This is a genomic window from Anoxynatronum buryatiense (assembly GCF_900182905.1).
Classification (GTDB): domain Bacteria; phylum Bacillota; class Clostridia; order Peptostreptococcales; family Tindalliaceae; genus Anoxynatronum; species Anoxynatronum buryatiense.
Genome location: NZ_FXUF01000003.1, coordinates 115,343 through 173,013 on the forward strand (window position 1 = coordinate 115,343; position 57,671 = coordinate 173,013).

Sequence of the window (57,671 nt, forward strand, 5' to 3'; positions counted from 1 at the left end):
CGCTTTCAGGATAATGTATTGTTTGATTCAGGCAGGTCAGAAATTAAAACCGATTCACTGGAAATACTTGACTTTGTTGGAATGGTCATTCGGGAGCCGGAGTTTTATGATAAATTTGTCCGAATAGAAGGACATACAGATACTGATCCCCTGCGTCCGGGGGCGCGGTACGAAACCAACTGGGAGCTATCGGTTGCCCGTGCCGCGAATGTGGTTCGATATATGATTGAAGAGCTGAACGTGGAGCCGGTGCGGTTTTCCGCATCAGGTTATGGAGAATATCATCCCGTGGCACCAAACGATACAGCAGAAAACAAGTCAAAGAATCGACGGGTGGATATTGTGATACTTCGCTCTGAATTCACTGCCACCAGCCGCTAATATGATGACAGGAGGGATGTAAATGGATATGAAAAAAATCATCATTATCTCGCTGGTTGCATTTTTGGTCACAGCGATTTTGGTGGGAAGCCTTCTCTATATTTTTGTTTTTCGGACGCCCTCTGAAAAAGTGGTGGTGATACCCACCTTTGAGTATCAACTGGGGGAATTTTCAACAAATTTGGGTTCTCAGCGAAGTTTCTTCAGAGGTTCAATAGTGGTGGAAACAACCGACAAAAAGTTGTTGGATACATTGGAAAATAACCACATTGTTTTGCGGGACAGCGTCATAAAAACACTAATTGGGAAGCGGGCTGAGGATGTGCTTGACCCTGAAGGTCAGCAACTACTTCGCCAGGAGCTGATACAGGTTATCTCCGAAGTGTCGCAATCAGATCAGATTTCCAATGTGTATTTTGTGGAATATATCGTGCAGTAGGAGGTGACAGCCTTGGCAGATGTTTTGTCACAAAGCGAGATAGATGCGCTTTTGGCGCAGTTGAGCAGCGGTGAAGTTGATGCTGACGAAATGAAAGATGTTCAGCAGGACAAAAAAATTAAACTGTACGATTTTAAAAGTCCTAAAAAGCTGGCAAAGGATCAGTTGAGGACCCTGCAGATTATTCACGAAAATTTTGCCCGGTCATTAAATACGTTTCTTTCCGGATACTTGCGCACCTATATTCATGCCGAGGTCAAGAACGTTGAAGAGCTGTCCTATTATGAGTTCAGCAACTCCGTGGTTAATCCTGCGGTATTGTCAATTGTTAATTTTCAACCTTTATCAGGTCAAATCATTGTTGATCTGTCACCCTCAATTGCATTTAATATTATAGACCGCATCCTGGGAGGCAGTGGAAAACCGTTCAATGAATCGCGAACTTTTACTGAAATCGAGTTAACCCTGATCAAAAAGCTGAAAAGACAAATCATCGCACTGATGGAGCAGCCCTGGGAAAATGTGGTTGAACTTAATCCCAAGTTGGACAAAATTGAAACGAACTCCCAGTTTGCACAAATCGTTTCTCATAATGAAACGATTGCACTGGTGACGCTGAGTCTGCGAATAGGTGAAGTGGAAGGTCTGCTCAATATTTGCCTGCCCCACTTGGTGATTGAACCTATTATCGACAAACTGAGCACCCGGTTTTGGTTTGCAAGTATTTCAAAATCAGTGACTGAAGATGATAAGTTGAAGCTTCAAAAGCGTGTTGAAAAAACACGGGTTGAAATAGGAGCCGAGTTGGCACATACGCACATTACTGTTCGTCATTTTCTGGAAATGCAGGTTGGCGATGTGATTGGTCTCGACACTCCGACTGATGGCGAATTGATTCTTTATGTGGGAGATAAAATGAAATACAGAGGTGTGCCGGGTACCAGTAATAACCATTTAGCTGTGAGAATCACGAGTAAAGAAGAGAGAGGGGATGAACTTGATGAGTGATATGTTATCCCAGGAAGAAATTGATGCTCTGTTGAGCGGTGGAGATTCATCTGATGATGAACCATCATCAGAAGCGGCAACGACTGAAGAAGAAATTTATTTTTCAGAGCAGGCCAAAGATACGATCGGTGAAATCGGCAATATTAGTATGGGAACAGCGGCAACCACGTTATCAACATTGTTGAATAATAAAGTGGTGATTACAACACCCAGAGTTGCATTAATGAGTCTCAAAAACCTTTCAAAGGAATATCCACTTCCTTTCGTTGGTGTTGAAGTGCGCTATAAAGAAGGGATTAAAGGCACTAATTTAATGGTGCTGAAAGAATCTGATGTGAAAATTATCACTAATCTTATGATGGGTCAGTCACCCGAGGCGACAGACGATCCGATTTCTGACTTGCATTTGAGTGCCATTGCTGAAGCGATGAATCAAATGGTGGGATCATCGTCAACTTCCCTGTCGGAAATGTTTATGAAGAAAATCGACATCAGCCCCCCAAAAGCATTTCAACTTGATTTACAGACACCAAATCTGAATCAGCATGTATCAGACTTGGATGAGACTTTTGTACGCATTGCTTTCAAAATGGAAGTTGGAGACTTGATTGACAGTGAAATCATGCAGTTGATTCCAATTGATTTTGCCAATGAGATGGTTCAAACGTTGATGCCTGAAAGTGGTGGATCAGAGGCTCCAACTACGACGGCACCACAGCCAATGCCAGCGGCAAATGATGACTTCATGATGGACTTTGATGAAGCGACAATGCCGACAGCACCGGCGATGCAACCGCCTGCCACACCTCAGCGGCAGTCAACACCGCCGCCAGTTGCTCAGCCACAGCCAAATGTGAATGTTCAACCTGCTCAGTTTCAGTCTTTTGACGATACTGCATCAGGGACCGCCATTCCTGAAAATATTGCCTTAATCCAGGATGTCCCGTTAAAAGTGACTGTTGAACTGGGACGAACTGTAAAACGTGTGAGTGAAGTGTTGGAGTTTGGACCGGGTACAATTGTTGAACTCGATCGTATTGTGGGAGAGCCGCTGGATATACTGGTTAATGGTCAATATGTTGCTAAGGGTGAAGTAGTGGTCATTGATGAAAACTATGGCATCCGAGTGACAGACATTGTTAATCCCAATAAGCGTTTCTCGAAGATATGATGCTTTATGTTTAGTGCTGAATTGTGTATAATGAAATGCGAAGTACTGTGTTGAAATACACACTTGATTGAAAACAAATGATGAAGAGATTAGCTGATGCAAGACTCAGCCGATCAAAATTTGAGGAGGATAACCAATGGCTAATGGAATTCTAATCGTTGATGATGCAGCCTTTATGCGAATGATGATCAAAGATGTTTTAACAAAAAACGGCCTTGAAGTAATTGGAGAGGCAGAAAACGGAGCAGTGGCTGTCGAAAAATTCAAAGAACTGTCACCAACCCTTACCATCATGGATATTACAATGCCTGAACTGGATGGGATTGAAGCAGTTAAGGCAATTAAGAAAGTTGATCCAAATGCAAAGATTATCATGTGTTCAGCGATGGGACAGCAAAGTATGGTTATTGAAGCCATTCAGGCTGGTGCAAAAGACTTTATTGTCAAGCCATTTCAGGCTGAACGTGTCATTGAAGCAGTGAAAAAAGTGATTGGATAGTAAAGGATGTTTTATATGAATGACTCTGCCGCAGTGTCATTATTTCTTTTTTTCGCTGTTACGACACTTATGATTATCGGTGCTTATTATACAACGCGCTGGATTGGCAATAAAACATCGCTGATTTCTAAAACGCGCCACATATCCCTGCTGGAAAAAACCATTCTTCCCGGAGGGGTGAATATTCAGGCTATTAAGGTAGGATCAAAGGTGTACATTGTTGCTGGCCAAGGAAAAGAAATGGTGACCCTGGATAAGTATTCCATTGAAGAATGGGAAGTCAGTAAACAAACCGGAGATATGACGATTGACAAATCGAACCCAGTCGGATTTCCACAGATCATTCATCGGCTCATAACACGGACCAACCCTGATGTTCGACAGGAAGGCCCTCAAGAGGGTGATTATGATTAGATCAACAGGTATTCATCATAAAAATCGATCACGGCGCGTAAGCCTTCATTGTGTGATGATCTTGCTGATGGTTTTCGTGACGGTGATAGGAGTGCCTGACCATTCTGAAGCTGCAACTCTACCTTTTCCCAGTTTGGAAATCAACTTTAGCGAAGCCGAAAATCCCGAAGAAGTTGCTTCAAGTTTGCAGATATTGCTTTTACTGACGGTACTGTCATTGGCTCCTGCTATTCTGATTATGCTCACAAGCTTTACGCGTATTGTGATTGTGTTGGGATTCTTGCGAAGAGCAATCGCAACGCAAACAACGCCTCCTAATCAGATAATTATTGGCTTAGCACTCTTCCTGACCCTCTTCACCATGAGAACTGTGCTGACAGATATCAACGATCAAGCGTTGCAGCCTTACCTTAATCAGGAGATTAATCAAGTTGAGGCATTTACGAATGCAATGGATCCGATCCGTGAGTTTATGTTTCGACAAACCCGGGAAAAAGATCTCGCTATGTTTATGGAGATTGCCGATGAAGGGCCGGTTACAAGCCTGGAAGAAGTGTCCAACACTGTTCTGATTCCTGCATTTATTATCAGTGAAATGAAAACTGCATTTCAAATAGGGTTCGTCTTATTTATACCTTTCATCGTACTCGACATGGTGATTGCCAGTACTTTACTCTCCATGGGAATGATGATGCTGCCGCCGGCCATGATTTCACTGCCGTTTAAATTACTGCTATTTATTATGGTTGATGGATGGAACCTGATTATTCGCTCACTGATCACAAGCTTCAGGTAAACAACGGAAGGAGAAAGAACAATGGACGAAGGTATGATCATTGAATTGGGCCAGCAAACTATGCTAACCATCCTCATCATGGCTGCCCCAATGCTTGGATTTGGACTGATTGTCGGTTTGAGTGTCAGCATATTTCAGACAATTACTTCCATACAAGAACAGACATTAACCTTTGTTCCCAAAATTGTTGCTGTTTTTGCTTCAGTGATCATCTTCGCACCGTGGCTGCTCTCTATTCTAATCAACTTTACAACCAGTTTGTTTAGTGACTTTTCGCAATTTATTCAGTAAAGAGTGGTGCAGTTCATGGAACAAAATACCATTGATTTTTTGTTGCAGTCAGTCGATCTCTTCCTGTTGGTATTTATGCGCGTCAGTGGCATTTTCGTATCGGCACCAATCTTTTCCAACGAAAACACGCCCATGGTCGCTCGGATTGGAATGGCGGGTATGATCAGTTTTATATTGATGCCGTTGGTTGAAGGAACTGCTGTTGTTCATAGCGGGAACTTGATTTTATTCGCAGGTCAATCCATCCAGGAGTTGCTTGTGGGAATTTTAATCGGTTTTGTTGGTGCCGTCTATTTTTCGCTTACTTCGCTGGCCGGCACTTTACTCGACAGACAAACCGGGTTTGCCATGGTAAATGCCATTGACCCCTTATCTGACACTGAAATGCCTATCTTTGGAAGTTTCTACAACATTTTATTTGTATTTATTTTTCTGAGCATCAACGGTCACCATATTTTTATCAGAGCACTTAATGACAGCTATCACCAGATTCCCATTGGACATGTGATCATACTGTCAGATGATTTGGTTCGTGGAATGATCACCTTTTTTAGAGATATGACAGTTATGGCATTTCTCTTAAGCCTGCCGGTTGTGGTGACTTCTTTTCTAGCAAATGTTGTTCTTGGAATTTTTGCCAAAACGATGCCCCAAATAAATGTATTTGTCGTTGGTATGCCATTACGAATTGTTGTTGGTATGCTGACCATTTGGGTGACACTGCAGGCGCTGTTACCTTTTTCTGAAAGCTTTTTCGACCGTATGTTTCAGGGAATCTATCAGATGATCCAGTTGCTTTCATAAGGATGATGTTATGGAATGGTCAATTAATCTTCAACTGTTTGCCGAAGATGAAAAAACTGAAAAAGCAACTCCCCGAAAACGGAAAAAAGCAAGAGAAGAAGGACAGGTGCTGCAGAGCCGGGAAATTAATACTTCACTGACCCTGCTTGCTGCGTTTGTCCTGCTTTTTTTGCTATCAAGTCATTATGGTTCAACGATGATGAATGTCAGTCATTATGTTTTTGATGAATTTATGCTGGGAGATCATCTTTTTACCATAAAAAATATTCAGGCGTTGACACTTACACTTATTGCTGCAATTTTGATTATGACAATGCCTCTGGCGCTGGTAGTTTTAGTTATTGGTGTCACATGCAGTTTCTTGCAGGTCGGGTTCTTAATATCCTCAAAACCGCTTCAACCCAAGTTAAGCAAGCTTAATCCCATAAAGGGACTCAAAAAGCTCTTTTCTCTTGAAAAAGTGATGGAACTTTTCAAATCGTTGATTAAAATATTTTTAATAGGGTTTGTCATTTTTCGTTATATCACGTCCCAACTGGGAACGATATTCAGCTTAATGGAGCGTGAAATCGAACAATCGATCGCCATTGTGTCGCAAATAACACTCAACATTGGATTAAGAGCTGGAGCCGTTTTAGTTTTGTTGGCTGTTTTGGACTATTACTATCAAAAATATGAACACGAGAAGAAACTTAAAATGAGTAAGCAGGAAGTAAAAGACGAACACAAACAAGTTGAAGGAGATCCTAAAATTAAATCGAAAATTCGCCAAAAGCAAATGCAGATTTCAATGCGGCGTATGATGCAGGAAATTCCCAAAGCAGACGTAGTCATAACAAATCCAACCCATTATGCCATTGCAGTTAGATATGCTCCTGAACAATATGCAGCACCTGTCGTGGTGGCGAAAGGACAGAATCTCGTCGCTCAAAATATTAAGAAAATTGCTGAAGAACATGGTATACCAATGGTCGAAAACCGAGCGCTTGCAAGAGTGCTATATGATACTGTTGAAATTGGTGATTTAATCCCTCCAGATCTCTATGAGGCTGTTGCCGGAGTTTTGGCATATGTTTACCAGTTGGATAGCAAACAAATGAAGGAGGCCCGACGATGAAACAGGGCGACATTTTAGTAGTATTAGCAATTATTGGGATTGTTGTCATAATTGTTATACCAATTCCATTGGGCTTGCTTGATGTGCTGCTCAGTTTCAACATTTCATTGGCGCTTTTAATTCTGGTGCTTGCTATGTATATTCGAGAAGCACTGGAATTTTCTGTATTCCCATCTATTCTTCTTGTAACAACGCTATTCAGGTTATCATTAAACATTACAACAACACGTTACATTCTTTCCCAGGGCGATGCAGGCAGTGTGATTGATACCTTCGGTAATTTTGTTATGCAGGGTAATGCGATAGTGGGATTTATCGTGTTTGTCATTATTGTATTAGTTCAGTTTTTGGTTATCACAAAAGGAGCTGAGCGGGTTGCTGAGGTTGCAGCTCGATTTACACTGGATGCGATGCCAGGAAAACAAATGGCCATTGATGCTGATTTAAACACTGGTCTCATCGATGATACGGAGGCCAGAGAAAGACGCAAAAAAATACAGCAGGAAGCTGACTTTTATGGTGCAATGGACGGTGCCAGTAAATTTGTTAAAAACGATGCGATTGCCGGCATCCTTATTACTTTAATTAACATTATGGCAGGCTTGGTTATCGGTGTGGCAATGGGAGGCCTTAGTTTTGGCGAAGCTATCCAGAAATATACATTACTAACGGTAGGAGATGGGTTGGTTTCTCAAATACCCGCGCTCCTCATTTCAACAGCAACAGGTATTATTGTTACCAGAGCGGCTTCTGAGGGTAATTTGGGTAGTGATCTGCTCCGTCAATTATTTCGCCAGCCAACTGTGATGCTGATACTCTCTGGAGTGCTGTTTTTATTTGGAATGACACCGTTACCCACATTTCCATTCTTAGTCATTTCATTCGCCTTTTTGTTCATGGGACTGACTTTAAGAAGAGAACTCAAGCAGATTGAAACAACTGAACCGACGGATATGATTCAGGAGGAAATTGAAGAAAAAAGAAAGCCGGAAAATGTGATGCCACTGCTGAATGTAGATCCAATAGAACTGGAATTTGGGTATGGTATTTTGCCTCTGGCAGATGCAAGCCAGGGAGGAGACCTCTTTGATCGCTTAGTCATGATTAGGCGTCAGTGTGCGCTGGAAATGGGAATTATTGTTCCAATGATTCGACTGCGCGACAATATTCAGTTGGAGCCAAATCAATACATCATTAAAATCAGGGGGATAGAGATTGCCTCAGGTGATATTATGTTTGATCATTACATGGCCATGAATCCTGGCACCGCTGATGAATCCATTGAAGGCATCGAAACGATTGAACCAGCCTTTGGTCTGCCTGCCAAATGGATTAATGAGCAGGAACGCGAGAAAGCTGAAATGGCAGGTTATACGGTTGTTGATCCGCCCTCAATCATTGCGACCCACTTGACAGAAATCATCAAAAAACATGCGCATGAACTCCTTGGCCGTCAGGATGTTAAGAAACTAATTGATAATGTCAAAGAAGAAAACGGTGCCCTGGTGGATGAACTGGTTCCCAATCAGTTATCATTGGGTGAAGTGCAAAAAGTGTTGGTTAACCTTTTAAAAGAGGGAATTTCCATTCGAGACTTGGTGACGATTCTGGAAACGCTGGCAGATTACGCTGTTATTACACGTGATACCGATATGCTGACAGAATACGTCCGACAAGGCCTCAGTCGTGCAATTACCAGACAGTTCATTACAACGCAGCCATTCAGAGTGATTGTCCTGGACAAATCTCTTGAGCAAGCTATTATGTCGTCTTTAAAACAGACTGAAAGTGGCACCTATGTGAACTTGGAGCCTGATTTGATGCAACGGTTATTAAATAGTCTTTCACGACAAGTGCAAAAGCTGATTTCCATGGGAGAACAGCCTGTGATTTTAACTGCGCCTGTTGTGCGTATCTATTTCAAACGTATTTCCGAGCAAATATCGACGGATCTCATCATTCTATCTTATAATGAAATTGATCCGTCTGTAGAAATTGAATCCATTGGGGTGGTGAGTGCCGCATGAAGATTAAAAGAATCCAGGCACGGGATAATCATGAAGCATTGATGAAAGTGAAAATGGAACTGGGGCCTGATGCAGTCATCATACATCAACGAAAAGTGAAACCCAAAGGATTGTTAGGTTTTTTTAAAAAGCCTGTGATTGAGGTTGTTGCGGCCAAAGAAGACATGCCGTCTTCTGCTATGAATACTTCAGTGCAAGCTCAAAGGCCTCTACCGACACCGGTTCAAAGAATGAAACCCATCACACCCGTTCAGTCACAAGTTGATCCGGTTGAAGAAGAACTGAAACAAATCAGGGAAATGATCAATCAGTTGATGCAACAGCAAACTGATATTGATAAGGGGAAAGTGGCTATTGAAGAATCTTTTATTGAGCTTATATTTCGAAAAAATGATTTGGATCAGTCGGTTGCTGACAAACTTGTCCAAAACTGCCAGAATTCCCTTCATTCAATGAAAGATTTTCAAAGCGATGAGCATGACATTCGAGAAATCATAAGAGAATGTGTGCAGCAACATGTAATCATTAAACCATATGATCCAAGACAACAGATGATTGTTTTTGTCGGCCCAACGGGTGTTGGAAAAACAACAACAATTGCCAAGTTAGCAGCCAGAGCTTCCCTAAATGAAGGAAAGAGTGTGGGTCTCATTAGTGCCGATACCTATCGTATTGCAGCGGTTGAACAACTGAGAACCTATGCAGATATTCTTAATATCCCTTTGCGGGTGATTTACCAGGCCTCCGAAGTGGGCGAAGCCATAAAGCAGTTGAGCCATCTTGATCTCATTATGATCGATACAGCAGGGAGAAGTCATCAGGATGACCAGCAAATGAATGAACTGATGGGCTTGCTGGAGCAAATTCCGCAGAAAGAAATTTATTTATTATTAAGCTGCACAACACGACAGCAGGACATTCGTGATATACTGGAAAAGTATCAGTTTTTAGATGACTATAAAATCATTATCACAAAAATTGATGAAGCCTCAGCCTTTGGAACGCTGGTAAATGTACCGGTACTGACATCAAAACCCATCTCATTTATGACTACAGGTCAGAGTGTGCCGGATGATATTGAAGCAGTCACCGTTGAGAAAATCATTAATCTGCTCATTAAGGAGAAACCATAATGGATCAGGCGGGCAAATTAAGAGAAATGATCCAGAATAGGATCGAAAAAAAAGCTGAGACCTTTGAAAGTGCTGAAATTGCATCATCAGCACAAAGAACAAGGTTTATTTGTGTTACAAGTGGAAAAGGTGGAGTCGGTAAAACAAATTTTTCCATCAATTTGGGAATTGCACTTTGTCGCCTGGGAAAACGTACCGTTGTCATTGATGCCGACCTGGGTTTGGCCAATGTGGACGTTGTAGCAGGAACTGTGCCCCGATACACTTTAAATAATCTACTATACTCAGATATGAAACTGGAAGACATTCTTGGGAATGGACCAGAAGGCCTTAAAATTATTTCTGGCGGCTCTGGGATGATGGATTTGCTGGATCTTCCACAGGAAAAAATTCAACGGCTTATTTTTCACTTTCAGGAACTATACCAGCTTTTTGATGTGGCCATCATCGACACGGGTGCAGGTTTGTCAAAAAGCATCTTGGCTTTTTCTGGAGCAAGTGATGATATCATAGTGGTGACAACACCTGAGCCTACCTCACTAACAGATGCGTATGCAATGATCAAGGCCATATCCAATGAAAAACTGACGACACGCATCCATATTGTGATTAATCGTGCTGAAACAACGAAAGAAGGAAACCAGTACTATGATAAAATTAGTAATGCCAGTGAGAAATTTTTGGGCAAAAAACTGGAAAAGCTGGGAACTGTTCTGGAAGATGTGTCGGTATCAAAAGCGGTTAAAAAGCAGACACCGTTAATGGTCGAGTATCCTGGCAGCATCGCCGCCAAAAACATAGAAGTAATTGCGTTAAGACTGACGAATGAAAATGACTCTTTTGATCATGTGTCCATGAACAGAGGTGGGTTTGTACATCGACTAATGGGGATTTTCCGGTAAGGAGCGGGATTGATGGAAATTCTTTTGGAAACGGGAGATAAAGTGGATGTGCGCATTTATCATCCGTCAAATCCCGATGGATATATTGTACTCTATTCTCAGGTGATGAATGTCGACAGCGAGTTCTATTATGTGACGCCACCTGTGTCTAAGGGAGTTGAATACCCCATTCGTGTCGGTCAAAAGGCTGATATCATCTACTATCGCGAAGCGGGTATTTACATGTTTCAGGCAACTTTCCTTAAAAAAGTGAAGGATGATCACCTGACTTATTTTCAGATTGCCCGATTGACAGAACCGGAAAAAACCCAGCGACGCGAATTTTTTCGCCTGAAATACATGCTGCAGTGCAGGTTAAGGAGCCTTGAAAATGAACAATCTTGTGAAGCGGTTGTTCAGGATATCAGTGGCGGTGGTGTTAGAATGATTTCACCTCGATCATTTTATGTGGGAGAAAAAATTGAGTGCACATTACATCTTGACGAACATGTAATTGCAGTGGCGGCAAAAATTGTTCGCTCTCAGAGGATGCCCCACGATAAGCGCTACGAAATTGGCGCACAATTCATTGATGTTAGCGAACAAAATCAGAATAAAATAGTTGGCTATATTTTCCATAAACAAGGAGAATTGCGCCAAAAAGGACTGGTCTAGATGAGGAATCCCTCAACTCCCATAAGGGTGCTGGTTGTTGATGACTCTGCCTTCATGAGAAAAGTCATTAATGATATACTACATAGTGATCCATTGATCCAAGTGATTGCTCATGCGCGCAATGGTAAAGAAGCCATGGGTATTATTGCTCAAGATAAACCGGATGTGATCACACTGGATATTGAAATGCCGGTGATGGACGGGCTTGAAACTCTGGAAGCTGTGATGAAAGAGTGCCCTGTGCCTGTTATCATGCTCAGCAGCCTTACGGAAGAAGGAAGTCCTGAGACGATTCGTGCGTTGGAGCTGGGTGCTGTGGATTTCATACAAAAACCAACACTTTCTTTTATGATTACGTCGGGGCAGTTTAGAAATGATTTGATTGCAAAAATAAAAGAATCAATTTCGTACCGAGTTCAGGTGACACCAACCCATGTTCCGACCAGAATGAAGCGGGAAATGGAAGTGCAGGTCAAAGAACACCCCAAATCAGCAAAAAAAGAACGCATCGAAGATTCTTACACGCGCCTTGAGGCAAAAGAGATGATTGAAAAACCGCCGGTTCGGGGTATGAAAATGACAACGGTTGAAGAATCGTCACTTTCAATAAAACGGTTAGTTGCTATCGCTGTTTCAACCGGAGGGCCAAAAGCATTGCAATCGGTGATACCTTTTCTACCTCAAAATCTTTCCTTGCCGGTCTTAGTAGTGCAACACATGCCGCCTGGCTTTACCAAATCATTAGCAGAACGTCTTAATCAATTATCTCAAGTGACTGTCAAAGAGGCAGAACAAAGTGAAATCATACAACCAGGAACGGTATATATTGCGCCAGGCGATTATCACCTGACAGTCAAACCATCCAGGCATCGATTGCACGTTGAACTCACAAGAGAAGACCCTGTAGGCGGTCACAGACCGGCGGCGGATCGCATGTTTGATTCGCTGGCAGAAAGTAGCGTTGAGGAGGTCATTTGCGTTGTCATGACAGGAATGGGTGCTGATGGAACGAAGGGAATCAAAAACCTGAAATGTGTCACGAAAACGTACGTACTTGCTCAAGATGAACAAAGCTGTGTTGTTTATGGAATGCCCAAAAGTGCAGTTGTTGCAGGTGTTGTCGACCAGGTAGTGTCTTTGGAACGGATCACCGATGCAATCACCAACAGAATAGGAGGCCGGTAGGATGGATGTGAACCAGTATTTAGATATGTTTATTGATGAGTCAAAAGAGCACTTGCAGCATATGAACGATATTTTGCTGACAATGGAGAAAAACCCTCAGGATACAACCCATCTGAATGAACTTTTTCGTATCGCCCATACGATAAAAGGAATGTCAGGCACCATGGGGTACAATCATGTACTCAGCCTGACGCATCAAATGGAAAATGTCCTCGATCAAATCCGCAATGGTAAATTGGCTGTCAATGGGAAAGTGGTTGATCTTTTGTTTGAGTGCCTTGATCAACTGGAAAACTATATTGTGAATATCGAAACAACACAGCAGGAAGGGGATAATGTTTCTGCTGAACTTGTGAAAAATCTTCAACTCCTTGAGAATCCGCAGTCACCCATCAAAATCACTGAAACTAGTAGCAATGCGCCTGCAGATTATCAAGAAGCTGCTGATGGAGAAACCGATCTTGAAGTGGATGAGTATGTAGCAAGCATGATTCAGAAAGCTTCCGATAAGGGCTACCAGATTTTTAGGCTTAAAATTTCACTCAACCCCAAATGCATGCTTAAATCTGCAAGAGCCTATATTATTTTCAGCACTCTCGAAACAATGGCAGAAATTATTCATGCAAATCCAAGCATTGAGGATATTGAAGATGAAAGATTTGATTTCTCGTTTGTTTTGACGGTTGTTACTGAAAAGCCAGAAGTTTCATTAATTCAAGAATTGAGCAACATTGCTGAAGTGGATGAAATTATTGCAACGGAATTAACAGTTGATAACATTCGCAGCCAGGATGACGCGAACCATGCACCCACTGAAATAGCTGCGGCGGTGATGGAATTGGATAAGGGTGGAATGGCAGAATCATCAAAAGGTGATTTGGATGCTAAGAAAAAAGCTAAAACTGGAAAAACTGTTCGAGTGGACATTGATCGTCTTGATAATCTGATGAACCTTGTGAGCGAGCTGATTATTATTAAGACACGGTTAGAAGACGCGCATCAGATGAGTCAGCAAAAATCGATTAGTGATACAACTGAACAACTGGAGAGAATTACAACCAGCCTGCATGATGCAGTCATGAAGGTGCGCATGGTTCCAATCGAACGAGTATTCAATCGTTTTCCAAGGATGGTTCGGGATTTGTCAAAAGATTTAGGCAAAGAAATCAACCTTCAGTTGACAGGTGAAGAAACAGAGGTTGACCGGACGGTTATTGATGAGATAGGTGATCCGTTAATTCATTTAATTAGGAATGCCATTGATCATGGCATCGAAGAGCCCGAAACTCGCATTAGAAACCATAAAGATCAAGCGGGAACGCTTAAGTTAATTGCCTATCCCGATGGGAACAGTGTCGTTATCGAAGTTCAGGATGATGGCAAAGGGATTGATATTGAACGAGTTAAAGCCAAAGCGCTTGATCGGGGTCTGATTTCTCAGTCGCAAAGTCAGTTGATGGAAGATAAAGAAGTCATCCAGTTTCTCTTTCATCCCGGATTCAGCACAGCAGACACCGTATCAGACCTTTCAGGGCGTGGTGTTGGTCTGGACGTAGTTAAAACGAAAATTGAAACGTTAGGCGGCGTTGTCGAGGTTGATTCACAGCCCATGAAAGGGACTCGGTTTATCATCCGTCTTCCATTGACACTTGCAATTATACAAGCGCTTCTGGTACATGTAGGAGTGGAGAAGTATGCCATACCATTGAATAACATCCGTGAAATTTCAACCATTCAAGAAAGTGCCATCCGAAAAGTTCAGGGGAAAGAGGTGGTGCTTTTCCGGCAGTCCACATTACCTGTTCTCAGATTATCACATCTGCTCTCAGTGCCTGAAGAAAACGAAAAACAGGAAGAAAATACGGTAGTTATTGTCAATCATGGAGATCGCACTTTTGGTCTCGTGGTGGATGAATTGATAGGCCAACAAGAAGTCGTCATAAAGTCATTAGGGCGTTATTTATCTGGAATTCAAGGGATTGCAGGTGCTACTATTCTGGGTAACGGAACCGTTGCATTAATTGTTGACACCAACTCTTTCTTCTAAGGAGGGATTATATGAACAATCAGGATCAAAAGCACGATGCTGCTGTGGACCAGTATGTCATTTTTAAGTTAGATGGTGAGTCTTATGGGGTTTCGATTCACTTTGTCGAAATCATTGAAAAAGTGACCGACATTACTCGCGTACCCAATGCACAGCCTTATATTTTAGGGGTCATTAATCTTCGGGGTGAAATTGTCCCGGTTATTGACCTGAGAAAATTGTTCGGATTGGAAAGCATACCAGTGACGGATGATTCTCGAATCATCATTCTTTCGGTGGAAGAGTTAACGGTTGGAATTATGACTGACAGTTCTTCGGAAGTGTTGAGTATACCACAGGAAAACATTGAAAATGCAACCAGTGTGCTAAGTCATGTGGAAGAAACATCCATAAAAGGAATTGGCAAGATTGATGACCGAATGATTATTATGTTGGATGTGTTTGCGATACTTGGCTTAAATGATCAGGAATCATCGGAGGAAAGGAGTCAGGAACATTGACACGTTCGATTGACGACCTGAGCAGTATACATTTGGATGTTTTAAGGGAAATAGGGAATATCGGGGCAGGTAATGCAGCGACATCATTGGCAGTAATGATTCAAAAGAAAGTCGATATGAAAGTACCTGTTGTCAGAATTATGGACATTGAAGAAGTGCCGGGTATTCTTGGCGGTGAAGAAAATGTTGTATCAGGCATATACTTCGGAATGAATGGAGCCATTAAGGGAAATATTATGGTACTGATGGATATTCAGTCTGCCAAAATGCTGACGGGGATACTAATGGGAAAAGATCCTGCCGACTTCGATGAAAATGAAGTATATGATTTGGATGAGATGGACAGATCAGCATTGCAAGAAATTGGCAATATACTATCGGGCTCGTATATATCTTCTTTAGCAGCATTGACGAACCTCAGAATTAATTTGTCACCACCTTCACTGTGTGTCGATATGGCAGGGGCAATTCTAAGTGTTCCGGCTATTCAGTTTGGCGAGATCAGCGATAAAGTGCTTATGATTGAAAATCGCCTCTTTGATGGGACGCAAGAAGTGACAGCCAACTTTTTTCTGATACCCGACGAAAATTCTTATGGCATTTTACTTGAAGCCCTGGGAGTGAGTTAATACATGGCAGAATTAATCAAAGTCGGTATGGCCGACCTGAAAATTGCGAAAGCTCCTGATGTATTAACAACTTTGGGGTTGGGTTCATGTGTTGGTATTGCCTTATATGATCCAGACAAAAGGCTGGCGGGACTGGCGCATATTATGTTGCCAGATAGCACTCAGATAAAGAATAATGCCAATAAAGCCAAATTTGCTGATACAGCATTGGAAATATTGCTAAAAGAGATGGTGGAAGCAGGGGCTCTGAGAAGTCGGTTGTACGCAAAAATAGCGGGTGGAGCACAGATGTTTGCAATGGACAGCCAATCAGATATAATGAAAATTGGTTCACGAAACACGATGGCAACCAAAAAATTGCTGACAGAGTATCGTATACCTCTCCATGCGGAAGATACAGGAGGGAATTATGGTCGTACCATAGAAATACACCCTGACTCGGGACGACTACTTGTCAAAGCCATTGGTAAAGGAATGAGAGAACTATAACACTGGCTGCCGGGGGGACTCACCATGGATACCAAAGAATTGTGGGAACAGTATAGGAAGCATAAAGATCCGGGAACTAAAACCCGTTTAATCGAAACGTATGTGGAACTGGTTAAGATTATTGCCGGACGACTCTATGCCACCTATGGAAACCATCTGGAATTTGATGACCTCGTGAGTTATGGTATTTTCGGTTTGATTGACGCCATTGAAAAATTTGATCCAGGCAAAAATGTCAAATTTGAAACTTATGCCCAGATTCGGATTCGGGGGGCGGTTGTGGATCAAATTCGCAATCTGGATTGGATTCCTCGGTCTGTGAGACAGAAATCCAAGCAAATTGAAGAAGTCATTTCAAAGCTGGAAAACCAGTATCAAGGACAGATTTCTGACGCAATGATTGCTGAAGCTTTGGATATGTCGGTGCAGGAATTTCAGTCAGTACTCCAGCAAACAAGTACATTCAATATGATTTCCCTGGAAGAGAAGCTAATGGATTCTGCCGAAGAAATAAAAGCGGTGGAATCCCATCAAGAATTACCTGAACAAATGTTGATGAAAAGTGAGACGAGCAAACTGCTCATGGAGAGTATTCAACTCTTGCCTGATAGAGAACGCCAAGTGATTTCACTCTACTATTATGAAGAGCTAACATATAAAGAAATCGGCAATATTATGGGTGTTTCAGAATCAAGAATCTCACAATTGCATTCAAAGGCTGTAACCCGCATTCGAAACAGGATGGAAGGATAGACATCACTGCTCACGAGGGGGATCAATATGACGGAAGTTAACGATTTTAATGTCTCTGAACACAAGGAACCTCAGAATATTGATGGAGAAGTAAAAGTTACTCTCTCTCCAGACCGGATGGAGGCAATGATGCTTTTCACAGAACCGGTGGGAGAGGGACGCCCCGTAACGGTTGAAACAGCTATTGAAGCTCTTAAAACAGCGAATGTGGTGCATGGTATCGATCGACAAATTATTGAAGAAAAAGTCGCGCATCAGTATTATGAAAACAGTTTTATTTGTGCCAGGGGAGAGAGACCGGTTGACGGCGAAGCCGGACAAGTGATCTATCACTTTAATATTGAGGAACAGAAGAAACCATCTATCAATGAAGATGGAACAGTTGACTTTAAGAACCTTGATTTAATTGAAAACGTCCGCCAAAATGATCTACTGGCGGAACAAATATTGCCGACGGAAGGTGTACCCGGTACTGACGTAACAGGCAAAGCTGTTCCCCAAAAACCAGGAAAGCCTGCTCGTTTTCAACCTGGCAAATTCGTTGAACTTAGCAGTGATAGTCTCCAAATGCGGGCCTTGGCAGATGGCCAGGTTTTTATACGTGACGGCAAAATTACAGTAAGTCCTGTCTATCAAGTACCTGCAAATGTCGATAACACCACTGGTAATATCCGGTTTAATGGGAAAGTGCTTGTTAAAGGAAATGTAAAATCTGGATTTGTAATTGAAGCAGATGGTGACATTGAGGTAGAAGGTGTTGTTGAAGGGGCTATACTCAAATCAAATTCAAATATTGTTCTGAAGCGGGGTATTCAGGGGAATAATCAGGCCGAATTGTACTGCAAAGGTGATTTGGTTGCACGGTATATTGAAAATACTAAAATAAATGCAGGCGGCAACGTTGAAGCAGATTGTATCCTCCACAGCGTTGTTTATGCGCGTCGAAAAATCCTGATTAAAGGCAAAAAAGGATTAATTGTTGGCGGCGTTGTTAAAGCTGGTGAAGAAATAATCGCACAGGTAATAGGTTCTTCGATGGGAACACAAACACAAATCGAAGTAGGTATCGATCCTAACTTAAAAGAGAAATATGATCAGGCGAAAGCAAAATTAAAAGAAACTGTCAAGAACCTTGAGAACTTAAAACAGACCATCGAAATACTCAATAAGATGAATAAAAATGTTCCTCTGCCACCATCGAAAAAAGATATGCTGGTGCGTTCTGTGAAAACTTATGAAGTGATGAAAGACCAACAGCTTGACATTCAGCGGGAGATTGTCGACATGGATCAGCAAATGGAGGATGCCACCAAAGGAAAAATCCATGCTTCACAAACCATTTACCCAGGTGTTCGAATCTCCATTTACAATGCAGTTAAGCATGTGTACGATGATCTGGCAATGTGCACGCTTTTTTACAGGGAAGGTGATGTAGCCATCGGGATGTTTGAGAAATAGGAGGTGAGCAACATGTCCATCAAGCCCATTGATCATTCGATTTCCGCACTCAACACGGTACATGAAGCAAAAAACCAGCATGAACAGCATCATCGGGGAAGCAATGTAAATGCCTTTATGCAAGATAATGTACAGTCGGAAGTAGAGCGCAATAAAAGCAAAGTCATCCATTCTGATGCATCGCAGGGAAGTTTGGTGGATGAAGATGGTCAGCAGAAAAATGAACAACAGCATCAGAAAAACAAGAAAAAAAGAAATCCTTCAGAAAAAAAGGTGACAGAAGCATACAAAGGTAACCGGCTTGATATAAGGATCTGAGGTGACGGATTTGCCGGAAACGCTGCAGATTAATACTGCTGTAACCATCATCAGTCTTGTTGCAATGATCTTATCAACATTGGCAATGATAAGAAGCAAATCATCCCACACAGCTGGCGATACAATTGTTCAAAAAGTAGCGGAAAAACTCATTTTTGAACAGGAAAAGATCAGAAGAATGGATGAGCGGATCGCCACCATGGAAGAAGAAATTGCCAACCTTAAAGATGAAATTGTACAACTTCAACAGAAGAATGAAGAACAGCCAAGAGCAACCGAATCTTTTCCGTCTTCTTTCCTTAACAGCCTTCAATTTCACACTTTTGTTCAAAAAAACCAAGAGTTGATCCTTTTGCTTCAAGAAGGCATATCGGTGGAACAGGCTGCAAAACTAACAGGAAAGAGCATTGGCGAAGCACAAATGGTGCGTGCCGTCATGAAGCAGATGCAAGAGACAAAATGATGACTATTGAATCAACAGCTATATACCAAAAATATAAAAATCCGTTGCCTTGCAACGGTTGATGTGATAGAATACATAGGGCGACAAATCACACACTTCTTGATTTTGATGGAGGTGCTCCCGCAGGGAGTCCCGGAGAAAATGGATGGAAGTGGCGGAAAAAACAATTCAGGAGGTTAGTAAAATGAGTGTAGTATCAATGAAGCAGTTGTTGGAAGCAGGGGTGCATTTTGGGCACCAAACAAGAAGATGGAACCCCAAGATGGCAGAGTACATCTTCACAGAACGAAATGGTATTTATATTATTGATCTGCAAAAAACCGTCAAGAAAGTTGATGCGGCCTACAATGTGATCAAGAGTGTGGTGGAAGAAGGCGGAAAGATACTATTTGTTGGAACAAAAAAACAGGCTCAAGAATCCATTGCAGAGGAAGCAAAGCGTTGCGGCATGTACTTTGTCAATCAACGCTGGCTGGGCGGCATGCTAACAAACTTCAAAACCATTAAGCTGCGCATTGACCGATTGCATAAACTTGAAAAAATGGAAGAGGACGGTACCTTTGACGTTCTCCCCAAAAAAGAAGTCATTCAACTGAAACATGAAATGGAACGACTCGAAAAGTTTTTGGGCGGGATCAAAGACATGAAAGAAATGCCGCATGCACTCTTTGTGGTAGATCCCCGAAAAGAACGGATTGCCATATTGGAAGCGAGAAAGTTGGGTATACCAGTAGTAGCTATTGTTGACACCAACTGCGACCCTGATGAAATTGATTATGTGATTCCTGGTAACGATGATGCTATTCGAGCGGTTAAACTTTTAGCGGCAACAATGGCAGATGCTGTAGTGGAAGGAAAACAAAGTTTTCAGGATGAAGTAGAAGAAACTTCAGCGGAAGCTTAATGTTATAACAAGGTAAGGGTAGGAATGCATTTGTCACTCCACCCCTTGCCTTTACTATTATCGTGGAGGGTGAACTCATGAATATTACGGCAGGCATGGTTAAAGAATTGCGTGAAAAAACAGGAGCCGGTATGATGGACTGTAAAAAAGCGCTAGTCGAAACTGACGGTGACATGGAAAAAGCAGTGGAAGTATTGCGGGAAAAAGGACTGGCAGCAGTTGCCAAAAAAGCGGGTAGAATTGCCGCTGAAGGTATTGTTGAAGCATATATTCATGGTGGGCGAATCGGCGTTTTATTGGAAGTGAACTCCGAGACAGACTTTGTTGCGAAGAATGAAGAGTTTCGCAATTTTGTTAAGGATGTTGCTATGCAAATTGCTGCGTCAAATCCACAATACGTCAGCCGTGAAGAAGTTCCTCAAGACATGATTGAGAAGGAAAGAGACATTCTGCGCAAGCAAGCACTTAATGAAGGTAAGCCCGAAAAAATAGTTGATAAAATGGTGGAAGGCCGTATCGAAAAGTACTACAAAGAAGTATGCCTTCTTGAGCAGGATTTTGTTAAAGACCCTGATATGACAATTCAGCAGTTATTAACGGCGAAAGTTGCAAAAATCGGCGAACATCTGAGCATTAGAAGATTTGCACGCTTCGAAGTTGGTGAGGGAATCGAGAAAAAAGAGGAAAATTTTGCAGAAGAAGTGGCAAAACAAATCCAGTAATTGATTCACATGAGAACACCTTGGTGTTCTCTTTAACTATGAAGTCTGACAATGATGCCTTAAAACATCAGCAAGACGGGAGAATCAGTTGATGGAAAAACCTTTATATCATCGAATATTACTTAAGCTTAGCGGAGAAGCATTGGCTGGAGAAAAGGGGTTTGGTCTTGACCCTGATACACTTGTTCGTATCGCCGGTCAGATTAAAGAAGTGGTCGCTATGGGTGTTCAGGTGGCTGTTGTTGTTGGTGGTGGCAATTTTTGGCGGGGACGTACTGGTACACATATGGACAGAACGACTGCAGATTATATGGGTATGATGGCAACCGTTATCAACAGTCTTGCGCTCCAGGATGCACTTGAGAATGTCGAAGTCGTTACACGTGTTCAAACTGCTATTGAAATGAGGCAGATTGCGGAACCCTACATTCGCAGACGTGCAGTGAGGCATCTGGAAAAAAATCGCGTCGTCATATTTGCAGCCGGTACTGGAAATCCCTATTTTTCAACAGACACAACAGCAGCTTTGCGAGCGGCTGAAATTGAAGCAGACGTTATTTTACTGGCTAAAAAAGTAGATGCTGTTTATGATAAAGATCCCAATGAAAATGATGATGCCAGCAGGCTTCTCGACATCAGTTACATTGATGTTTTAAATAGAGGGCTTAAAGTCATGGATTCTACAGCAACTTCCCTGTGTATGGATAATCAGATTCCCATCAAAGTGTTTGGCCTTGACGACCCTGAAAATATTAAGAAAGTGGTGTTGGGCAAAGCCATTGGCACCTATATTCACAGCTAATTTTAAAGGGGGATTTACGATGCAACTGGAAATCCATAAAGCCGTTGAGGAAAAAATGAAGAAAACCATTGCAGTCATTCAGGATGAGTTCAACAGTGTAAGAGCGGGTCGTGCCAATCCGGCGATGTTGGATCGAATCACAATTGAGTATTATGGTGCTGTTACTCCCTTGAAACAGATTGCAACGGTCGCTGCACCAGAACCACGGTTAATTACCATTCAACCCTTTGATCCTTCTGTGCTGACAGATATTGAAAAGGCCATCCAAAAGTCTGATTTGGGAATCAATCCTTCTAATGATGGAAAAGTGATTCGATTGGCTATCCCTCAACTGACAGAAGAGCGTCGAAAGGATTTAACAAAGATTGTCAAAGGAAAAGCAGAAGACGGACGGGTAGCCATTCGCAATGAGAGACGCAATGCCAACGATGCCCTGAAAAAAATGGAAAAATCTGGTGAAATAACAGAAGATGATTTGAAACAAGCGCAAGAAACAGTCCAAAAAATGACTGATAAGTACATTGAAAACATTGACGAACTACTCGCACTAAAAGAAAAAGAAATGATGGAGGTTTAGTATTTGGATTATCCAGATCTTCTGGGACAACATAAAGAGGAAGCTGTTAGCTGTTTATCAACAATGGAACTACCCTTTACTATTGTCAAAGCTAATACCGAGAAAAACTCTTTATCGGGCGAACAAAGGATTATTCGCCAACAGTTCGATGAACATGGGAAGACAGTATTATTGATCGCCTATTTTTAGCCCCCTGATTCAGGGGGCTTCTGATTGCTGAGGTGCTTATTATGGCAATATTTAAAAAGAAAAGCAGACCTGATGAATCCATTGACATGAAGCGTCTGCCACACCATATTGCCATTATTATGGATGGTAATGGCCGGTGGGCCGAACAACGTCACTTACCTCGCACTGCTGGTCATCAGCAGGGAGTTGAAGCGATTCGCGAAATTGTCAAAACTGCATCAGAAATGAACATAGAAATGATGACGCTGTATGCTTTTTCTACTGAAAATTGGAAAAGACCAGAAAATGAAGTTCAATTTTTGATGAACCTATTGGTTGACTATCTGCGTAAAGAGATTGAAGAGTTGAATCGACAGAAGGTCTGTATCAGCACAATCGGTGACTTGAGCCGATTTCATGGGACTGTTCGAGATGAGATTGAAATGGCAATTGCCAAAACTGCCTCAAATAATGGTTTAAAAATGAATATTGCCCTTAACTATGGTGGCAGAAATGAACTGACACGTGTGATAAAGCAACTGATGAAAGAAGCGGTTGAAGGCCAAGTACAAACTGAATCTATTTCAGAAGATGATATTCGTTCACGACTTGATACAGCAGCTATGCCTGATCCGGATTTACTGATCAGAACAAGTGGTGAACAACGCATCAGTAATTTTCTGCTTTGGCAACTTGCATACACTGAACTTTATTTTACTGACACACTTTGGCCTGATTTTCGAGGTGAACATTTTAAAGAAGCCATCAAAGACTACCAAAACAGAAAACGACGTTTTGGCGGGTTAACATAAAGGAGGCAGCACTTTGGGCAAACGCATCCTGACCACGATTGTAGGACTACCAATTTTATTTTATATTTTAACTAAAGGTTCTCATTTGCTAACGCTTTCCTTGATGACAGTGTCTATCATCGGCTTGCACGAGTTTTATCACTGTGCCCGGCAGGGTGGTTTTAACCCCGTTGCATGGACAGGCTATAGTGGAACAGGTATCTTATACATAGGGTTCTTTCTTGTGAATGGGGGTACTGCTCAACAAATTGCCATTCCAATGACACTGGTTATCCTTTTGGTGGTCTGGGTGATCCATCACAAGACCGTTCAAATGCAGGATACCCTGATCACGTGGTTCGGCTTTATCTATGTGGCAGTACTTTTATATCAAATGCTATTAATCGAAGAACTATTAATGCCGCATGCCCTCTGGTTAGTGTTTATTATTTCTTGGGGATGCGATTCCGGAGCTTACCTGACAGGGTACGCCATGGGGCGTCGAAAATTGTGCCCCTCTATCAGTCCCAAAAAGACCGTTGAAGGCGCTGTTGGGGGAATTGTAGGCAGCATGTTAGGATGTCTCATTTTTTCAAAGCTACTTATGCCGGACCATCTACCTGCGTTTCTTCTATTAGGTTGCCTGGGAGCTATTGTATCTCAATTTGGCGATCTTTCTGCCTCGCTTATTAAACGAACCGTGGGAATAAAAGATTTTGGGCGCTTGTTTCCAGGACACGGCGGAATCCTTGATCGTTTTGACAGCATTCTTCTAACAGCTCCCTTTGTCTATCTTTTTTTAAAAATATTGATTTTGCGATAAGGATAAGAGAAGCGGGTATGAATGGGATAAGATAATAAGCGGGGTGTGGTTGTGTCCAAAAAAATTTCCCTGTTGGGTTCTACAGGCTCAATAGGAACACAGGCGCTGGATGTGGTTCGCAGGCATCGTGAAGAGTATGAAGTCGTCGCGTTAACAGCAGGGCATAACATCGATCTGCTTGCAAAACAGATTATTGAATTTAGACCAAAAGTGGCGATTTTGAAAAAATATGAGGATGCAAATCACCTAAGCAGAATATTACCTACAAATAGAACACGCATATTACACGGTGATGATGGATTGGAGACAGCAGTTTCAATGCCGGAAACTGAGTTGGTGTTAAACGCCCTAGTGGGAAGCCGTGGGCTGACTCCCAGCTATCTGGCTTTAAAAAACGGGAAAGACCTTGCACTGGCCAATAAAGAATCCTTGGTTTCAGGTGGAATGCTAATGACGAAACTGGCAGCTCGAAACGGCAAGCAAATCATTCCGGTTGACAGCGAGCATTCTGCAATATTTCAGTGCTTGAATAGTGAAAACAAGAATGAGGTCAAAAGAGTTGTTTTAACTGCTTCAGGGGGCCCCTTCCGCACGTGGAGCCGGGAATCCATTAATCGTGCTACGCTTGAAGACGCGCTTAATCATCCTAATTGGTCAATGGGGCGAAAAATCACCATCGATTCAGCCACTATGATGAATAAAGGCCTTGAAATCATTGAAGCCGCCTGGCTTTTTGATCTGACGAATGAACAGATTGATGTTCTGATACATCCTCAGAGTATCGTTCACTCCATGGTTGAATTCCAAGATACTTCGGTTCTGGCACAGATGGGATTACCGGACATGCGGGTACCCATCCAATATGCCCTTTCATGGCCAAAGCGATTAAAAAACCATTTAAATTCATTGGATCTGTTATCAATAGGTGCGCTGACTTTTGAAGCACCAAACGTGGAAAAGTTTCCATGTCTGCGTTTGGCAAGAGAAGCGCTTGTCGTTGGCAAGACATTGCCCTGCGTAATGAATGCGGCAAATGATTTTTTAGTGGAGTCTTTTTTGCAGGGAAAAATTAGTGTTTATCAAATATCGGATTACATCGAACGTGTGATGCATCAGCATGTGCCCTTTGAATATCTGGAACTGGAAGAACTGATAGAAGTGGAAAATTGGACGCGATCGAAGCTCAAGTCTTTTTTCTAAGGAAGGTGTAAATGATGACAACTGCCGTTGTGGCAATATTAGTCTTTGGGTTGTTGGTTTTTTTTCATGAGCTAGGACACTTTGGGGTGGCCAAACTTGTCGGTATTCGTGTCCACGAGTTTGCCATCGGCATGGGTCCAAAAATGATTCAGCATAAGCACCGGGGCACAGTCTATGCATTGAGGATATTTCCCATTGGTGGCTTTGTTCGTATGGAAGGAGAAGATGAGAGTTCGTCAGCCACTGACAGCTTCAGCCAGAAGACGGTGAAAGCACGTATCAGTGTCATTTTTGCCGGTCCTTTGATGAACTTCATACTGGGATTTATGTGTTTTTTCCTGATTTTTTTCTCGCTGGGAGTACCTGGAACACATATTGGAGACATGATTCCTGACTCGCCAGCCCAAGAGGCAGGTTTACAACCTGGTGATAAGGTTGTTGAAATTGATGGTGAAGAAATCAATTCATGGGAAGAACTGGTGGGAGAAATTGCATCATCAGGAGGTAACCCGGTGGAGGTACTCATCAATCGTCAGGGTGAAATTCTGCATTTTACTGTTACACCAAGATTTGATGAAGAAACAGGGCGGCTCCTTATTGGCATTATTCCGGGCTCAGAAAAATCTTTGCCAGCCGCATTTCGCAGTAGTTTTGAACAATCAAAATTTATCTTTTCTGAAATATTTTCATTCCTGCGTCAATTGATAAGAGGCCAGGCAGATACTGCCGACGTGGCAGGACCTGTGGGTATTATCAGTCTTGTGGGGCAGGCGAGTCGCTCTGGATGGATGGACGTGGTTGGTTTGGCAGGATTGATCAGCATAAATTTAGGTATTATGAACTTGCTCCCGATTCCAGCCCTTGATGGAAGTCGCATTATTTTTCTTCTTATTGAAGGCTTGAGAGGTCGACCCATTGACCCTGAAAAAGAAGCGATGGTTCATATGATTGGCATTACGCTGTTAATGCTGTTAATGGTAGTCATCACATATAAAGACATTTTGACATTTTTTTAATTATCTGTAAAAGCTGTCATGTTAAAGTGAAATCAAGATAACTGAAAAGGTGACTGAGAATGAATAAACGCAAATCAACCATCGTTAACATCGGCTCTCTATCCATTGGAGGGCCGTATCCCATTGTTCTCCAATCCATGACGACCACCGATACCCGAAATGTCAAAGACACCGTTGCCCAGATACGGTTGCTGGAAAATGCCGGCTGTCAGGTGGTACGAGTGGCCGTTCCTGATGTGGCGGCGGCAGAGGCTATAGGAGCTATCAAAAAGCAAATTAATATTCCACTGGTTGCAGACATACACTTTGATTACAATCTTGCCTTAATTGCCATGCAACAGGGAACTGATAAGCTAAGGATAAACCCAGGTAATATAGGCAGCAGAGAACGTGTTCAAATGGTGACCGAAATGGCGAAGGAAAAAAATATCCCCATTCGTATTGGTGTCAATGCTGGTTCTCTTGATCATCGAATACAGGCACGTTATGGCAATGCTACTGCTGAAGCATTAGTTGAAAGTGCATTGGAGCATGTGAAAATATTGGAAGCAGATAAATTCGATCAAATTGTACTGTCATTAAAAGCAAGCAGCTTGAAAGTGATGGTGGAAGCTTATCGTCAGATTTCTTCAAAAGTGCCATACCCGCTTCACTTGGGTGTCACAGAAGCCGGGAACCGTGAAACTGGAACGCTTAAGTCAGCAATTGGCATTGGTGCGCTGTTGCTTGATGGTATTGGTGACACCATCCGGGTTTCGCTAACGGCAGATCCTGTTCTAGAAATTGAAGCTGGCAAAAACATTTTAAGGGTTTTGGGCTTGTTGAAAGATCGCATTCAGATAATTTCTTGCCCGACATGCGGCCGATGCCAAATTAATCTCATTGAACTTGCCCAACAGATTGAAAATAAACTCATCAGCAAAGATAAAAACTTAACAGTTGCCATTATGGGGTGCGCTGTGAATGGGCCAGGTGAAGCACGAGAGGCAGATATTGGAATTGCCGGAGGAAAAGAATGCGCATTACTTTTCAAAAAAGGAAAAGTCATTCGAAAAATTCCCGAAAATCGAATTGTTGAAGAACTTTTAGAAGAAATTGAAAATCTTTGATCAGATATCAGGACGATTTGCTATGTATCTCAGGAGGTTCCCATGTCGCTCAATACAACATATACACTTTCTCACATGTTGAAAAAACTCAATGTCGCTCATACCGACGAACATCACATATGGATACAATGTCGTTTAAATCGATTGGTGCATATCAAAAAACAGGCTCGCGTAATGCTCTATCTTGAAACGAGCAAACCATTACCCTTGCGTCAACTGGATGACTTTATGAGCCAGATTAAGAATAGTTTGGGAATCAATGATTCGGTCGCATATCGATTGATGACTGATTTCAAAGAAACAGAACCGGAAAAATTAAAAAAAGCTCCCTTTTTCGAAGAAAACATTCACTACGTTCTCGCTCAAATGAGTGCGGCAGCGGCTCTCCTGAAAGATGAGGTGGTGTGGGATCTGGTGAATGGCGAACTACAATTGATCTTTCAAGATCCCACCCTCGAACGAAAAGCATTTGATAAACGCATCCATGAAATGATTGGGAAAATGATCGCCAATATGTATGGTGTACAGCTTAAATGTCGAATTGCTACAAATAATCCATTAGTATTTGATAATACCGCTTATGAGAAGTCAAAAAAAGCATTGGAAAAAGTCATTATTTCCGATGCCCTGGTTCAAAACAATGGCCATGGCAATGATAACAGTTCAGTCAAGAAGAGCAACTCATCATCACAAGGTAAAATGATGAAAACCCGAAACCAGGGAGAAAACGGCAAACCAGCCCAAGGAACTTGGGTGGGAAAACCAATTAATACAACACTACAGACAATTGGCGAATTGAGAGAAGACGATACTCAGGCGACAATTAAAGGTGATATTTTTTCTGTGGATGTTCGAGTGCTGAAAAACGATAGGAAGCTCTACATTTTTGATCTGACTGACTATACTGGCTCGATCACTGCCAAATTATTTGAACCAAAAAAAACACAAGTTAATCTGGAAGAACTCCTGAAATCGGGCACAACTATATTAGTTAGAGGAAGTATTCAGTTTGACCATTACAGCAAAGAAAATATTCTGATGGTATCAGATATAATGCCTCATTCTTCCAAACCATCAACCGACAATGCCCCGGACAAACGAATTGAATTTCACTGCCATACCAACATGTCGCAGATGGATGGAATCTGTTCGCCAACCTCTGTTATTGCCCAGGCGGCTAAATGGGGCCATTCTGGAATCGCCATCACAGATCATGGTGTTGTGCAGGCCTTTCCAGAAGCCGCCGCCGCTGGTAAAAAACATGGCATACGCATTTTCTATGGGATGGAAGGATATTTGGTTGATGACGAAATGGAACTGGTGACAGGCGCAGACAACCATACTTTTGAAGATGCATTTGTTGTTTTTGACATTGAAACAACAGGGCTTTCAAATGCCCACGACCGAATTACCGAAATTGGAGCTGTTCGTGTTGAAAATGGCGAAATTGTTGGAGAATATTGCTCCCTTATTAATCCCGAAAAACTCATTTCTTCAGAAATCACCGAACTTACAGGCATAACCAATGAGATGGTAAAGGATGCTCCTCTTATTTTGGAAGAATTGCCCCGGTTCATAGACTTTTGCAAAGGGGCTGTTTTAGTTGCCCACAATGCTGATTTTGACGCCGGTTTTATTCGGGAGAATATGAGACGAATAGGAATGGGCTTCAATTTTCCGGTGCTGGATACTCTTGCCTTATCAAGAATTCTCTTAAAAGAATTAAAACGACACAAACTGAACTTGGTCGCAAAAGCACTGCAGGTAAACTTGGAAAACCATCATCGTGCTATCCATGATGCCAGGGCTACGGCAGAAGTATTTCTTAAATTAGTTCAGCGAATGAAAGAACAAGGCATTAATTCGATGTCAAAAATGAACCAAGTATTGACACAGGCTGTTGATGTCTCTCGTTTGAAACCGTATCATGTGATTTTACTTGTGCAAAATCAAAAAGGATTAAGAAATCTATACGAGATAGTTTCTGAATCGCACATGAAGTATTTTTATAAAAAACCACGTATTCCCAAAAGCTTATTAAATCGCAAACGGGAAGGTCTTTTTGTTGGAACTGCTTGCCAGGCTGGAGAGTTATATCAGGCAGTTCTCAACAGAGAACCGGAAACAAAACTGACAACCATTGCTGCTTTTTATGATTACCTGGAAGTTCAACCAACTTCCAACAATGCATTTCTCATCGATAAAGGACTGGCAGGCAGCCGTGAGGAATTGATGGAAATCAACAAACGCATTATTCAGCTGGGAGATCAGCTGAATAAACCCGTGTTGGCAACAGGAGATGCTCATTATACCCGTGCCTGTGATGATTTATTCCGTCAGGTGCTTCAGGCGGGAATGGGCTTTGACGATACAGAAGATCCGGCATTGTTGAATTTAAAAACCACCACAGAAATGCTGGAAGAGTTTTCATATCTAGGCAAGGAACGGGCAGAGGAAATTGTTATCGTACAACCACGTGCATTGGCATCTCAAATAGAAGATTTGGTTCCGGTTCCGGAGGGTACGTTTCCGCCCTTTATTGATGGATCAGAAGAACAATTGGAAAAACTCTGTCGCACAAAAGCAGCTGAAATCTACGGAGATCCATTGCCCGACCTCGTGGAAAAACGATTGGAACGTGAGTTGCGGTCGATTATTGATAATGGCTATGCAGTGATGTACATGATTGCACACAAACTGGTAGCGAAATCACTTAGTGATGGCTACTTGGTGGGATCCAGAGGTTCTGTCGGTTCATCATTCGCAGCTACCATGAGTGGCATAACAGAAGTAAATCCATTGGCGCCCCACTATGTGTGCCCGGCTTGTCGCCACTCGCAATTCTTTACAGAAGGAGAAGTGGAATCTGGGGCAGACCTGCCTGATCAACACTGCTCCAACTGCGGCACTCAATACCGTAAAGAAGGGCATTCCATTCCCTTTGAAGTATTTCTTGGATTTGAAGGAGATAAAGAACCGGATATTGACCTTAATTTTGCTGGAGAGTACCAGGCTACTGCCCATCAATATATAGAACATTTGTTTGGAGAAAGTAAGGTTTTTCGGGCGGGAACGATTGGTACCATTGCCAATAAAACCGCCTATGGATATGTAAAAAAATTTGGCGAAGAAAAGGGTATTCAGCATAGTAATGCAGAAGTAAAACGACTGACAGAGGGATGTACCGGTGTCAAAAAAACAACGGGTCAGCATCCTGGCGGTGTCATGATTGTTCCTGCAGATCGTGACATTCATGAATTTACACCAATTCAGTATCCAGCCAATGACAAAAAATCGGGTGTGATCACCACTCACTTTGACTACCATGCGCTTAGTGGCAGATTACTGAAACTAGATATTCTTGGTCACGATGTGCCAACGATGATTCGTATGCTGGAAGATTTTACTGATACAAACGCATTGGAAATACCGCTGGATGACCAGTTGACAAAAAGTATTTTTGTTGGAGCAGAAGCCCTCAATTTTCAGGATGAACGTTTTTCACCAGAGCTGGGAAGTATCGCCATTCCAGAGTTTGGAACCAAATTTGTTCGCCAAATGCTCCAAGATACACAACCTGAAACATTTGGAGAACTGGTGCGCATCAGTGGTCTGTCACACGGAACAGATGTGTGGCTGAACAATGCTCAGGAACTGGTTCGAAATGGTGTGGCATCACTAAAAGAAGTCATATGCACCAGGGATGATATTATGAACTATCTGATCCTTAAAGGGCTGCCCTCAAAAAGTGCTTTTAAAATAATGGAAAATGTCAGAAAGGGAAAAGGCGTAACAGAGGATGAAATGAAGCTTATGGCTGAGAACCAAGTGCCTCAGTGGTATATTGATTCCTGCAACAAGATCAAATATATGTTTCCGAAAGCGCATGCAGTGGCCTATGTAATGATGTCTTTTCGTATTGCCTGGTATAAGGTGCATTATCCCGAGGCCTTTTATGCAACTTATTTCAGCATGAAGGTGGAAGACTTTGATGCACACCTTATGATTCAGGGAATTGATGCAGTAATGAATAAATTGAAAGAACTGGAGAATCTGGGAAATCAAGCAACTGCAAAGGAAAAAAATCAAATGATAGTGTTGGAGGTGGCACTGGAAATGTTCAGTCGCGAAATTGAGATGTTGCAAGTAAATCTTTACGCCTCTCATCCCGAACAATTTATTATTGAAAAGAACAAAGTGCTTCCACCTCTTTCTTCGTTGCAGGGTGTTGGACAAAACGCTGCGCGTCGCATTTCTGAAGAACGGGAAAAAGGTGATTTTCTGTCACTTGAAGATTTGCGCCAAAGAACAGGTGCATCTAAAGTTGTCATTGAGACATTACGAAATCATGGGGCCTGCCACGATTTGCCTGAAACCAACCAACTGTCACTCTTTAACCTGCCGATTCAATCTTGATTTGAGGCGGTTGCTGTGGTATAATGATACCGATATGGATCTGGTGATGAAAAGTGTTGTCTTGAATCGCATATCAACGACTAGAAGAGTGGGTACTCCCCACTCTTTCCTGTTCATCACAATAAATACTGCTGTGGTGGAAACAATGAGTCTGAAACCGGGTTCTCCAACAAATAATATAGGAGAGGACCTGATGACAGGAGGGGAACTTATGAAACGAAAAGAAATTGAACAGGCAGTCACTGATTTGACGCAACAATTATTGGAAGAGAACGTTGAACTCATTGATGTGGAATTTGTCAAAGAGGGGCCCGATTATTTTTTAAGGGTCTATATTGACAAAACAGACGGTGTAACAATCAATGACTGCGAGACTTTGAGTCGACGATTGGATGCTAAACTTGATGAATACGATTGGATTCAGGAGCAATACTTTTTAGAAGTATCCTCTCCTGGATTGGACAGACCGCTGAAAAAAGAAACGGATTTTCTAAGGAATCTCGGAAAACGCGTAGAGGTTAAATTGTATCAACCCTTCAATGGCGAAAAACAATATGAAGGAGTCTTGATTGATAAACAAGGTGTTTCGCTGATCATTGAAACGAATGATGGTCAGCAATTAACCTTTAATGAGTCACAAGTTGCACTTGTGAAACTTGCCATTATTTTTTAGGAGGCTCGGGCATGAACATCGAATTTATGGAAGCGCTGGAACAAATCCAGCAGGACAAGGGCATTTCAAAAGATGTGCTGATTGAGGCTATAGAAGCAGCATTGATTTCCAGCTATAAACGAAATTTCGGTTCTACTCATCAGGTCAGGGTTGAAGTAAGTCGTGATAGCGGAGCGGTACATGTCTATGGCCAAAAGCGAGTGGTGAACGAAGTTGATGATGATACTCAGGAAATTAGTTTGGAAGAAGCAAAAGCAACAGATCCCCGATATGAAATAGGCGATGTTGTCGAACGTGAAGTTACTCCCAGAGATTTTGGACGCATTGCAGCTCAAACCGCAAAACAGGTTGTCGTACAACGCATCCGAGAAGCTGAACGCGGCGTTGTTTTTGAGGAATATATCAGCCGAGAATCAGATATTATAGCGGGTGTTGTGGCGCGTGCAGTTCGAGGAACCATTTTAATTAATCTCGGAAAAACAGAAGCCATACTTGGACATAACGAGCAAATGCCTGGTGAAAACTATCATACAGGTGACCGAATTAAAACGTACATCGTTGAAGTGAAGAAAACCACTAAAGGGCCTCAAATTCTTGTATCTCGTACACATCCTGGCCTCATTAAAAGGCTTTTTGAGCTGGAAGTACCCGAGATTCATGATGGCATTGTCGAAATTAAAAGCATTTCAAGAGAGGCCGGTTATCGGACAAAAATTGCTGTTGACACCAAGGACCCCAATGTTGATCCTGTGGGTGCGTGTGTCGGGCAAAAAGGTGTTCGTGTACAGGCAATCGTTAACGAACTGAGGGGCGAAAAAATTGATATCATCCGGTATAGTGATAGTCCGAAAGAGTTCATTACAAGTGCACTTAGCCCGGCTAAAGTAAGCCAGACATACGTCTATGAAGACACCAAATCAGCCCGGGTGGTTGTGCCTGACTACCAGCTTTCTCTGGCCATAGGAAAAGAAGGACAAAATGCCAGGCTGGCTGCGAAACTGACAGGATGGAAAATTGACATAAAAAGTGAAAGCCAAATGGCAGAGCTGGAATCAGCTCAAGCAAATACCGGTGCTATAGACGAAGAACAGGTACACTCAGCTGATGAGACCATCGTCATGACTGATCCTGAGACGGATTTGGATACAACTGAAGAATAGAGCGTAATTTTATATAGGGGGCGACGTTTTGAACCCAAAAAAAACACCATTAAGGAAATGCATCGCCTGCCAGGAAATGAAGAACAAGAAAGATCTGATACGCATTGTTGCCAATAAGGAAGGGCAGGTTCACTTGGATTCCCATGGCAAAGCTCATGGCCGCGGTGCTTATGTATGCAGGCAAACAGAATGTTTTGAGAAAATCAAAAAAACAAAAGCGTTAAACAGGGCATTTAAACGTGATGTACCTGATGAAGTTTATACAGCTCTGGCTGAAAAGTTTCAGGAAGGGTCAGATCATTGAACACTGATGGGATTAAAACCATGTTGGGATTCGCAGCAAGAGCAGGAAAGCTGATCTCAGGTGAAACTGGCAGCAGAATTGCTGTAACGAAAAAAAAAGCAAAGCTGATGATTATGGCAGAAGATGCGGCAGCAACAACGCAGCATGAGTTTATGCAACTGGCGGAACGTTATCAAACTCCCATTCTGAAGATCCTGACCAGGCAGGAATTGGGAAATGCCATTGGCAAAAGCCCGCGGGCGATTGTCGTAGTAGTCGATCCTGGATTCGCCATTCAGATAAATAAAAGAGCAGCTGAATGACCGAAAGGTGAAATGCTGGAGGTGAAGCGTATGTCAAAAGTGCGTGTCTATCAACTCGCAAAACAATTGAATGTTGAAACGAAAACGTTAATCAAGAAACTTGATCAACTGGGGGTCGTAACGAAAAACCACATGAGCACGCTGGAAGAAGAAGAAGCAAAATTAGTCACGGAACTTATAAAAGATGAAACAACCCAAAAATCAGCTTCTCAGAAAAATGTAGTTGCTGAAAAGGCTGTGCCAGAAGGAACCCCTGTATCTGGTAACAGTAAAACGGTTGTACAACAAGAAAAAACAAAAGCGGTCTCAACAAAATCATCCACTGGATCTCGACAAAGTTCAGGTGTAAAATCAACTGATCGGAAAGAAACGAGACCCCCAAGCGGTCGAGCGATTTCCGAGTCAAGTGCAGCGGCACCTGCTAAAAAAGAGCTGCAGGGCAAAAGCCAGTCGACACTGCAGAAGGATGGCAATAAAAAGCCCTTATCAAAAGAAGCGGAAAAGAAGGCAGTCAAAGAAGTGCGTCAGAAGGGAAAAGATAAAAAGCCAGGACATCGTCCTTCGCCTAAATCAAAACCGGAAACAGCAAAAATTGAACAGAAAGAAGGCCCGGCAATTATCGAAATTGGAGAACAGATCATCGTAAAAGACTTTGCTGATAAATTACGCAAAAATCCCAATGAAATCATCATGAAACTGATTCAAATGGGAATTATGGCAGCTATCAATCAAGAAATTGATTTCGAAGCAGCCAATAAAATTGCGCTGGAATATGAAATTGAGATTCACAAAAAAGAAGAAGAACGTGTGGAAGAAGTTGATGTTTATATCGCGAAAGACGAAGCGAAAGACCTGCGTTCAAGACCACCTGTCGTAACAGTGATGGGGCATGTTGACCATGGGAAAACTTCTTTGTTAGATGCCATTCGAAAAACAAAGGTGACCGAACGCGAAGCTGGTGGCATTACACAGCATATTGGTGCTTCAGAAGTGGAAATTGATAAAAAGAAAATAGTTTTTTTAGATACGCCTGGTCATGAAGCTTTTACTGCTATGCGCGCAAGAGGAGCAAAAGTAACGGATATTGCTATTCTGGTTGTTGCAGCCGATGATGGCGTCATGCCTCAGACGATTGAAGCTATCAATCATGCCAAAGCGGCGAAAGTACCAGTAATTGTGGCGATTAACAAAATAGATAAGCCGGGAGCTAATCCTGACCGTGTGAAACAAGAATTGGCAGATCACGGCATGATTATTGAGGAATATGGCGGTGAGGTCATTGCTGTTCCGGTGTCTGCACTGAAAGGCGAAAATATAGACAATTTGTTGGAAATGATTTTGCTGGTGGCTGAAATGGAAGAACTGAAAGCTAATCCGAATCGCGAAGCCATTGGAGTGGTCATCGAGGCAAAACTGGACAAGGGGCGCGGACCAGTGGCAACTGTTTTGATACAAAACGGAACGTTGCGCGTTGGTGATTCAGTGGTCGTAGGCAATACCAGCGGACGGGTTCGAGCTATGATTAACGACAAAAGCCGCAATGTATCGGTGGCAAAACCATCAACAGCTATTGAAATTACGGGGCTATCCGAAGTTCCGGATGCAGGCGATCAATTGTTGGCAGTAGATGATGACAGAACAGCCCGTGATATTGTAGCAAATCGAATCAACCGAATCAAGGAAGCGCAGCTGAAAGCCAGTCAGAAAATTTCACTCGACGCCCTGTATCAGCAGATGCAGGATGGCCAAATCAAAGAGCTTAATATCATTTTGAAGGCAGATGTCCATGGGTCTGTTGAAGCAGTGAAGCAATCCCTGCAAAAACTTTCCAACGACAAAGTTATCATTCGTCCCATTCATGGCGGAGTGGGAGCGATCACTGAAACTGATGTCATGTTGGCGGCTGCATCCAATGCCATTATCATTGGTTTCAACGTGAGACCAACGACACACGCTTCGGCACTTGCCAAAAAAGAAGACGTGGATATTCGAACTTACCGAATCATATACAATGCCCTTGAAGATATTGAAGCTGCCATGACAGGCATGTTGGATCCTGAATACAAAGAAGTTGAGCTGGGCAAAGCAGAAGTGAGAGCTACCTTCAAAGTTCCTGGTATTGGAATGGTTGGTGGTTGTTATGTCATTGACGGGAAAATCCTGAGAAATGCCAGCATTCGACTTGTGAGGAATGGTATTGTCATTCATGAGGGCAGCATTAACTCTCTGAGAAGGTTTAAAGATGACGTGAAGGAAGTGGCAACCGGTTATGAGTGTGGCATTGGAATTGAAAACTATAATGATGTCAAGGAAGGCGATATAATTGAGGCCTTCCAAATGAAGGAGCAGAAACGCGTTTAGTTATCATCAGAGGATTAAATAAAGATTATGTTTATTCCAATGATCGATGAATGAGAGGATGAGGAATATGGCTTATCCAAGAGTGAGTCGCATCAATGAAGAGTACAAGAAGATTATTAGCCAGATCATCCGCCATGAACTTAAAGACCCTCGCATTTCGCAAATGGCGAGTGTTGTCTCTGTTGATGTTACCAGAGATCTTAGCTTTGCAACTGTGTATATTAGTGTATTAGGGTCTGAAGATGAAAAACAACAGACGCTAGAGGGGTTAGCAAAATCGGCAGGATATGTCAGGCGCGAGGTTGGAAAAAGAGTAAAGCTTCATCATACACCTGCGATTCTTTTTAAGGAAGATAACTCCATTGAATACGGTGTTAGCATGTCGCAGAAAATTGCTGCCGTAAATCGCACTGATGCAGATCACTTCAAAAAGCAGATGGCAGAAAACCAACCTGAAAAACCCGTGACAGATGAAGATCACAGGAGCGACACACATGAGAAAGATTCAGAATAAAAATCCATTGCAGTTACTAAAGGCACATCACAAAGTTGCCTTGGTTACCCATGTTCACCCAGATGGAGATGCCTATGGCTCTCTGCTTGGCCTGCTGCATTTGCTGAAAAGCAAAGTGCAGCAGGTAGAAGCCTTTGCTGAAGAAGATCAGCGTTCAAAATTCAACTTTTTACCAGGATTCGGTGAGATAAGAAACGTTTCTGGACTGGTTGCCGGTGAATTTGATTATTGCATTGCATTGGATTGTGGAAGTGCTCAACGTGCTTACGGAATTGAATCTTTTTTAAAACTGGGAAGCCAAATAACCATAGTTAATGTGGATCATCATATTAGCAATACCAAGTTTGCACATGTCAACGTGGTAGATGTAGAAAGCTCTTCCACCGCAGAGTTGGTTGCCTGCCTTTCAAATGAAATGGGTTGGGAGTTAGGTGAAGATATTGCCACATGTCTTTTAACGGGAATTGTGATGGATACAGGTCATTATCTCTATGAAAACACAACTGACAAAACCCACGAAATTGTGGCAAATCTACTTCGGGTGGGCGCAGACCAGGGGCTGATCCGTTACAACTTGTATCAGAATCGTCCTGTTCAAAATGTCCGGTTTATGGCGCATTTAGTTGACCATATGGAATTACTGTCCAAAGGCAGGGCGGTTTTAATGAGTGTGCCTGATGAAAGCATGCGACAGTTCGGTGTTGCTTATGAAGATCTGGACGAAATGATAGCCTATGCAAGAGATATCGCTGGTGTTGAACTGGCAGTGATATTAAAAGAGTTGAATAAGACAGAGACAAAAGTGAGTTTTCGCTCGAAATGCTGGCTTGATGTAAATGAACTGGCATCCCAACTGGGAGGTGGCGGCCATCAGCGAGCGGCGGGCGCAGTAATCGAAGACTCTTTGCAGGAAGCAAGGAAAATATTGATTCCAATGATGGAAACGTTATTCGCGGAGGTTACACATGAGAATGGGTCTGTTTAACGTATTGAAACCACCTGGAATGACTTCACATCAGGTGGTCGCATTTCTGCGCAGGATAACCCAGACGAAAAGAGTCGGACATGCAGGTACTTTGGACCCACAGGCAGCAGGAGTTTTACCGGTTTGCGTTGGAGATGCCACCAAAATGATTCCCTTTCTGGATCACCATCGCAAAATATATCGAGTGGAAATGCTTTTGGGCATAACCACAGACACTCAAGATACCACTGGAAAAATGACAGCGGTCTGCAAATTGATTCCTGATAAGGAAATGGTCGAGCAAACTTTAAATTCTTTCATGGGCGATTACTGGCAGATACCTCCCATGTACTCTGCTGTGAAAAAGCAGGGAAAAAAATTATACGAACTCGCCAGAAAAGGTGAAACGGTTGAACGTGTTGCCAAGCGAAAAGAAATCTTTGAGATTAACTGGATTTCAATGAATCAGGATCGTGTGCGCTTTGATGTTGTTTGTTCAGAGGGAACATATGTGAGAACCCTTTGCCACGATGTGGGTCAGAAACTTGGTTGTGGTGCCACAATGGCCTTTCTATTAAGACTTGAAACTTGTCGACAGTCAGTTCACCAAGCAATTACACCTGATGAAATAGGCGATGCTGTGAACTGGGAAACGTTGTTGATTCCCATTGACAAAGCATTAAGTAATTACCCGGCTGTTCATATCCATAATTCGTTGCACAAATGGCTATTTAATGGCGTGCCAATTCAAATTGATCAAATTGACAATGATAGAAATCATTTTCCGAATCAATATCTAAGAGTCTATACTTCTGATTGCTTTGTCGGCATTGGGCATATAAATGAAGCCGGAACACACTTTAAAATGGTTAAGTTACTTCCGGAAACTGCATCAACCGTACAGTTAAGCGAGAAACAAAGGAGTCGCTGAGTCATGAAAGTGCTGGATAATTATCGCGAACTGATGTATGCCAGTGAACCACGTGCGGTGGCATTGGGAAATTTTGATGGAATTCACTTGGGGCATCAGGCTCTTTTGCATACGATGGTTCGTGAAAGTGGGTTGCAGAGATTAATTCCGACTGTCTATACGTTTAAAAACCATCCCGGAACAGTGCTTGTCGATCGTCCCAACCAGGTTTTTCCTTCTAAAATTACACCGATTTCTTTGAAAATCAGAATCATGGAAAAAATGGGTGTTGAGATGCTTTTTCTGGACAAGTTTACGAAAGAGCTCATGCAAATGCCGCCCGACATTTTTGCGAGAACAATTTTGGTTGATTTGTTGAATGCAAAACTGGTGGTGGTTGGAGAGGATTTTCGTTTTGGAGCAAAAGCCAAAGGCGATATTAACATGCTGAAAGACCTTTCGGTTGCGCATGATTTTCGATTAATTGTAGTGCCGCCGGTTTTTGATGGAAACAGCAAAATCAGCAGCACACAAATTCGGCGGGAAATTGAAAAGGGTAATATGGAGAAAGTGACACGGCTTCTTGGACGCCCATTTATGATGTATAATAAGGTTGAACGTGGGTATGGCAGGGGAAGGACGCTGGGATATCCGACGGCAAATTTGATTTTGGAAGAGCAGCAAATGGTACCAGCGGAGGGAGTCTATGCGACCTGCGTGCGGATCGACGCGAAGCTTTATTTCGGAGCAACTTCGGTGGGTGCCAATCCTACCTTTAGCGCCAAAAAAACAACAGTTGAAACGTTCATTATTGATTGTGATCTAATGCTTTACGAAAGAGAAATTGAGCTGTATTTTCATAAAAAAATAAGAGATCAAATCACATTTCAACAAGTTGAATCTCTAAAAAAGCAGATACAGCAAGACGTCCAAGTCATAAAAGCCTATTTACAAACAAAAAAAACTATGATAGTATGATTAGGTCAGGAACCCATCCTCGGTCATTCGATTCACCAACGGTTACTTGGGATGAGGGGATAAATATAAGGAGGTGAAACGATCCATGGAAGAAGCCAAAAAGAAGTCAATTATTGAATCGTTCAGAACACATGATTCTGATACAGGTTCACCCGAAGTTCAGATTGCACTTATGACAGACCGCATCAATCATCTGAATGAACACTTGAAAATTCATAAAAAAGATCATCATTCCCGACGTGGATTGCTGAAGATGGTTGGTAAACGACGCAACATGTTAAACTACCTGAAGAAAAAAGATATTGAAAAATATCGGCAATTGATCGAAAAGCTGGGACTCAGAAAGTAATCGAGAGCGGGATTTCCCGCTCTTGTCTTATAATGTCTCCTTTTATATCAATGATCAAACCTGTGAATTAGGTGCTTCAGCATCAAACCAATAGAACATTTATGGACGTTAAAAGCGTCGTTGACTGGATGCTGAATTGAGCATCTCATACGTGTTATAAGTGAAGGGAGGATCAGATTGATGGTTCGACAATTTTCAACACAGCTCAACGGTAGAACCCTCACCATTGAAACTGGTAAAATGGCCTTTTTAGCCGGAGGCAGCTGTACAGTACGCTACGGCGATACAATTGTACTGGTAACCGCTTGCAGTTCAAAATCACCACGGGAAGGTATTGATTTTTTCCCTCTAAGCGTCGACTACGAAGAAAAAATGTATGCAGCTGGTAAAATCCCCGGAGGTTTCATTAAGCGGGAGGGACGACCTTCAGAAAAAGCGGTTCTAGCTTGTCGATTGATTGATCGCCCAATTCGTCCCCTTTTCCCTGACGGATATCGAAATGAAGTACAGGTAATTGCCACTGTACTCTCCATGGATCATGACTGTTTGCCTGATGTTGTGGCTATGATAGGTGCTTCTGTTGCACTTTCTATTTCAGACATTCCTTTTATGGGCCCTATCGCCGGGTTGCATGTCGGCTATATTGATGGGGAATTTGTTGTTAATCCAACCAGTAAACAGCGGGAGACGAGTGCTCTTGATTTGGTGGTTGCCGGAACAAAAGATGCAGTGATGATGATTGAAGCAGGGGCGCATGAACTATCTGAAGCGACGATTTTAGAAGCGATTTTATACGGTCATGAGGAAATCAAAAAAATCGTAGCTTTTATCGAAGAGATTCAGGCAGCTATTGGAAAAGAAAAGCAAACTGTTTTAGCAGAAGAACTTGATGCATCAATTGAACAGGAAATTCGCGAGTTTGCCCAGGTTAGGATTGCCGAAGCATTACGAACTCCTGATAAACTGGAAAGAATTGCAAATTTGGACGCTGTTCAAGATGAAGCAAAAGTTGCTTTTAATGAAAAGTATGAGGACAAAATACTTCTTATCAAAGGACTACTGAAACAAATTGTGAAAGAAGAACTTCGCAGCCGGGTAATCACCGAAAAAAAACGTATTGATGATCGGGGGCTTGATGAGGTTCGATCAATCAGTTCTGAAGTGGGTTTAATCCCTAAAACACATGGATCTGGGTTATTTACTCGTGGTGACACACAGGCGCTGACGATCACTACACTAGGAGCTTTGGGTGACGTTCAGATGATAGATGGTTTGAGCGAAGAAGAGGAAAAACGTTATATGCATCACTATAACTTTCCTCCTTTCAGCGTGGGAGAAACCAGATTCATGCGAGGACCGAGCAGACGTGATATCGGCCATGGTGCATTAGCTGAAAGAGCACTTGAACCAATGATCCCATCTAAGGATGACTTTCCATATGCTATCCGTGTGGTTTCAGAAGTTTTATCATCAAACGGATCAACTTCACAGGCAAGTGTTTGCGGCAGTACGCTATCATTGATGGACGCAGGTGTTCCCATTAAAAAAATGGTGGCAGGAGTAGCCATGGGCTTGATTAAGGAAGGCGAAGATGTGGCAATCCTAACGGATATTCTGGGCATGGAAGATTTTCTTGGCGATATGGACTTCAAAGTAGCGGGAACAGAGGACGGTATTACAGCCATTCAGATGGACATTAAAATCGCCGGCATTGGCAGGGAAATATTGGAAAAGGCATTGGAAAAAGCACATGCCGGTCGACTGCATATTCTTGGAAAAATGAAAGAAGTTATCAGTGAACCCAGACCTGAGCTTTCTCCTTATGCACCACGTATTCTGGTGATGCATATTCATCCAGACAAAATTCGAGAAGTGATTGGTGCCGGCGGCAAAACCATTAACAAAATTGTTGGTGAGACCGGAGTCAAAATTGATATTGAAAATGATGGCACTATCTATATTGCTGCTGAATCTCTGGAGTCCGGACAAAAGGCCTGGGATATCATTGCCAATATCATTAAAGATCCTGAAGTGGGAGAGATATATACAGCTAAAGTGGTTAAACTGACAGCCTTTGGAGCTTTCGCCGAGTTTATGCCTGGCAAGGATGGCCTTTTGCATATTTCCAACATTTCCCACGAACGGGTCAATAAAGTTGAAGATGTACTCAGTGTGGGAGATGAAGTTCAGGTTAAAATTATCGAAATCGATCCACAAGGCAAAGTAAGCTTATCAGCGAAAGCGTTGCTAACTCCTCCACCAGGCTCGGAAAATCAAGAGTCTCGAGACCGGGGTGGCAACCGTGATAGGGATCGTGATCGGAGCAAAAGAAATTTTCGCAAATAACATCGGTATGAATAAATAAGAGCATAAACCGAAATGGGTTTATGTTTTTATTTCGTTATGACGAAAGAGGGGCATTTATGGCAGAATATAAGAAATTAACCAACGGGCTTCGAATTGTAAGTGAACAGATCCCGGTAGTGAAATCAGTGGCTATCGGATTCTGGATTCGGGCCGGCGTTGTCACAGAAAGCGAATCTAACAACGGGATTTCTCACTTTATAGAACATATGCTTTTCAAAGGAACTGAAAGCCGGTCGGCTCGTGAAATTGCCGAAATGGTTGACGGTGTAGGTGGTCATATCAATGCGTTCACCAGTCGGGAGTACACCTGTTATTACATGAAAGTATTGGATGAAAACCTGAGTATGGCGGTGGAATTACTGGCAGATATGTTATTTAACTCACGCTTTGATCCTGAAGAAATCGAGAAAGAAAAGAGTGTTATTGGTGAAGAAATCAGCATGTATGAAGATTCTCCTGAAGATCTCGCCCATGACCTGTTAATAGAAAACATGTTCCGTCACCATCCATTAGGCTATTCTATTCTTGGTCAGTCGGATTCCATCGAAAGTTTAACGAGAGATGCCATGTTGGCATATATGAAGAACCACTATCGACCGGAAGATACTGTGATTTCAGTTGCAGGTAATTTTGACCCGGCATATCTTGATGAACTGCTGCATCGATATTTTTATGATTGGAAAGGCGCACCATCTACAGAAAAGAAAACGCTTACCACCCCAACCCTTTGTTTTGGCGAAATATCTCGTGCAAAGGATATTGAACAAATACATTTAAATATTGGCTATCAGGGTGCAGTTCTTGGATCGTCTGAAATGTTTGATCTCTTGGTAATCAATAATATCATTGGAGGTACAATGAGCTCGCGGCTCTTTCAATCGATTCGAGAAGAAAAGGGATTAGTTTACAGCATATACTCATCCATGCACAATTACACCAGCAATGGCGTTTTCACATTATATTGCAGTATGAATCCTGGACAACTGACTGCGGTTCGGGAATTGATTGATAGTGAGCTTGAAGAACTAATGAAAACAGGTTTTACTGCAGATGAATTTGAAAAAGCAAGGAAGCAATTGAAAGGGAGCTATCTTTTGGGGATGGAGAGTACCAGTGGCAGAATGGCAGCCATGGGGAAATCAGAGTTGTTGCTTAATCGAATAGATACTCCTGATATGATTTTAAAAAAAATCAATGAACTTGAGCAAACAAATGCAGAAAGAGTCATGCGTCAATACATGCATCCTGATCAAAAAATGGCTGTTTTGGTTGGTCGTGTATCTTGAAACAACTGGAATAAGAGGTGAGTTGATGAAACAGCAGTCATCTGACAAAAATAGACAGAGGAATGGGAGTCAAACAGGCAAAAATCCTGGCCGCAGGAGTAAGGCCGGTTCGGCAGGAAAAAGCCGGGGTCATAACAAACGGCGTATTCCACTGGAAATTGTGGGAATTCTTTCCATTGGATTTTTTCTTTTCGCTCTATTTGCCATGCACACCAAAAGCGGCGGATTTATTGGCATAGCGGTTCGATGGCTCTTTTTTGCTCTTTTGGGTTGGATGGCTTATCCCTATGTTTATCTTTTCCTTGTCACTGCAGGGCTCATCCTGTTTAAAGTTCATCATCGGCCGAATGTAAAGCAACGAGTCATCATGGTGGTAATTGTGATGATGTTTTTTCATATGATGGCAGGGTTGCTGGATGCTTCACTGTTGGTTAGCCTCCGAAACGAGGATTTTGGAACAAGCTTAATGACGGCCATCAGAAGAGGCGCTCTATCGGAAGGTACCGGTTTCATTGGAACCCTACTGTTATACTGGCCGATATATTTACTTGGGCGTACAGGAACTGCCATATTTTTGATAAGCGTTACTTTGGCGGTCATTTGGCTGGTTAGTCCCCAGCTTCTTGTCAACGCTATGCGAATGATGAAGCGTTTTCTTCTTCAAATATCTGATAAAATAAAGATGCGTAAAGAACAGAAATTGATGGAAGCAAGTATTCGTCAGCCAGAGGTAGCCGAGTGCAGCAAAACAACGCCATTCGTCATAACAGAAAAAGAAGCTGATTCACAGCTGCAAGCAGAAGAAGCAGTGCATTTTCAAATGATTACTTATGAACCGAAACGCAGCGAACAACGCAAACTGGAGCTCGAACCCGGTATACAAGATGATGCAAAGAAAACTGGCGAACAGGCGCTTTCGGAAAAACCGTTTGAAGAAACACTGGCGGCAACACTGAAAGAACCTGGAATGAAAAAATCACTGCGGGCATTTCAGTTACCGGCACTGTCGTTACTAAAAGGAGACCAGCTTTATCAACCCCGTACAGATCGGCGACAAATGCTGGCAAAAGCTAAACTTCTTGAGGAAACACTGGAAAGTTTTGGTGTAGCTGCTAAAGTGATTAAAGTGAGTCAGGGCCCCACCATTACCCGCTATGAATTGCAGCCCAGCAGAGGTGTCAAAGTCAGTAAAGTAGTGAATTTAAGTGATGATATTGCATTAAATCTGGCGGCTTCTTCTATCCGAATTGAAGCACCAATCCCTGGCAAAGCAGCAATAGGCATCGAAATTCCCAATGATCAGGTAGCAATGGTAGATTTGAAAGAATTGCTCAGTGCGACAGAATATCAGACACTTCAGGCGCCTCTCCCTTTTGCCCTAGGAAGAAATATAGCGGGAGACCCAATGGTTTTTGATATTAATAAAATGCCGCACCTGCTGGTGGCAGGTGCTACAGGTTCTGGAAAAAGTGTCTGTATCAATACGCTGATTTTAAGCCTTCTTTTCAGAGCAAAACCAGATGAAGTCAAACTTTTGATGATTGACCCAAAAGTAGTTGAGTTAAATCAGTATAACGGGATACCACATTTAATGATTCCAGTTGTGACAGATCCCAAAAAGGCTACTGGCGCTTTACGATGGGCCGTAACGGAGATGGAGGAACGATATCAGCGCTTTGCTGCAAGTGGTGTTCGAGATATAGCTGGCTACAACGAAAAGCAAAAAGATGATTCGCTGCCCTATATTGTCGTGATAATTGATGAGTTGGCGGACCTTATGTTGGTTGCGGCAAAAGAAGTAGAAGATTATATATGTCGTCTGGCTCAAATGGCGCGGGCGGCAGGTATTCATCTAATTATAGCCACGCAGCGGCCGTCTGTGGATGTGATTACGGGCATAATTAAGGCGAACATTCCTTCTCGCATTGCGTTTTCTGTTGCCTCTCAGGTTGATTCCAGAACCATTCTGGATATGGGCGGAGCAGAAAAACTGCTGGGCAAGGGAGATATGCTGTTTCATCCAATTGGTTATAACAAGCCGGTTCGCATACAAGGTGCCTTTGTTTCAGATGAAGAAGTGAAGCGAGTGGTTGATTTCTTGAAATCACAAAGTGGTGGTGAGCCTGAGTACGAGACGACTGTAATGGATAAAATCGAATCAATGCCCGAAGCGTCCTATGAAGAAGAATCGGATGATTTGTTCCAGGAAGCCTTGCGTATTGCATTCGATCATCAGCAGATTTCTATATCCATGCTGCAACGCCGCTTAAAAATGGGATACAATCGAGCTGCAAGGCTGATTGATGAAATGGAGTCCAAAGGCTACGTTGGCCCAAACGAAGGAACAAAACCCCGGAAAGTTATCAATCGACCTTCTGGGATGGAGGAAATGGAATCATCATCGCAGAAAGATCATTAGAATATTCCCTGTTAAATATTCGAACAGGGATCAAACTTAAAAAATTGGAAGAAGGCAGTAAATATGACGAATCCCCTGACGATCACAGTAGAAGAGATGTTAGAAGAGAAAAACAAAATTTTGATTGATTTAAGATCACCAGGAGAGTATCGTAAGGGCACGATTGATAATGCGATGAACATACCCATATTGGACGATGAAGAACGTGCCATTGTTGGAACGATATATAAAAATGAAAGTCGTGAATCTGCGAAAATAACAGGGATACATCATGTATCAGCACGACTTGAAAGAATGACTTCTCAAATTTCCGGACTTCTGAAAGAGTGTCCTTGCGTCATTCTATTTTGTTCCCGCGGAGGATATCGAAGCGGACCGCTGGTCCAACTGCTGAATTCGCTGGAAATTCCTGTGAAACAATTGGTGGGTGGCTATAAACGGTATCGACAAGTGATCATCGAGTACTTTGAGGCACCCATGAAAGTGAACCATTCTTTTATTGTGATTCATGGCTATACTGGTTGCGGAAAAACAACCTTGTTAAAGCAATTAAAATCAGAAGGACATCCGGTAATAGACTTGGAGGGACTTGCCCGAAACAGTGGCTCTGTATTTGGATTTATTGGACATTCGAAAGAAAAGATGACTCAAAAGCAATTCGATTCACTACTATTTCACCAATTGATACACTTAAAAAATCAATATATTATAGTAGAGAGTGAAAGCCAGCGAATAGGCGACATTACCATACCCAGAGAGATCCATAGACAAATGGTGGCTGGAAAGCATGTTTTACTGCATACTACTTTGGACTTGCGCATCGAGCAAATTATGAGTGATTACTGGGGTGTATTGGAACATGATGAGGCTGACATTCAAAAAGCGTTGGGTGATTTAGTGAAATTCTTGGGGCATGAAAAAATCCATCAGCTTCAGCAAATGTTATCCCAAAAATCCTATCGGGAGATTGCTCGAGAACTGATGGTGAGTTATTATGACCCATTGTATTGCCATTCCATCAAAAAATATGCATATGATTTGGAAATCACATATGATACAATAAACGAAGCGCATAAAAAGATAAAAAAATATATATGGCAAATGACTGATAACTTTGGTGTCTCAACTGAAGAAAATGCCTTTAACACTGAGAACGTCAGCGATTAAAAGATAAAATTTGCAGACATACAGACAAACTTTGCGAAGATTTGATGAAGTGGAAGTGAGGATCATCAATTGAATACTAATAAAATATACCTTGAGTCGTTGGGATGCACAAAAAATTTGATAGATGCAGAAATGATGCTGGGACTTCTTCAAGACTATGGTTACAATGTTACTGATCGAATCGAAGAAGCTACGATTGCAGTGATCAATACCTGTGGATTTATTGAGAGTGCAAAAGAGGAAAGTATAAGTCGTATTCTGGCTGCCGCCCGGCACAAACAGACAACACTATCGAAGCTTATTGTAACGGGTTGTCTCTCAGAGCGATATCATCAAGAACTGTTGAATGAAATGCCTGAAATTGACGGCATGGTTGGCACAGGAAGATTTGAAGAAATTGCTCAGGTAGTGGAAAACGTGATGAAAGAGCAACGAGAGCTGCGGATTGGTCAGATAGATCAACCTTACCAGGAAAAATTAAGACGGGTACGCACCTCGGCCAATCATTTGGCTTACTTGAAAATTGCTGAAGGTTGTAATCATCATTGTACTTATTGTATTATTCCAAAGCTGAGAGGCCCGTTGAGAAGTCGCAGAATAGAAGCAGTGATTCAAGAAGCTTCAGATTTGGCAGCCGAAGGTGTTAAAGAGCTTATCCTGATAGCTCAAGATACGACCAGTTATGGTATTGATCTGTATCACCAACCTTCGTTAACAAGACTGTTGGAGGAACTCGAACGTATCAAAGGGATTCGGTGGATAAGAATTATGTATTGTTACCCGGAACGGATAGACATGAAGTTGCTTGACACAATTCACAAGAGTCAAAAGATCTGTGCTTATCTTGATATACCGATACAACACAGCGAAGATCGAATTCTTAAGCGAATGAATCGTCAAACGACACGTAAGAAACTGATACATACCATTTCTATGATTCGCGAAAAAATTCCTGGAATCGTATTGCGTACGACATTGATTGTGGGCTTTCCAGGAGAAACAGAAGAAGAATTCGTTTCACTGAAGTCTTTTGTTGAAGAAATGGCATTTGATAAACTGGGCGTATTTACTTATTCTCAGGAAGAAGATACTCCAGCTGCCACGATGCAAGAGCAGGTTGATGAAGATACCAAAAAGCGGCGCCAACAGGAAATCATGCAACTACAGCAATCTGTTTCAAGGCGTATTCAACGTAATAAAATTGGCAGTCGCCTGTCAGTGTTTGTTGAGGAAAAACTGGATTCATCTGACAGCAACTACCACTACGCAGGACGAACGACAGGAGATGCCCCTGAAATTGACGGTCTAGTATACTTTGATGCGCCACATGAATTGGAAACAGGCACTTTTGTACCTGTGGTCATAACTGATGCACTGGAATACGACCTGATGGGAGTGATGATTGATGAAGCTGAACCTGGCAAATAAGCTAACTATCCTGCGAATCTTTCTCATACCCGTATTCATGCTGTTTCTCCTCAATAAAGTTCCCTATGGAGAAAGTATTGCCGCACTCATCTTTGTTGTGGCAGCATTAACAGATACGCTGGATGGTTACATTGCGCGAAAGAGAAATCAAATTACCACTCTGGGGAAATTCATTGACCCTTTAGCAGACAAATTACTGGTTTCAGCAGCATTAATCTCTCTTGTGCAAATGGGAAAACTCTCAGCCTGGGTTGTGGTTATTATCATTTCAAGAGAGTTTACCATCAGTATTTTACGCGCAGTGGCTGCTTCAGAGGGCGTCGTAATAGCTGCCAGCTGGTGGGGTAAAGCTAAAACGATCACACAGATCGTTGCCATTATTGCTCTTCTCATCAACAACTTCCCATTTCGATATGTGGGGATCCCCATGGATCAGATTATGATGTATGCAGCAGTTATCTTCACAATCATTTCTGGAATTGATTATCTGCGCCTGAATAAGCAAATGATTCTCAAAGAGTAGTTATGTAGCGTAATTATTTAGAAATGTGTTTATCATCTGAAAGGCGGTGAACCAGCAAAGCTGGGACTCTATGGACAAAAAGAAAGCATTGGAAATGGCAATTAGTCAAATTGAAAAACAGTTCGGAAAAGGTTCTGTCATGAAGCTGGGAGAAGAATCAAAACTGCAGCTGGAATGCATTTCTACTGGATCAATCGATCTGGATATTGCATTGGGTCTGGGAGGGGTTCCCAGAGGCAGGATTGTTGAGATTTTTGGGCCTGAATCTTCCGGCAAAACGACTTTGGCACTCCATGTGATTGCTGAAGCTCAGAAAAATGGTGGCTCTGCAGCCTTTATTGATGCTGAACATGCTCTGGATCCTTCATATGCCCGAAAACTGGGTGTCAATGTGGATGAGTTAATTGTCTCGCAGCCAGATACTGGCGAGCAAGCCTTGGAAATTGCAGAGGCACTGGTGAGAAGTGGTGCCATCGACGTCATTGTGGTCGACTCAGTGGCTGCGTTGGTACCAAAAGCAGAAATAGAGGGTGATATGGGCGACACGCACGTAGGGTTGCAGGCAAGACTCATGTCACAGGCACTTCGTAAGCTGGCAGGATCGGTTAATAAATCCAAGACTACGACGATTTTCATCAATCAGCTCAGGGAAAAAGTGGGAGTCATGTTTGGAAATCCTGAGGTCACGCCGGGAGGGAGAGCTTTGAAATTCTATGCTTCTGTCCGGCTGGATGTGCGGCGAATTGAAGGGATTAAGCAGGGAACGGATATGATTGGGAACCGAACCCGGGTTAAGGTTGTCAAAAATAAAGTGGCGCCACCCTTTAAACAAGCTGAGTTTGATATTATGTATGGAGAAGGCATTTCCCGGTATGGAGACGTACTTGATGTTGCAACAGGCTTGGAAATTGTTAACAAATCAGGTGCTTGGTATAGCTACGGCGATCAGCGCCTTGGGCAGGGCCGTGAAGCTGCCAAACAATTTATGAAGGAGAATGTTGCGATTTTCATTGAAGTGGAGAATCGAATACGTGAGCATTATCAACTACCTTTACGTAGCGTGGGGGAAGTTGAAGTCGTTGACAAAGATGAAGCGGATCACATCGATCAGTGATTTTTTTCATAGATACATCTCAAAGAGGATTGCTACAACTAGCAGTCCTCTTTTGCTAAAAAAATGGTATAGAATGGGTAGTGTCTGAAGTCGGTCAGTGTTTGAAGCCATCACCTTGACACTGATTCGAAAAAAAGTTAAAATGAAAGATGTCATAGTCTCATTATTTAAGGATTCGATGTTTCATTGTTGACAATGGATGCAGTTCTGAAAAATGCATGACCGACAATTTCATAAAGGAGGTGTCCGCATATCGTTTTTAATGGCATTACCGTTATTGTACTCATCTTGGTTGCCGTTGCAGGATGCCTTATCGGCTATTTTATTCGAAAATCCATTGCTGAAGGAAAAGTTAATTCTGCAGAAGAGTTAGCAAAAAAGCTGATCGAAGAAGCTGAGAAAGAAGTTGAAACAACCAAAAAAGAGCTTCTGATTGAAGCGAAGGAAGAAGTGCACAAACTTCGCAGTGAATTCGAAAGAGAGAGCAGAGAAAGGCGCAATGAGCTTCAAAAAATTGAGCGCCGTTTGATTCAAAAGGAAGAAACCTTGGATAAGAAAGCCGAGAATCTTGAAAAGAAAGATGAAAAGCTTTCGCGAAAACTGGTGGAACTTGATGAAAAGGGCGAACAATTGGAGCAATTAAGGAATCAAGAGAAACAAAAGCTTGAAGAGTTATCTGGCTTAACAGGTGAAGAAGCGAAGACGTTGTTACTGCGTGATGTTGAAAAAGAGATTCGCGTTGAAACAGCGATGATGATCAAGGAAATGGAGTCACGGGCAAAAGAAGAAGCAGAGAAACGTGCGAAAGAGATCATCACTTATACCATTCAGAAATGCGCTGCTGATCATGTGGCCGAAACGACAGTTACTGTGGTTCAATTGCCAAATGATGAAATGAAGGGGCGTATTATTGGACGCGAGGGCCGCAATATTCGCACGCTGGAGACCCTGACAGGCATTGATCTGATTATTGACGACACACCGGAAGCCGTTATTTTGTCAGGATTTGATCCAGTTCGCCGGGAGATTGCCCGAGTTGCACTGGAAAAGCTGATTGTTGATGGTAGAATTCACCCGGCTCGTATTGAAGAAATGGTTGAAAAAGCAAAACGTGAAGTGGAGACAATGATGAAAGAAGAGGGCGAACAGGCAGCCTTTGACGCCGGCGTTCATAATGTTCATCCCGAACTCATTAAATTGCTTGGCAGACTTCGATTTCGTACCAGCTATGGGCAAAGCGTGCTGAAACACGCTGTTGAAGTGTCACATGTTGCAGGTATTATGGCAACTGAATTGGGAGCTGACATAAAGGTAGCTCGACGTGCAGGTTTGTTCCATGATATTGGCAAAGCAGTAGATCATGAAGTTGAAGGAACACATGTTGAAATCGGCATGGAATTGTTGAGAAAGTATAAAGAGTCAAAAGAAGTGATTCATGCAATCTCAACACATCATGGAGATTATGAACCGCAAACCGTTGAAGCAGTGTTGGTAACTGCGGCTGATGCGATTTCTGCAGCACGCCCGGGTGCCAGAAGAGAAACGCTGGAATCCTACATTAAACGATTACAGAAATTGGAAGAAATAGCCAATGACTATGACGGAGTTGAAAAGTGCTTTGCTATTCAGGCTGGTAGAGAGATTAGAATATTAGTCAAACCTGAATCATACAGCGATGCAGAAATTGTTATGCTTGCGCGAAACCTGACCAAACGCATTGAATCAGAATTAGAATATCCGGGTCAAATTAAAGTTAATGTGATCCGGGAAACACGCGCAGTTGAATACGCAAAATAAGATCGAAAACCGAAGGCAGCCTTTGATACGAAGGCTGCTTTTTGCGATTTATTTAATAACACTTCAAAAATGCCGATGCCTTAAAATATCACTATGAAATAGTTTTACAAAAGGTGTATAATAAATTAAGCAATTGTCAGCATTTTAAATAATAACAGCCGTAAAATGTCTGTAATATCGTTTGGCAAACAGAATGAAATGAAGCCATTCTAATTGAGCCAGGCAAAAAATGCTGAAATATGAGGGATGACAGGTTTTAACAAAATGATAATACACTAAAAAGTAAAACCATGTACGAACTGAAAGAGGGAGGAGACCAAATATGGATGTCTTAAAAGTGTCATCAAAATCAAACCCTAATTCTGTTGCAGGTGCTTTGGCGGGTGTGCTTCGGGAAAATGGCACAGCAGAAGTACAGGCCATTGGTGCAGGAGCTCTCAATCAGGCAGTTAAATCAGTGGCCATAGCAAGGGGATTTGTTGCTCCGAGTGGCGTGGATCTCATTTGTATTCCTGCATTTGTAGATATCATCATTGATGGAGAGGCGCGAACGGCGATTAAGCTGATTGTTGAACCGCGCTGAGACTGAAGACAACCCGATACTAAAAAGCCCGCTATGAAGCAGGCTTTTTTTAGTTTATAATGGAATTATAAAGCAAATGAAATATCCACAAAGAGGCGGGATAATGATGCGAATTGACATGCACACCCATACTCATGCATCAGATGGCACTTTTTCTGCTTCTCAACTGATCCATTATGCCCGGGAAAAAGGGTTGGGCGGCATTGCCATCACTGATCACGATACAATGGAGGCTTTACCAGAGGCAAGATCATCAGTGGCAGAAGATGATTCTTTCTGGTTATTGCCAGGTATTGAGTTTAGCACTGAAACCGAAGGAACAGAGGTTCATCTGCTGGGTTATGGTCTGGATGAAACCGATGCAGGACTACAAGATCTAATGCTGCAATTGAAAGAGGCGCGAAATAACCGTTCATTTCAGATGGTTAAAAAACTGAATCAACTTGGCATTAATATCACCATGGATCAAGTGCGTTTGATAGCAGGTGATGGGATTGTCGGCAGGGTACATGTTGCCAGGGCAATGATTGAACAGCAGGTGGTCTCAAGCGTCCAAGAAGCTTTTGATGAGTACCTGCGGCAAGGCAAACCTGCCTATGTATCACGATTTAAGCTGGCGCCTAAAGAAACCATTGATATGATTCATCAATTGGGAGGTATCTCAGTTTTGGCTCATCCAGGTCTGATTCGGAATGATCAAATAGTCAAAGAAATGATAGAGGCGGGGATCAATGGAATTGAAGCACATTATCCGACGCATCGACTTGACCAAAAAATGCATTATCTTCAACTTGCTAAGAAGTACAAGTTGCTGGTAACAGGTGGATCAGATTTTCACGCTCCACCACAAAGTCGCATAAGAGAAACTGACTTAGGTGATTGTGCTGTAGAACTGGAGCCAATTCGATATTACTACAACAACAGATGACCTAACGGTTAAAGCTGTGATATACTTTTAGATGTTGTGAAAATACAAGAATACAGGCGCAAGTCATTTACAATAGCCAGAAAGGGGCCATTTATGAAAATTGAAAAACCAAATTATGAAAATCCTTTAGTGGAACGCTATGCCAGTCGGGAGATGCTAACCGTTTTCTCTGCCGACAATAAGTTTCGAACATGGCGCAAGTTGTGGATTGCATTAGCAAAAGCAGAACAATCACTTGGGTTGCCCATAGATGATGAACAGATTATAGAAATGGAAATGCATCAGGATAATATTAACTATGAGATTGCAAAAGAAAAGGAAAAAGAAATTCGACATGATGTGATGGCTCATGTCTTTGCTTTCGGGCAACAATGCCCTAAAGCAATGCCTATCATTCATTTAGGCGCCACCAGTGCTTATGTTGGTGATAATACTGATTTAATCCAAATCAAAGAGGCGTTGATGGTGCTTTCAGAAAAAATGTTGCGATTAATGGATGCCATGTCGCGTTTTTGCCTGCAGTATAAAAATCTGCCGACACTTGGCTTTACGCACTTTCAACCTGCACAGTTGACAACGGTTGGTAAACGGGGGTGCCTTTGGCTTTATGATCTGTTAATGGATTTTGAGAATTTGCAACATCAACTTCATCGTCTCAAATTTAGAGGCGTCAAGGGCACAACGGGAACACAGGCCAGCTTTCTGAAACTCTTTGAAGGAGATCACGAAAGAGTGGAACTACTGGATAAAAAAGTTGCTGAAATAATGGGGTTTAACGACCGCATACCTGTTACAGGACAGACATATACACGTAAAATTGACTTTGAGGTACTTTCAGTTCTTAGTGGAATTGCCCAGTCCCTGCACAAAACCACTAATGATCTGCGATTATTACAACATTTAAAAGAAATTGAAGAACCTTTTGAAGCCGGTCAGGTGGGCTCTTCAGCAATGGCCTATAAGCGCAACCCCATGCGTTCAGAAAGAATTGCTTCTCTATGTCGCTGGGTAATTGCCCTGCAGCAAAATGCTGCCATGACACAGGCAACCCAATGGTTTGAACGGACACTGGATGACTCGGCCAACCGCAGGTTAACCATACCAGAGTCTTTCCTTGCGATTGATGCAGTTCTGGATATTGCCTTGAATGTTTTCAGCGGACTGGTTGTTTATGAAAAAATGATCGGAACACATATTGATTTGGAGCTGCCTTTCATGGCGACTGAAAATATCATGATGGCAGCTGTTAAACGCGGGGGCGATCGCCAGCAACTGCATGAGCAAATTCGTTTGCATTCCATGAAAGCGGCTGAAAGAGTTAAAATGGAAGGCAAATCGAATGATCTTATACAGCGCATTTCAGAAGATCCGCTTTTCGGTTTGACGCAAGATGATCTCGCACATATTTTAGAAGCTGAACAGTACGTTGGACGGGCACCAGAACAAACTTCCAAGTTCATCGAAACAGAAATTCTACCCATTTTACAGAAATATCCCTGGACACCTGCATCCAGCGATCTTAACGTATAATACAGGAGGGACAAGAAATGATAAGAGCAACCATTGAAAATATTAATGTTTATGAAGGTCAGGTAGTCACTTTATCCGGATGGCTTTACAACAAACGATCCAGCGGCAAAATCATTTTTCTCCAGATTCGTGACGGATCCGGTTTCATTCAAGGTGTTGTTGTTAAGAAAGAGGTGTCGGAAGCTGTTTTTGAAACTTGCAAGAGCCTTCCTCAAGAATCTTCCTTTCATGTCACAGGAATGGTGCAACGTGATGAACGATCTGCGCTGGGATATGAACTGCTGGTCAGAGAAGTCGAAGTAGTCTGTCGAGCCGAAGAAGGATATCCGATTTCATTAAAGGAACATGGTACAGACTTTCTCATGGATTATCGACATTTGTGGATGCGGACACCGCGGCAACATGCCATTCTTCGTATACGGGATGAGATTAACCTGGGACTCCGGGAATTTTTTCACGAAGAAGGATTCGTGCTGGTGGAGCCACCTATCATTACACCTGCCAGTTGCGAAGGAACCACAGAACTTTTTGAAATAGACTACTTTGGTGAAAACGCCTACTTGTCACAAACGGGCCAGCTTTATGCTGAAGCAGCAGCGATGGCCTTCGGGAAAGTATATAGTTTTGGGCCAACTTTTAGAGCTGAGAAGTCCAAAACCAGGAAACATCTGAATGAGTTTTGGATGATAGAACCAGAAATGGCATTTGTTGATTTTGAAGGAAATTTGAAGGTGCAGGAAGAAATGGTTAGTTATGTGATTAAACGGGTTTTGCAGCGGCGCCGAAGGGAATTAGAGCTATTGGGGCGCGATGTAACTGCTCTTGAAAAAATTGAACCACCTTTTCCCCGCATTACCTATACTGAAGCAGTTGAAATGCTGAAAAATGCAGGTTTTGAGTTTGAATGGGGAGATGATTTTGGAGCACCTCATGAAACACATATTGCCGATCAGTATGAAAAACCAGTTTTCATTACCCATTTTCCAACGTCGATGAAAGCTTTCTACATGCAGCCTGATCCAACAAATCCTGAAGTGATTCTGGGAGCCGACCTCATTGCTCCAGAAGGATACGGCGAAATAATTGGAGGATCACAACGGATTCATGATTTGGAGCTACTGCTTGAAAAGCTTCGGGCAGAAAACCTTCCCGAAGAAGTATACCAATGGTACATTGAGCTTAGGAAATTCGGTTCAGTTCCTCATTCCGGTTTTGGCTTGGGACTTGAAAGAACTGTTGCCTGGATCTGTGGAATCGATCATATTCGCCAAACGATCCCCTTTGCCCGTACGCTAAACCGTGTTTATCCGTAGGGAGCGTTGAAAGAATGAAAATGCGTTTACAAAAATATTTGTCAATGAACGGCATAGCCTCAAGAAGACAGTGTGAAACTGAAATAGCTGCCGGGCACGTGTCCGTCAATGGTAATGTGATCACTGAAATGGGGTACCAAATTGACTCGGACACAGATCGAGTGACATACCGGGGAAAAAACGTACTTCCATCACAACAAAAATCGACGATTCTACTTCATAAACCGATTGGGGTTGTTTCGACGGTAAAAGATCAGTTTGGAAGAACAACAGTAATTGACCTGGTGAAAGTGAGTGAACGTCTGTATCCAGTCGGCAGACTGGATTACCTGACATCTGGTCTTTTGCTCCTTACAAGTGACGGTGACGTAGCATTGCGGTTGACGCATCCCAGGTATCAAACAAAGAAAGTTTATCACGCATGGCTTCAGGGAGTTATCACAGAAGATGCGATGCACCAGTTTCGAAGCGGTGTTAGCATTGAGGAGTATGTGACTGCACCAGCCGAAATTAACATATTGAAAAAAAAGCCAAACAAGTGCCAGGTTGAGATCGTCCTAAGAGAAGGAAAGAACCGCCAGGTGAGAAAAATGTGTGATTTTTTGGGGTATCCGGTCAGCCAGCTTAAACGAGTAGGTGTTGGTTCTTTAACATTAGGTGACTTAAAGCCGGGAGAATGGCGGTACCTAAGTGTT

The 57,671-nt window shown here is 42.4% G+C and carries 57 protein-coding genes (2 of these 57 running past the window's edge); all 57 read left to right on the forward strand.

Features of this window, described 5'->3' with window-relative positions; translation table 11 throughout:
• A protein-coding gene (locus QOL74_RS05270; RefSeq protein ID WP_283408401.1) for a flagellar motor protein MotB crosses the window boundary here: on the forward strand, positions 1-381 show its 3' portion. The gene continues 366 nt to the left of window position 1, outside the view; the window shows 381 of its 747 coding nt (coding positions 367-747); its start codon lies off the left edge, out of view; its stop codon occupies positions 379-381.
• A 22-nt stretch (positions 382-403) separates the two neighbouring features.
• The gene (locus QOL74_RS05275; protein ID WP_283408402.1) at positions 404-820 is read left to right on the forward strand and encodes a flagellar basal body-associated FliL family protein; all 417 of its coding nucleotides are present in this window, start codon (positions 404-406) and stop codon (positions 818-820) included.
• Positions 821-832: 12 nt separating this feature from the next.
• Complete coding sequence (gene fliM / locus QOL74_RS05280; RefSeq protein ID WP_283408403.1) at positions 833-1,828, forward strand: flagellar motor switch protein FliM; 996 nt, start codon at positions 833-835, stop codon at positions 1,826-1,828.
• The gene (fliY, locus tag QOL74_RS05285; protein WP_346771718.1) at positions 1,812-2,999 is read left to right on the forward strand and encodes a flagellar motor switch phosphatase FliY; all 1,188 of its coding nucleotides are present in this window, start codon (positions 1,812-1,814) and stop codon (positions 2,997-2,999) included. The genes fliM and fliY overlap by 17 nt, the downstream gene beginning before the upstream one ends.
• 136 nt (positions 3,000-3,135) lie before the next feature.
• Positions 3,136-3,498, forward strand: coding sequence for a response regulator (locus QOL74_RS05290; RefSeq protein ID WP_283408404.1), 363 nt, complete (start codon positions 3,136-3,138; stop codon positions 3,496-3,498).
• A gap of 15 nt (positions 3,499-3,513) precedes the next feature.
• Entirely contained in the window at positions 3,514-3,912 is a 399-nt protein-coding gene (locus QOL74_RS05295; RefSeq protein WP_283408405.1) for a hypothetical protein, read from the forward strand.
• Entirely contained in the window at positions 3,905-4,708 is an 804-nt protein-coding gene (fliP, locus tag QOL74_RS05300) for a flagellar type III secretion system pore protein FliP (RefSeq protein WP_283408406.1), read from the forward strand. Before QOL74_RS05295 ends, fliP begins: the two co-directional genes overlap by 8 nt.
• A gap of 21 nt (positions 4,709-4,729) precedes the next feature.
• Positions 4,730-4,999, forward strand: coding sequence for a flagellar biosynthesis protein FliQ (gene fliQ / locus QOL74_RS05305; protein WP_283408407.1), 270 nt, complete (start codon positions 4,730-4,732; stop codon positions 4,997-4,999).
• A gap of 15 nt (positions 5,000-5,014) precedes the next feature.
• Positions 5,015-5,803 (forward strand): flagellar biosynthetic protein FliR, encoded by a 789-nt coding sequence (fliR, locus tag QOL74_RS05310; RefSeq protein ID WP_283408408.1) that lies wholly within the window; start codon positions 5,015-5,017, stop codon positions 5,801-5,803.
• Between the two features lie 10 nt (positions 5,804-5,813).
• Positions 5,814-6,920, forward strand: a complete 1,107-nt coding sequence (gene flhB, locus QOL74_RS05315) for a flagellar biosynthesis protein FlhB (protein WP_283408409.1) — start codon at positions 5,814-5,816, stop codon at positions 6,918-6,920.
• The gene (flhA, locus tag QOL74_RS05320; protein WP_283408410.1) at positions 6,917-8,947 is read left to right on the forward strand and encodes a flagellar biosynthesis protein FlhA; all 2,031 of its coding nucleotides are present in this window, start codon (positions 6,917-6,919) and stop codon (positions 8,945-8,947) included. Before flhB ends, flhA begins: the two co-directional genes overlap by 4 nt.
• Positions 8,944-10,080: a flagellar biosynthesis GTPase FlhF gene (gene flhF / locus QOL74_RS05325; protein WP_283408411.1), complete on the forward strand. Its 1,137-nt coding sequence runs from the start codon at positions 8,944-8,946 to the stop codon at positions 10,078-10,080. The genes flhA and flhF overlap by 4 nt, the downstream gene beginning before the upstream one ends.
• Positions 10,080-10,982, forward strand: a complete 903-nt coding sequence (locus QOL74_RS05330; protein WP_283408412.1) for a MinD/ParA family protein — start codon at positions 10,080-10,082, stop codon at positions 10,980-10,982. The genes flhF and QOL74_RS05330 overlap by 1 nt, the downstream gene beginning before the upstream one ends.
• Positions 10,983-10,994: 12 nt before the next feature.
• Entirely contained in the window at positions 10,995-11,636 is a 642-nt protein-coding gene (locus QOL74_RS05335; RefSeq protein WP_283408413.1) for a flagellar brake protein, read from the forward strand.
• The gene (locus QOL74_RS05340; protein ID WP_283408414.1) at positions 11,637-12,821 is read left to right on the forward strand and encodes a protein-glutamate methylesterase/protein-glutamine glutaminase; all 1,185 of its coding nucleotides are present in this window, start codon (positions 11,637-11,639) and stop codon (positions 12,819-12,821) included.
• Position 12,822: 1 nt separating this feature from the next.
• Positions 12,823-14,868 carry a chemotaxis protein CheA gene (locus tag QOL74_RS05345; protein ID WP_283408415.1) on the forward strand — a complete coding sequence of 682 codons (2,046 nt, stop codon included), beginning with the start codon at positions 12,823-12,825 and terminating at the stop codon, positions 14,866-14,868.
• A gap of 11 nt (positions 14,869-14,879) precedes the next feature.
• Positions 14,880-15,368, forward strand: coding sequence for a chemotaxis protein CheW (locus QOL74_RS05350; protein ID WP_283408416.1), 489 nt, complete (start codon positions 14,880-14,882; stop codon positions 15,366-15,368).
• Positions 15,365-15,997, forward strand: coding sequence for a chemotaxis protein CheC (locus QOL74_RS05355; RefSeq protein ID WP_283408417.1), 633 nt, complete (start codon positions 15,365-15,367; stop codon positions 15,995-15,997). The genes QOL74_RS05350 and QOL74_RS05355 overlap by 4 nt, the downstream gene beginning before the upstream one ends.
• 3 nt (positions 15,998-16,000) lie before the next feature.
• The gene (locus QOL74_RS05360; protein WP_283408418.1) at positions 16,001-16,486 is read left to right on the forward strand and encodes a chemotaxis protein CheD; all 486 of its coding nucleotides are present in this window, start codon (positions 16,001-16,003) and stop codon (positions 16,484-16,486) included.
• Positions 16,487-16,510: 24 nt separating this feature from the next.
• Positions 16,511-17,239: a FliA/WhiG family RNA polymerase sigma factor gene (locus QOL74_RS05365; RefSeq protein ID WP_283408419.1), complete on the forward strand. Its 729-nt coding sequence runs from the start codon at positions 16,511-16,513 to the stop codon at positions 17,237-17,239.
• A gap of 27 nt (positions 17,240-17,266) precedes the next feature.
• Complete coding sequence (locus QOL74_RS05370; protein WP_283408420.1) at positions 17,267-18,697, forward strand: flagellar assembly protein A; 1,431 nt, start codon at positions 17,267-17,269, stop codon at positions 18,695-18,697.
• Positions 18,698-18,709: 12 nt separating this feature from the next.
• Positions 18,710-19,015 carry a hypothetical protein gene (locus tag QOL74_RS05375; RefSeq protein ID WP_283408421.1) on the forward strand — a complete coding sequence of 102 codons (306 nt, stop codon included), beginning with the start codon at positions 18,710-18,712 and terminating at the stop codon, positions 19,013-19,015.
• 199 nt (positions 19,016-19,214) lie between these two features.
• Entirely contained in the window at positions 19,215-19,478 is a 264-nt protein-coding gene (locus QOL74_RS05380) for a hypothetical protein (protein ID WP_283408422.1), read from the forward strand.
• Between the two features lie 184 nt (positions 19,479-19,662).
• Entirely contained in the window at positions 19,663-20,382 is a 720-nt protein-coding gene (gene rpsB / locus QOL74_RS05385; protein ID WP_283408423.1) for a 30S ribosomal protein S2, read from the forward strand.
• A 77-nt stretch (positions 20,383-20,459) separates the two neighbouring features.
• Positions 20,460-21,104, forward strand: a complete 645-nt coding sequence (gene tsf / locus QOL74_RS05390) for a translation elongation factor Ts (RefSeq protein ID WP_283408424.1) — start codon at positions 20,460-20,462, stop codon at positions 21,102-21,104.
• A gap of 91 nt (positions 21,105-21,195) precedes the next feature.
• Complete coding sequence (gene pyrH, locus QOL74_RS05395; RefSeq protein ID WP_283408425.1) at positions 21,196-21,906, forward strand: UMP kinase; 711 nt, start codon at positions 21,196-21,198, stop codon at positions 21,904-21,906.
• 19 nt (positions 21,907-21,925) lie between these two features.
• Positions 21,926-22,483: a ribosome recycling factor gene (gene frr, locus QOL74_RS05400; RefSeq protein WP_488153921.1), complete on the forward strand. Its 558-nt coding sequence runs from the start codon at positions 21,926-21,928 to the stop codon at positions 22,481-22,483.
• Between the two features lie 3 nt (positions 22,484-22,486).
• On the forward strand, positions 22,487-22,672 hold the full coding sequence (locus QOL74_RS05405; protein WP_283408426.1) for a PASTA domain-containing protein: 186 nt from the start codon (positions 22,487-22,489) through the stop codon (positions 22,670-22,672).
• Between the two features lie 41 nt (positions 22,673-22,713).
• Positions 22,714-23,463, forward strand: a complete 750-nt coding sequence (uppS, locus tag QOL74_RS05410; RefSeq protein WP_283408427.1) for an undecaprenyl pyrophosphate synthase — start codon at positions 22,714-22,716, stop codon at positions 23,461-23,463.
• Between the two features lie 13 nt (positions 23,464-23,476).
• Positions 23,477-24,265: a phosphatidate cytidylyltransferase gene (locus tag QOL74_RS05415; RefSeq protein ID WP_283408428.1), complete on the forward strand. Its 789-nt coding sequence runs from the start codon at positions 23,477-23,479 to the stop codon at positions 24,263-24,265.
• A 51-nt stretch (positions 24,266-24,316) separates the two neighbouring features.
• On the forward strand, positions 24,317-25,465 hold the full coding sequence (locus QOL74_RS05420; protein ID WP_283408429.1) for a 1-deoxy-D-xylulose-5-phosphate reductoisomerase: 1,149 nt from the start codon (positions 24,317-24,319) through the stop codon (positions 25,463-25,465).
• An 11-nt stretch (positions 25,466-25,476) separates the two neighbouring features.
• Positions 25,477-26,481: an RIP metalloprotease RseP gene (rseP, locus tag QOL74_RS05425; RefSeq protein WP_283408430.1), complete on the forward strand. Its 1,005-nt coding sequence runs from the start codon at positions 25,477-25,479 to the stop codon at positions 26,479-26,481.
• Positions 26,482-26,540: 59 nt separating this feature from the next.
• Complete coding sequence (gene ispG, locus QOL74_RS05430) at positions 26,541-27,590, forward strand: flavodoxin-dependent (E)-4-hydroxy-3-methylbut-2-enyl-diphosphate synthase (RefSeq protein WP_346771719.1); 1,050 nt, start codon at positions 26,541-26,543, stop codon at positions 27,588-27,590.
• 42 nt (positions 27,591-27,632) lie between these two features.
• A complete protein-coding gene (locus tag QOL74_RS05435) occupies positions 27,633-32,006 on the forward strand; it encodes a PolC-type DNA polymerase III (protein ID WP_283408431.1) in 4,374 nt (1,457 codons plus the stop codon).
• Positions 32,007-32,217: 211 nt separating this feature from the next.
• Positions 32,218-32,679 carry a ribosome maturation factor RimP gene (locus QOL74_RS05440; RefSeq protein ID WP_283408432.1) on the forward strand — a complete coding sequence of 154 codons (462 nt, stop codon included), beginning with the start codon at positions 32,218-32,220 and terminating at the stop codon, positions 32,677-32,679.
• An 11-nt stretch (positions 32,680-32,690) separates the two neighbouring features.
• Positions 32,691-33,839 carry a transcription termination factor NusA gene (gene nusA, locus QOL74_RS05445; RefSeq protein WP_283408433.1) on the forward strand — a complete coding sequence of 383 codons (1,149 nt, stop codon included), beginning with the start codon at positions 32,691-32,693 and terminating at the stop codon, positions 33,837-33,839.
• A gap of 28 nt (positions 33,840-33,867) precedes the next feature.
• Positions 33,868-34,143 carry an RNase P modulator RnpM gene (gene rnpM / locus QOL74_RS05450; protein WP_283408434.1) on the forward strand — a complete coding sequence of 92 codons (276 nt, stop codon included), beginning with the start codon at positions 33,868-33,870 and terminating at the stop codon, positions 34,141-34,143.
• Positions 34,140-34,445, forward strand: coding sequence for a L7Ae/L30e/S12e/Gadd45 family ribosomal protein (locus QOL74_RS05455; RefSeq protein ID WP_283408435.1), 306 nt, complete (start codon positions 34,140-34,142; stop codon positions 34,443-34,445). The genes rnpM and QOL74_RS05455 overlap by 4 nt, the downstream gene beginning before the upstream one ends.
• Before the next feature lie 30 nt (positions 34,446-34,475).
• The gene (gene infB / locus QOL74_RS05460) at positions 34,476-36,806 is read left to right on the forward strand and encodes a translation initiation factor IF-2 (protein WP_283408436.1); all 2,331 of its coding nucleotides are present in this window, start codon (positions 34,476-34,478) and stop codon (positions 36,804-36,806) included.
• 67 nt (positions 36,807-36,873) lie between these two features.
• Positions 36,874-37,320: a 30S ribosome-binding factor RbfA gene (rbfA, locus tag QOL74_RS05465; protein WP_283408437.1), complete on the forward strand. Its 447-nt coding sequence runs from the start codon at positions 36,874-36,876 to the stop codon at positions 37,318-37,320.
• A complete protein-coding gene (locus tag QOL74_RS05470; protein ID WP_283408438.1) occupies positions 37,301-38,305 on the forward strand; it encodes a DHH family phosphoesterase in 1,005 nt (334 codons plus the stop codon). The genes rbfA and QOL74_RS05470 overlap by 20 nt, the downstream gene beginning before the upstream one ends.
• Positions 38,286-39,215 (forward strand): tRNA pseudouridine(55) synthase TruB, encoded by a 930-nt coding sequence (truB, locus tag QOL74_RS05475; RefSeq protein ID WP_283408439.1) that lies wholly within the window; start codon positions 38,286-38,288, stop codon positions 39,213-39,215. The genes QOL74_RS05470 and truB overlap by 20 nt, the downstream gene beginning before the upstream one ends.
• Before the next feature lie 3 nt (positions 39,216-39,218).
• Positions 39,219-40,172, forward strand: a complete 954-nt coding sequence (locus tag QOL74_RS05480; protein WP_283408440.1) for a bifunctional riboflavin kinase/FAD synthetase — start codon at positions 39,219-39,221, stop codon at positions 40,170-40,172.
• A gap of 85 nt (positions 40,173-40,257) precedes the next feature.
• Positions 40,258-40,521: a 30S ribosomal protein S15 gene (gene rpsO, locus QOL74_RS05485; RefSeq protein WP_283408441.1), complete on the forward strand. Its 264-nt coding sequence runs from the start codon at positions 40,258-40,260 to the stop codon at positions 40,519-40,521.
• Positions 40,522-40,692: 171 nt separating this feature from the next.
• Complete coding sequence (locus QOL74_RS05490; RefSeq protein ID WP_430383861.1) at positions 40,693-42,867, forward strand: polyribonucleotide nucleotidyltransferase; 2,175 nt, start codon at positions 40,693-40,695, stop codon at positions 42,865-42,867.
• A gap of 77 nt (positions 42,868-42,944) precedes the next feature.
• Complete coding sequence (locus tag QOL74_RS05495; protein WP_283408442.1) at positions 42,945-44,174, forward strand: M16 family metallopeptidase; 1,230 nt, start codon at positions 42,945-42,947, stop codon at positions 44,172-44,174.
• A gap of 25 nt (positions 44,175-44,199) precedes the next feature.
• Entirely contained in the window at positions 44,200-46,593 is a 2,394-nt protein-coding gene (locus QOL74_RS05500; RefSeq protein ID WP_283408443.1) for a DNA translocase FtsK, read from the forward strand.
• Between the two features lie 63 nt (positions 46,594-46,656).
• A complete protein-coding gene (mnmH, locus tag QOL74_RS05505) occupies positions 46,657-47,760 on the forward strand; it encodes a tRNA 2-selenouridine(34) synthase MnmH (protein ID WP_283408444.1) in 1,104 nt (367 codons plus the stop codon).
• Positions 47,761-47,829: 69 nt separating this feature from the next.
• A complete protein-coding gene (rimO, locus tag QOL74_RS05510; RefSeq protein ID WP_283408445.1) occupies positions 47,830-49,188 on the forward strand; it encodes a 30S ribosomal protein S12 methylthiotransferase RimO in 1,359 nt (452 codons plus the stop codon).
• Complete coding sequence (pgsA, locus tag QOL74_RS05515) at positions 49,172-49,711, forward strand: CDP-diacylglycerol--glycerol-3-phosphate 3-phosphatidyltransferase (RefSeq protein WP_283408665.1); 540 nt, start codon at positions 49,172-49,174, stop codon at positions 49,709-49,711. The genes rimO and pgsA overlap by 17 nt, the downstream gene beginning before the upstream one ends.
• Before the next feature lie 70 nt (positions 49,712-49,781).
• Positions 49,782-50,825 carry a recombinase RecA gene (gene recA / locus QOL74_RS05520; RefSeq protein ID WP_283408446.1) on the forward strand — a complete coding sequence of 348 codons (1,044 nt, stop codon included), beginning with the start codon at positions 49,782-49,784 and terminating at the stop codon, positions 50,823-50,825.
• A 285-nt stretch (positions 50,826-51,110) separates the two neighbouring features.
• The gene (rny, locus tag QOL74_RS05525; RefSeq protein ID WP_430383862.1) at positions 51,111-52,622 is read left to right on the forward strand and encodes a ribonuclease Y; all 1,512 of its coding nucleotides are present in this window, start codon (positions 51,111-51,113) and stop codon (positions 52,620-52,622) included.
• 322 nt (positions 52,623-52,944) lie between these two features.
• Positions 52,945-53,205, forward strand: coding sequence for a stage V sporulation protein S (locus QOL74_RS05530; RefSeq protein ID WP_283408447.1), 261 nt, complete (start codon positions 52,945-52,947; stop codon positions 53,203-53,205).
• Between the two features lie 103 nt (positions 53,206-53,308).
• Entirely contained in the window at positions 53,309-54,133 is an 825-nt protein-coding gene (locus QOL74_RS05535; RefSeq protein ID WP_283408448.1) for a PHP domain-containing protein, read from the forward strand.
• A 93-nt stretch (positions 54,134-54,226) separates the two neighbouring features.
• Positions 54,227-55,663 carry an adenylosuccinate lyase gene (gene purB, locus QOL74_RS05540; protein ID WP_283408449.1) on the forward strand — a complete coding sequence of 479 codons (1,437 nt, stop codon included), beginning with the start codon at positions 54,227-54,229 and terminating at the stop codon, positions 55,661-55,663.
• Between the two features lie 17 nt (positions 55,664-55,680).
• On the forward strand, positions 55,681-56,976 hold the full coding sequence (gene asnS / locus QOL74_RS05545; RefSeq protein ID WP_283408450.1) for an asparagine--tRNA ligase: 1,296 nt from the start codon (positions 55,681-55,683) through the stop codon (positions 56,974-56,976).
• 14 nt (positions 56,977-56,990) lie between these two features.
• A protein-coding gene (locus QOL74_RS05550; RefSeq protein ID WP_283408451.1) for a pseudouridine synthase crosses the window boundary here: on the forward strand, positions 56,991-57,671 show its 5' portion. It continues 39 nt past the right edge of the window; the window shows 681 of its 720 coding nt (coding positions 1-681); the start codon lies at positions 56,991-56,993; its stop codon lies beyond the right edge, outside the window.

Excerpts from the sequence above, each read along its gene's own strand:
- flhA (WP_283408410.1), top strand. The coding sequence starts at position 6,917 with ATGAAACAGGGCGACATTTTAGTAGTATTAGCAATTATTGGGATTGTT.
- QOL74_RS05370 (WP_283408420.1), top strand. The coding sequence starts at position 17,267 with ATGACGGAAGTTAACGATTTTAATGTCTCTGAACACAAGGAACCTCAG.
- nusA (WP_283408433.1), top strand. The coding sequence starts at position 32,691 with ATGAACATCGAATTTATGGAAGCGCTGGAACAAATCCAGCAGGACAAG.
- QOL74_RS05350 (WP_283408416.1), top strand. The coding sequence starts at position 14,880 with ATGAACAATCAGGATCAAAAGCACGATGCTGCTGTGGACCAGTATGTC.
- QOL74_RS05375 (WP_283408421.1), top strand. The coding sequence starts at position 18,710 with ATGTCCATCAAGCCCATTGATCATTCGATTTCCGCACTCAACACGGTA.
- mnmH (WP_283408444.1), top strand. The coding sequence starts at position 46,657 with ATGACGAATCCCCTGACGATCACAGTAGAAGAGATGTTAGAAGAGAAA.
- QOL74_RS05530 (WP_283408447.1), top strand. The coding sequence starts at position 52,945 with ATGGATGTCTTAAAAGTGTCATCAAAATCAAACCCTAATTCTGTTGCA.
- QOL74_RS05275 (WP_283408402.1), top strand. The coding sequence starts at position 404 with ATGGATATGAAAAAAATCATCATTATCTCGCTGGTTGCATTTTTGGTC.
- QOL74_RS05345 (WP_283408415.1), top strand. The coding sequence starts at position 12,823 with ATGGATGTGAACCAGTATTTAGATATGTTTATTGATGAGTCAAAAGAG.
- flhF (WP_283408411.1), top strand. The coding sequence starts at position 8,944 with ATGAAGATTAAAAGAATCCAGGCACGGGATAATCATGAAGCATTGATG.
- uppS (WP_283408427.1), top strand. The coding sequence starts at position 22,714 with ATGGCAATATTTAAAAAGAAAAGCAGACCTGATGAATCCATTGACATG.
- QOL74_RS05330 (WP_283408412.1), top strand. The coding sequence starts at position 10,080 with ATGGATCAGGCGGGCAAATTAAGAGAAATGATCCAGAATAGGATCGAA.
- rseP (WP_283408430.1), top strand. The coding sequence starts at position 25,477 with ATGATGACAACTGCCGTTGTGGCAATATTAGTCTTTGGGTTGTTGGTT.
- fliY (WP_346771718.1), top strand. The coding sequence starts at position 1,812 with ATGAACTTGATGAGTGATATGTTATCCCAGGAAGAAATTGATGCTCTG.
- asnS (WP_283408450.1), top strand. The coding sequence starts at position 55,681 with ATGATAAGAGCAACCATTGAAAATATTAATGTTTATGAAGGTCAGGTA.
- pyrH (WP_283408425.1), top strand. The coding sequence starts at position 21,196 with ATGGAAAAACCTTTATATCATCGAATATTACTTAAGCTTAGCGGAGAA.
- QOL74_RS05335 (WP_283408413.1), top strand. The coding sequence starts at position 10,995 with ATGGAAATTCTTTTGGAAACGGGAGATAAAGTGGATGTGCGCATTTAT.
- flhB (WP_283408409.1), top strand. The coding sequence starts at position 5,814 with ATGGAATGGTCAATTAATCTTCAACTGTTTGCCGAAGATGAAAAAACT.
- QOL74_RS05535 (WP_283408448.1), top strand. The coding sequence starts at position 53,309 with ATGATGCGAATTGACATGCACACCCATACTCATGCATCAGATGGCACT.
- fliQ (WP_283408407.1), top strand. The coding sequence starts at position 4,730 with ATGGACGAAGGTATGATCATTGAATTGGGCCAGCAAACTATGCTAACC.
- recA (WP_283408446.1), top strand. The coding sequence starts at position 49,782 with ATGGACAAAAAGAAAGCATTGGAAATGGCAATTAGTCAAATTGAAAAA.
- infB (WP_283408436.1), top strand. The coding sequence starts at position 34,476 with ATGTCAAAAGTGCGTGTCTATCAACTCGCAAAACAATTGAATGTTGAA.
- QOL74_RS05295 (WP_283408405.1), top strand. The coding sequence starts at position 3,514 with ATGAATGACTCTGCCGCAGTGTCATTATTTCTTTTTTTCGCTGTTACG.
- QOL74_RS05360 (WP_283408418.1), top strand. The coding sequence starts at position 16,001 with ATGGCAGAATTAATCAAAGTCGGTATGGCCGACCTGAAAATTGCGAAA.
- QOL74_RS05290 (WP_283408404.1), top strand. The coding sequence starts at position 3,136 with ATGGCTAATGGAATTCTAATCGTTGATGATGCAGCCTTTATGCGAATG.
- fliR (WP_283408408.1), top strand. The coding sequence starts at position 5,015 with ATGGAACAAAATACCATTGATTTTTTGTTGCAGTCAGTCGATCTCTTC.
- QOL74_RS05470 (WP_283408438.1), top strand. The coding sequence starts at position 37,301 with ATGAGAAAGATTCAGAATAAAAATCCATTGCAGTTACTAAAGGCACAT.
- QOL74_RS05500 (WP_283408443.1), top strand. The coding sequence starts at position 44,200 with ATGAAACAGCAGTCATCTGACAAAAATAGACAGAGGAATGGGAGTCAA.
- QOL74_RS05495 (WP_283408442.1), top strand. The coding sequence starts at position 42,945 with ATGGCAGAATATAAGAAATTAACCAACGGGCTTCGAATTGTAAGTGAA.
- QOL74_RS05340 (WP_283408414.1), top strand. The coding sequence starts at position 11,637 with ATGAGGAATCCCTCAACTCCCATAAGGGTGCTGGTTGTTGATGACTCT.
- rbfA (WP_283408437.1), top strand. The coding sequence starts at position 36,874 with ATGGCTTATCCAAGAGTGAGTCGCATCAATGAAGAGTACAAGAAGATT.
- QOL74_RS05440 (WP_283408432.1), top strand. The coding sequence starts at position 32,218 with ATGAAACGAAAAGAAATTGAACAGGCAGTCACTGATTTGACGCAACAA.
- purB (WP_283408449.1), top strand. The coding sequence starts at position 54,227 with ATGAAAATTGAAAAACCAAATTATGAAAATCCTTTAGTGGAACGCTAT.
- truB (WP_283408439.1), top strand. The coding sequence starts at position 38,286 with ATGAGAATGGGTCTGTTTAACGTATTGAAACCACCTGGAATGACTTCA.
- QOL74_RS05380 (WP_283408422.1), top strand. The coding sequence starts at position 19,215 with ATGGAAGAAGAAATTGCCAACCTTAAAGATGAAATTGTACAACTTCAA.
- rpsO (WP_283408441.1), top strand. The coding sequence starts at position 40,258 with ATGGAAGAAGCCAAAAAGAAGTCAATTATTGAATCGTTCAGAACACAT.
- ispG (WP_346771719.1), top strand. The coding sequence starts at position 26,541 with ATGAATAAACGCAAATCAACCATCGTTAACATCGGCTCTCTATCCATT.
- QOL74_RS05365 (WP_283408419.1), top strand. The coding sequence starts at position 16,511 with ATGGATACCAAAGAATTGTGGGAACAGTATAGGAAGCATAAAGATCCG.
- fliP (WP_283408406.1), top strand. The coding sequence starts at position 3,905 with ATGATTAGATCAACAGGTATTCATCATAAAAATCGATCACGGCGCGTA.
- frr (WP_488153921.1), top strand. The coding sequence starts at position 21,926 with ATGCAACTGGAAATCCATAAAGCCGTTGAGGAAAAAATGAAGAAAACC.
- QOL74_RS05480 (WP_283408440.1), top strand. The coding sequence starts at position 39,219 with ATGAAAGTGCTGGATAATTATCGCGAACTGATGTATGCCAGTGAACCA.
- tsf (WP_283408424.1), top strand. The coding sequence starts at position 20,460 with ATGAATATTACGGCAGGCATGGTTAAAGAATTGCGTGAAAAAACAGGA.
- rpsB (WP_283408423.1), top strand. The coding sequence starts at position 19,663 with ATGAGTGTAGTATCAATGAAGCAGTTGTTGGAAGCAGGGGTGCATTTT.
- QOL74_RS05435 (WP_283408431.1), top strand. The coding sequence starts at position 27,633 with ATGTCGCTCAATACAACATATACACTTTCTCACATGTTGAAAAAACTC.